The 57,671-nt window shown below is 48.1% G+C and carries 54 protein-coding genes (2 of these 54 running past the window's edge); 37 read left to right on the forward strand and 17 right to left on the reverse strand.

Going from position 1 to position 57,671, the window contains the following annotated elements; translation table 11 throughout:
• The 4 genes from CRN95_RS08950 to CRN95_RS08965 all read left to right on the forward strand — a co-directional run.
• Window positions 1-749 carry the final stretch of an MFS transporter gene (locus tag CRN95_RS08950; protein WP_097020656.1) on the forward strand. 2,677 nt of this gene lie to the left of the window's left edge, so only the last 749 of its 3,426 coding nucleotides appear in the window; the start codon falls outside the window, past its left edge; its stop codon occupies window positions 747-749.
• Window positions 750-1,667, forward strand: a complete 918-nt coding sequence (locus CRN95_RS08955) for a hypothetical protein (RefSeq protein ID WP_097020657.1) — start codon at window positions 750-752, stop codon at window positions 1,665-1,667. It abuts the gene before it with no gap.
• A 113-nt stretch (window positions 1,668-1,780) separates the two neighbouring features.
• The gene (locus tag CRN95_RS08960; protein WP_235002965.1) at window positions 1,781-4,102 is read left to right on the forward strand and encodes a DUF6055 domain-containing protein; all 2,322 of its coding nucleotides are present in this window, start codon (window positions 1,781-1,783) and stop codon (window positions 4,100-4,102) included.
• A 161-nt stretch (window positions 4,103-4,263) separates the two neighbouring features.
• Complete coding sequence (locus CRN95_RS08965) at window positions 4,264-5,340, forward strand: sialate O-acetylesterase (RefSeq protein ID WP_097020659.1); 1,077 nt, start codon at window positions 4,264-4,266, stop codon at window positions 5,338-5,340.
• Window positions 5,341-5,461: 121 nt separating this feature from the next.
• On the opposite strand, the gene CRN95_RS08970 is transcribed toward CRN95_RS08965, so the two are convergent.
• On the reverse strand, window positions 5,462-6,847 hold the full coding sequence (locus CRN95_RS08970; RefSeq protein WP_097020660.1) for a TrpB-like pyridoxal phosphate-dependent enzyme: 1,386 nt from the start codon (window positions 6,845-6,847) through the stop codon (window positions 5,462-5,464).
• A gap of 379 nt (window positions 6,848-7,226) precedes the next feature.
• On the opposite strand from CRN95_RS08970, the gene tgt reads away from it, so the two are divergent.
• Entirely contained in the window at window positions 7,227-8,369 is a 1,143-nt protein-coding gene (gene tgt, locus CRN95_RS08980) for a tRNA guanosine(34) transglycosylase Tgt (protein WP_097020662.1), read from the forward strand.
• 88 nt (window positions 8,370-8,457) lie between these two features.
• On the opposite strand, the gene CRN95_RS08985 is transcribed toward tgt, so the two are convergent.
• Window positions 8,458-9,261: an Rpn family recombination-promoting nuclease/putative transposase gene (locus CRN95_RS08985; protein WP_088631248.1), complete on the reverse strand. Its 804-nt coding sequence runs from the start codon at window positions 9,259-9,261 to the stop codon at window positions 8,458-8,460.
• Between the two features lie 223 nt (window positions 9,262-9,484).
• Between CRN95_RS08985 and CRN95_RS08990 the strand changes: the two genes are divergently transcribed.
• Complete coding sequence (locus tag CRN95_RS08990) at window positions 9,485-9,778, forward strand: HigA family addiction module antitoxin (protein ID WP_088631247.1); 294 nt, start codon at window positions 9,485-9,487, stop codon at window positions 9,776-9,778.
• Between the two features lie 28 nt (window positions 9,779-9,806).
• On the opposite strand, the gene CRN95_RS08995 is transcribed toward CRN95_RS08990, so the two are convergent.
• Window positions 9,807-10,997, reverse strand: a complete 1,191-nt coding sequence (locus tag CRN95_RS08995; protein ID WP_097020663.1) for a GIY-YIG nuclease family protein — start codon at window positions 10,995-10,997, stop codon at window positions 9,807-9,809.
• An 18-nt stretch (window positions 10,998-11,015) separates the two neighbouring features.
• Entirely contained in the window at window positions 11,016-11,945 is a 930-nt protein-coding gene (locus tag CRN95_RS09000) for a toxin-antitoxin system YwqK family antitoxin (protein ID WP_088631245.1), read from the reverse strand.
• Between the two features lie 377 nt (window positions 11,946-12,322).
• Here CRN95_RS09000 and nirJ1 point away from each other — a divergent pair, with 377 nt between their 5' ends.
• From nirJ1 to hemC, 4 genes are read left to right on the forward strand one after another with little or no spacing between them, the layout of a single operon-like run.
• Complete coding sequence (nirJ1, locus tag CRN95_RS09005) at window positions 12,323-13,495, forward strand: putative heme d1 biosynthesis radical SAM protein NirJ1 (protein WP_097020664.1); 1,173 nt, start codon at window positions 12,323-12,325, stop codon at window positions 13,493-13,495.
• Window positions 13,476-14,504 (forward strand): Lrp/AsnC family transcriptional regulator, encoded by a 1,029-nt coding sequence (locus CRN95_RS09010; RefSeq protein ID WP_088631243.1) that lies wholly within the window; start codon window positions 13,476-13,478, stop codon window positions 14,502-14,504. Before nirJ1 ends, CRN95_RS09010 begins: the two co-directional genes overlap by 20 nt.
• Window positions 14,505-14,528: 24 nt before the next feature.
• Window positions 14,529-15,899 carry a glutamyl-tRNA reductase gene (locus tag CRN95_RS09015; RefSeq protein ID WP_088631242.1) on the forward strand — a complete coding sequence of 457 codons (1,371 nt, stop codon included), beginning with the start codon at window positions 14,529-14,531 and terminating at the stop codon, window positions 15,897-15,899.
• 12 nt (window positions 15,900-15,911) lie between these two features.
• On the forward strand, window positions 15,912-16,967 hold the full coding sequence (hemC, locus tag CRN95_RS09020; RefSeq protein ID WP_097020665.1) for a hydroxymethylbilane synthase: 1,056 nt from the start codon (window positions 15,912-15,914) through the stop codon (window positions 16,965-16,967).
• 238 nt (window positions 16,968-17,205) lie between these two features.
• Here the strand turns inward: hemC and CRN95_RS09025 are convergent, their stop codons facing one another.
• Complete coding sequence (locus tag CRN95_RS09025; protein WP_085490262.1) at window positions 17,206-17,763, reverse strand: CMP deaminase; 558 nt, start codon at window positions 17,761-17,763, stop codon at window positions 17,206-17,208.
• A 54-nt stretch (window positions 17,764-17,817) separates the two neighbouring features.
• Between CRN95_RS09025 and cobA the strand changes: the two genes are divergently transcribed.
• From cobA to hemL, 5 genes are all read left to right on the forward strand, one after another.
• On the forward strand, window positions 17,818-19,401 hold the full coding sequence (cobA, locus tag CRN95_RS09030; RefSeq protein WP_088631240.1) for a uroporphyrinogen-III C-methyltransferase: 1,584 nt from the start codon (window positions 17,818-17,820) through the stop codon (window positions 19,399-19,401).
• Entirely contained in the window at window positions 19,401-20,360 is a 960-nt protein-coding gene (locus tag CRN95_RS09035) for an NAD(P)-dependent oxidoreductase (protein WP_097020666.1), read from the forward strand. Before cobA ends, CRN95_RS09035 begins: the two co-directional genes overlap by 1 nt.
• Window positions 20,361-20,365: 5 nt before the next feature.
• Complete coding sequence (gene hemB / locus CRN95_RS09040) at window positions 20,366-21,331, forward strand: porphobilinogen synthase (RefSeq protein WP_088631238.1); 966 nt, start codon at window positions 20,366-20,368, stop codon at window positions 21,329-21,331.
• 67 nt (window positions 21,332-21,398) lie between these two features.
• Window positions 21,399-22,208 (forward strand): mechanosensitive ion channel family protein, encoded by an 810-nt coding sequence (locus tag CRN95_RS09045; RefSeq protein WP_097020667.1) that lies wholly within the window; start codon window positions 21,399-21,401, stop codon window positions 22,206-22,208.
• A gap of 4 nt (window positions 22,209-22,212) precedes the next feature.
• Window positions 22,213-23,499, forward strand: a complete 1,287-nt coding sequence (hemL, locus tag CRN95_RS09050) for a glutamate-1-semialdehyde 2,1-aminomutase (RefSeq protein ID WP_097020668.1) — start codon at window positions 22,213-22,215, stop codon at window positions 23,497-23,499.
• Between the two features lie 96 nt (window positions 23,500-23,595).
• On the opposite strand, the gene CRN95_RS09055 is transcribed toward hemL, so the two are convergent.
• Genes CRN95_RS09055 through fabF form a run of 4 tightly spaced genes read right to left on the reverse strand, consistent with a single transcriptional unit; the run spans window position 23,596 to window position 27,511 of the window.
• Window positions 23,596-25,323 (reverse strand): AMP-binding protein, encoded by a 1,728-nt coding sequence (locus CRN95_RS09055; protein ID WP_088631235.1) that lies wholly within the window; start codon window positions 25,321-25,323, stop codon window positions 23,596-23,598.
• 18 nt (window positions 25,324-25,341) lie between these two features.
• On the reverse strand, window positions 25,342-26,112 hold the full coding sequence (locus CRN95_RS09060; protein ID WP_015732489.1) for a polysaccharide deacetylase family protein: 771 nt from the start codon (window positions 26,110-26,112) through the stop codon (window positions 25,342-25,344).
• A 3-nt stretch (window positions 26,113-26,115) separates the two neighbouring features.
• A complete protein-coding gene (locus CRN95_RS15085; protein ID WP_254917976.1) occupies window positions 26,116-26,247 on the reverse strand; it encodes a hypothetical protein in 132 nt (43 codons plus the stop codon).
• 13 nt (window positions 26,248-26,260) lie between these two features.
• Entirely contained in the window at window positions 26,261-27,511 is a 1,251-nt protein-coding gene (gene fabF / locus CRN95_RS09065; protein ID WP_088631234.1) for a beta-ketoacyl-ACP synthase II, read from the reverse strand.
• A gap of 190 nt (window positions 27,512-27,701) precedes the next feature.
• Here fabF and nirJ2 point away from each other — a divergent pair, with 190 nt between their 5' ends.
• The 8 genes from nirJ2 to CRN95_RS09105 are packed head-to-tail and all read left to right on the forward strand — an operon-like array spanning window position 27,702 to window position 34,996.
• Window positions 27,702-28,694, forward strand: coding sequence for a putative heme d1 biosynthesis radical SAM protein NirJ2 (nirJ2, locus tag CRN95_RS09070; RefSeq protein ID WP_088631233.1), 993 nt, complete (start codon window positions 27,702-27,704; stop codon window positions 28,692-28,694).
• A gap of 2 nt (window positions 28,695-28,696) precedes the next feature.
• Window positions 28,697-29,260: a tRNA adenosine(34) deaminase TadA gene (tadA, locus tag CRN95_RS09075; RefSeq protein ID WP_235002967.1), complete on the forward strand. Its 564-nt coding sequence runs from the start codon at window positions 28,697-28,699 to the stop codon at window positions 29,258-29,260.
• Between the two features lie 23 nt (window positions 29,261-29,283).
• Entirely contained in the window at window positions 29,284-30,132 is an 849-nt protein-coding gene (locus tag CRN95_RS09080; protein ID WP_088631232.1) for a hypothetical protein, read from the forward strand.
• A complete protein-coding gene (locus CRN95_RS09085; protein ID WP_097020669.1) occupies window positions 30,129-30,845 on the forward strand; it encodes a right-handed parallel beta-helix repeat-containing protein in 717 nt (238 codons plus the stop codon). The genes CRN95_RS09080 and CRN95_RS09085 overlap by 4 nt, the downstream gene beginning before the upstream one ends.
• A gap of 9 nt (window positions 30,846-30,854) precedes the next feature.
• Window positions 30,855-31,772 carry a hypothetical protein gene (locus tag CRN95_RS09090; RefSeq protein WP_014545122.1) on the forward strand — a complete coding sequence of 306 codons (918 nt, stop codon included), beginning with the start codon at window positions 30,855-30,857 and terminating at the stop codon, window positions 31,770-31,772.
• Window positions 31,773-31,779: 7 nt separating this feature from the next.
• A complete protein-coding gene (locus tag CRN95_RS09095) occupies window positions 31,780-33,678 on the forward strand; it encodes a fimbrial protein (RefSeq protein ID WP_097020670.1) in 1,899 nt (632 codons plus the stop codon).
• Window positions 33,679-33,680: 2 nt separating this feature from the next.
• Window positions 33,681-34,331 (forward strand): OmpA family protein, encoded by a 651-nt coding sequence (locus tag CRN95_RS09100; RefSeq protein WP_014545120.1) that lies wholly within the window; start codon window positions 33,681-33,683, stop codon window positions 34,329-34,331.
• Window positions 34,331-34,996, forward strand: a complete 666-nt coding sequence (locus CRN95_RS09105; protein ID WP_097020671.1) for a hypothetical protein — start codon at window positions 34,331-34,333, stop codon at window positions 34,994-34,996. Before CRN95_RS09100 ends, CRN95_RS09105 begins: the two co-directional genes overlap by 1 nt.
• A 93-nt stretch (window positions 34,997-35,089) precedes the next feature.
• On the opposite strand, the gene argH is transcribed toward CRN95_RS09105, so the two are convergent.
• From argH to CRN95_RS09135, 6 genes are all read right to left on the reverse strand, one after another.
• Window positions 35,090-36,493, reverse strand: a complete 1,404-nt coding sequence (gene argH, locus CRN95_RS09110; RefSeq protein ID WP_097020672.1) for an argininosuccinate lyase — start codon at window positions 36,491-36,493, stop codon at window positions 35,090-35,092.
• Between the two features lie 76 nt (window positions 36,494-36,569).
• Window positions 36,570-37,136 (reverse strand): hypothetical protein, encoded by a 567-nt coding sequence (locus CRN95_RS09115; RefSeq protein ID WP_088631228.1) that lies wholly within the window; start codon window positions 37,134-37,136, stop codon window positions 36,570-36,572.
• Window positions 37,137-37,138: 2 nt separating this feature from the next.
• On the reverse strand, window positions 37,139-38,155 hold the full coding sequence (locus tag CRN95_RS09120) for a hypothetical protein (RefSeq protein WP_088631227.1): 1,017 nt from the start codon (window positions 38,153-38,155) through the stop codon (window positions 37,139-37,141).
• A gap of 134 nt (window positions 38,156-38,289) precedes the next feature.
• Window positions 38,290-39,060 carry a 1-acyl-sn-glycerol-3-phosphate acyltransferase gene (locus CRN95_RS09125; protein ID WP_097020674.1) on the reverse strand — a complete coding sequence of 257 codons (771 nt, stop codon included), beginning with the start codon at window positions 39,058-39,060 and terminating at the stop codon, window positions 38,290-38,292.
• 3 nt (window positions 39,061-39,063) lie between these two features.
• Window positions 39,064-39,738: a beta-ketoacyl synthase chain length factor gene (locus CRN95_RS09130; RefSeq protein ID WP_097020675.1), complete on the reverse strand. Its 675-nt coding sequence runs from the start codon at window positions 39,736-39,738 to the stop codon at window positions 39,064-39,066.
• A 13-nt stretch (window positions 39,739-39,751) separates the two neighbouring features.
• Entirely contained in the window at window positions 39,752-40,855 is a 1,104-nt protein-coding gene (locus CRN95_RS09135; protein WP_097020676.1) for a methyltransferase, read from the reverse strand.
• 95 nt (window positions 40,856-40,950) lie between these two features.
• Between CRN95_RS09135 and CRN95_RS09140 the strand changes: the two genes are divergently transcribed.
• Genes CRN95_RS09140 through CRN95_RS09200 form a run of 13 tightly spaced genes read left to right on the forward strand, consistent with a single transcriptional unit; the run spans window position 40,951 to window position 54,205 of the window.
• Window positions 40,951-41,226, forward strand: coding sequence for a phosphopantetheine-binding protein (locus CRN95_RS09140; RefSeq protein ID WP_088659163.1), 276 nt, complete (start codon window positions 40,951-40,953; stop codon window positions 41,224-41,226).
• Window positions 41,227-41,229: 3 nt separating this feature from the next.
• Window positions 41,230-41,487 (forward strand): acyl carrier protein, encoded by a 258-nt coding sequence (locus tag CRN95_RS09145; protein WP_014545111.1) that lies wholly within the window; start codon window positions 41,230-41,232, stop codon window positions 41,485-41,487.
• The gene (locus CRN95_RS09150) at window positions 41,487-43,853 is read left to right on the forward strand and encodes an AMP-binding protein (RefSeq protein ID WP_097020677.1); all 2,367 of its coding nucleotides are present in this window, start codon (window positions 41,487-41,489) and stop codon (window positions 43,851-43,853) included. The genes CRN95_RS09145 and CRN95_RS09150 overlap by 1 nt, the downstream gene beginning before the upstream one ends.
• Window positions 43,846-44,595: a glycosyltransferase family 2 protein gene (locus CRN95_RS09155; protein ID WP_200816195.1), complete on the forward strand. Its 750-nt coding sequence runs from the start codon at window positions 43,846-43,848 to the stop codon at window positions 44,593-44,595. Before CRN95_RS09150 ends, CRN95_RS09155 begins: the two co-directional genes overlap by 8 nt.
• A 2-nt stretch (window positions 44,596-44,597) precedes the next feature.
• Complete coding sequence (locus tag CRN95_RS09160) at window positions 44,598-45,551, forward strand: lipid A biosynthesis acyltransferase (RefSeq protein WP_097020679.1); 954 nt, start codon at window positions 44,598-44,600, stop codon at window positions 45,549-45,551.
• Window positions 45,552-45,565: 14 nt separating this feature from the next.
• Entirely contained in the window at window positions 45,566-47,092 is a 1,527-nt protein-coding gene (gene hutH, locus CRN95_RS09165) for a histidine ammonia-lyase (protein ID WP_097020680.1), read from the forward strand.
• Between the two features lie 16 nt (window positions 47,093-47,108).
• Entirely contained in the window at window positions 47,109-47,546 is a 438-nt protein-coding gene (locus CRN95_RS09170) for a thioesterase family protein (protein WP_097020681.1), read from the forward strand.
• A 7-nt stretch (window positions 47,547-47,553) separates the two neighbouring features.
• Window positions 47,554-48,168 (forward strand): outer membrane lipoprotein carrier protein LolA, encoded by a 615-nt coding sequence (locus CRN95_RS09175; protein ID WP_235002968.1) that lies wholly within the window; start codon window positions 47,554-47,556, stop codon window positions 48,166-48,168.
• A 20-nt stretch (window positions 48,169-48,188) separates the two neighbouring features.
• Window positions 48,189-50,534, forward strand: coding sequence for an MMPL family transporter (locus tag CRN95_RS09180; RefSeq protein ID WP_235002969.1), 2,346 nt, complete (start codon window positions 48,189-48,191; stop codon window positions 50,532-50,534).
• A 26-nt stretch (window positions 50,535-50,560) separates the two neighbouring features.
• Window positions 50,561-51,769: a beta-ketoacyl synthase N-terminal-like domain-containing protein gene (locus CRN95_RS09185; protein WP_088631215.1), complete on the forward strand. Its 1,209-nt coding sequence runs from the start codon at window positions 50,561-50,563 to the stop codon at window positions 51,767-51,769.
• Window positions 51,766-52,236 (forward strand): thioester dehydrase, encoded by a 471-nt coding sequence (locus CRN95_RS09190; RefSeq protein ID WP_088631214.1) that lies wholly within the window; start codon window positions 51,766-51,768, stop codon window positions 52,234-52,236. Before CRN95_RS09185 ends, CRN95_RS09190 begins: the two co-directional genes overlap by 4 nt.
• Window positions 52,237-52,250: 14 nt before the next feature.
• Window positions 52,251-52,979, forward strand: coding sequence for a 3-oxoacyl-ACP reductase FabG (gene fabG, locus CRN95_RS09195; RefSeq protein WP_088631213.1), 729 nt, complete (start codon window positions 52,251-52,253; stop codon window positions 52,977-52,979).
• Window positions 52,976-54,205, forward strand: a complete 1,230-nt coding sequence (locus CRN95_RS09200; protein ID WP_088631212.1) for a beta-ketoacyl-ACP synthase — start codon at window positions 52,976-52,978, stop codon at window positions 54,203-54,205. Before fabG ends, CRN95_RS09200 begins: the two co-directional genes overlap by 4 nt.
• 50 nt (window positions 54,206-54,255) lie before the next feature.
• Here the strand turns inward: CRN95_RS09200 and CRN95_RS09205 are convergent, their stop codons facing one another.
• Both CRN95_RS09205 and CRN95_RS09210 read right to left on the reverse strand, forming a co-directional pair.
• Window positions 54,256-54,771 carry an adenine phosphoribosyltransferase gene (locus CRN95_RS09205; RefSeq protein WP_088631211.1) on the reverse strand — a complete coding sequence of 172 codons (516 nt, stop codon included), beginning with the start codon at window positions 54,769-54,771 and terminating at the stop codon, window positions 54,256-54,258.
• A gap of 176 nt (window positions 54,772-54,947) precedes the next feature.
• Window positions 54,948-55,832, reverse strand: a complete 885-nt coding sequence (locus CRN95_RS09210) for a TIGR01212 family radical SAM protein (RefSeq protein ID WP_235002970.1) — start codon at window positions 55,830-55,832, stop codon at window positions 54,948-54,950.
• Between the two features lie 219 nt (window positions 55,833-56,051).
• Between CRN95_RS09210 and CRN95_RS09215 the strand changes: the two genes are divergently transcribed.
• A protein-coding gene (locus CRN95_RS09215) for an endo-1,4-beta-xylanase (protein ID WP_088631209.1) crosses the window boundary here: on the forward strand, window positions 56,052-57,671 show its 5' portion. Its footprint extends 30 nt past the window's final position; only the first 1,620 of its 1,650 coding nucleotides appear in the window; its start codon is at window positions 56,052-56,054; its stop codon lies beyond the right edge, outside the window.

Consider the following 57,671-nt stretch of genomic DNA (forward strand, 5'->3'; position numbering starts at 1 on the left):
TGCGTATTATTATCGCTGGTGCCGAGGCTCTCCGTCCGGAACTTGCAACGGCATTCCGCCTCAAGTTCGGTAAGGAAATTTACGAAGGTTACGGCTGTACGGAAACGGCTCCGGTGGCATCGGTCAATACCGAAAATACGTTGTTCGATGACTATACCACGTTGCAGGTGAACAACAAGCCGGGTACGGTGGGTCCTGCGCTCCCGGGTACGCAGTTCTTGATTGTCGACCCTGAAACAAACGAACCGCTCCCGACTGGTGAAGCGGGCATGATTCTCATTGGCGGTTGCCAGGTGATGAAGGGCTACCTCAAGGACGAAGATCGCACGAAGAGTGTGATTGTCCAGAAGGATGGCATTCGCTATTACCGCACGGGTGACAAGGGCTATCTCGATGAAGATGGTTTCCTCACGATTGTGGACCGTTACAGCCGCTTTGCTAAGCTCGGCGGTGAAATGATTAGCCTTGGCGCTGTCGAAAAGAAGATTCAGGATACGCCTGTGTTGCAGGGCTGCGATTACGTTGTTACGGCAATCCCAGATGCCACGAAGGGCGAAAAGATCGTTCTTTTGTACCAGGGCGAAAAGGATCCGAAGGACGTGCTCTCGGAATTGCGTGCAAGCGGCATGCCGCCTCTCATGCTCCCGTCCGCTGCGTTTAACGTTGACGTGATGCCGAAGCTTGGTTCTGGCAAGGCTGACTTTGTGACCGCAAAGAAGATGGCAAAGGAACTGGTGGAGAAAAAGTAAATGAAGAGTCTTACATCTGTACGTACTGCGCGTTTGGTTGCATCGCTGATTGCAATCCTTGGAATGTTCTGTTTTGCAGTCGAACGCGCGCTTACGAAGGTTTGCCTTATGGCAAAAGATGGCGTGCAGATGGGGCTTAACCGTTATTCCAATTCGTTCACAGGGCGTTTTGCGGCTGAGAATTTTTCGGATGACAAAAAGCTTTTGGATGTTTTACGTCAGGCAAAGGACTTGTTGCCGGTGGCAGATGAAGCCTTGCTTGTTCTTTTCATCTTGAGCATTGTTCTTTTTATCGTTGCTGCGTTTGGGCTTGCTTTTCCGAAGCAGTTTTGCCACATGCTCGTTGCAACGAAGCTCCTCAAGTGGCAAGACGGAATTGTGTTGCAGGACATGAAGCTTTCGGGAACTCCGTCAGAAGGACCTCGCATTTCTGACAAACTTAAGGAACTTTGCGGAAAAATTGCGGCTGCGGCGAAAAAAGTTCAACTGAAGTACTGGGTTTTTATCGGTTGTTCGCTTGCGTTTGTGCTTGTGCTCGTCTTTGGCGTGCGCGGTTGCTCAACGCCGAGCGTTTTCGGTGGATCGCAGGCGGTGTCCGAAGATTTGACCGGGCAGACTTTGTACTATATCCAGGCGCAAAAGTCTTTCTTTGCAAAGACAAACAAGGTGGGTGGGCCGAAATCGCTCCAGATGCCGGATTCTTTAGTGTCTGATTACTTTACGTATCGCGTGACGGGCGGAAAGTTTACGGCAACGCTGAACAAGAAAGTCAAGGATTGCCCTGCTGGTAGCCGCTGGTCGGTAAGTGCCTCAACTAAGGGTATTTTCACCTTGGACTTGGTGCTTTATCGCTCCGCTCCCAAAGACACCAATTGCGTGTTTATTTCGCCTGATTTCAAAAATCTCGGAAGAAAGTAATCTCATATGGGTTGTCCCTAGACAACAATTTGCTAGTTGGTTCTTGCGCTTGAGGGGGCGAGAATATATATTAGTAATACCTAGAATGTTCTAAGGTGTTGATGGGTGGTGGTATGAAATTTACGCAGATAGTCTGTGCTATGGCCGTTGCGTCGTTTGCCGACGTGACTTGGGTCCCGCAGTGTGAAGATAATGGCTTTACGCTGATTCGTTCTTCGGAACATTTTGAAGTTTGCAAAAAGCCAAAGACCGATGATGGTGCGGCGAATAATGTTTCAATCTCGACTTCTGATGCCGAGGGTGTGCTCCAGTCGCTAGAAAAGGTGTATTCGTTCTACATCGATTCGCTCGGCTGGATGTTGCCGTTCCCGAAAAGTTCGGACAGGAAACTCAAAAGCAATATTTATGTGTTTGAAACATTGCCGTCCTTGTACGGTGGTCAGGATTATGTGAAGGCTTTGAATGGCGAGTATGGGCCTGGCATGTGGATTGGAGTCGGGGCGCTCAAGGATTATTGGGGAACATCGCACGAGTTCGCGCATGGTTTGCAAGGCGTGGCTGGTTGGCTCGGGAACAATAGCCACTCGGGGTGGATGGCGGAATCGCATGCGAACTGGATGGCGCATCAGTACAATCCGAATGATGCTCATTGCTCTGAATATCTGATTAACTTTCCGTACTTGTATTATGGCTCCACGCGAGACCGCTATTGCAATTGGCAGTTCCTGGAACATTTGAAAGAAGAATTTGGTGGCGGCAATAAAGGCGCGCACGAGGTCAATCGCATCTGGATGGAATCGATTCGTGATGGCGAAGACGGGCGCATGGAACAGACTCCGTTTAGTGCGATGATGATGGTTTACGGTTGGTCGCTCGAAGAACTGAATAATCAGTTCGGCAAGTTTGCGATGAAGAATGCAACGCTTGAATACGCTCCGGCAAAAAAGAGTTTGTACAAAAAATCCTATGGCGATTATGAATTTAAGACGCGTCGTGACGCAAGCTGGGGCGACAACTACCGCAGACATTCTCGCGTGACCATGCTGAACAAGATGAAATGCGAAAGTTCCGAGAATTCGGATGGGAATGTCGCGGCCGAGAATTGCGCGGACCGTTACATTTCGCCGAGTTACTGGGCTCCGCAGCGCTGGGGCTATAACTTGGTGCGCATTTATCCGGATTCGGCGGGGAAGGTGACGGTCAAGTTCCGTGGAATTGTGCAGGAAAAGCCGACGGTCAATGGCTATACTTGCTTTGGCGATAATACGGACTATTACAAGGGTAAAACTTATAAATGGTGCAATTATGCACCTGATAAATTGCCGGATCCTGCGTCGGGTTGGACGGTTGGCTTGGTTGCGGAAGGTGCTGATGGCACGCCGCGTTACAGCGAAATGAAACATGGTACAGGATTCAATCTTGAAATCGAAACGAAGGCGAATGATAAGGCTTTGTGGCTTGCGGTAACGGCGACTCCGACCGAAATGCAGACGATTCTTTGGGACCAGTTCTATTACAGCATTTATCGCTATCCGTACATGATTGAAGTTGTGAACGGCGCGCCTGAAGGTTATACGAAAGATTTCTGGAAGCCTGCTGGATTTAATGGAACGACTGTTTCTGGATATGCGCAACATAGTAATGGCGGTGGTTGGGTCAGCAACAAGGCGAAGGTCGCTGCTACGGCTTATGTGGGGCCTGATGCGGTTGTGAATGGCGGTACTGTTTCGGGGAATGCCCGCATTGAAGATTTTGCCGTCGTGAATGGCGGAACCATTAGCGGGAACGCCGTGGTGCGCGGACGCGCTCTTGTGACTGCAGGCTCGATTGGCGATGACGCTATGCTTGAAGAAGACGCTTGGCTTGTGAGCGGGACGATTAGCGGTAAAGCTAAAGTCGGTGCGCTTTCGATTATCGTGAATAGTACTGTGACTGATAACGCTCAAGTTTACGGCGTAATGTGGGCGGTTTCTGGCAAAAAGCTGAGCGGAACGGCGCAGTTGCGCGGAGACCTTGAAAACAATTTTGACAAGGAAATTACGAAAGGCGTATTCTACGGCATGGTCAATACCGACATGCTGAATAATGCGAACTTTGGCGCAAATCTCACGACGCCACCAACGGATGCTACAGCAAACATTGAAAATGCCAAATGGTACGCCGTTGCGGATGATTCCACGCAGACAGATCCGGGGCATACAACGGGTATTGCTTCTAAGGTGCTGGCGCTACAGTTGAGTGATGTAAATGAAAACTTTGATGTGTTTGATTTGAATGGAAAACATCTCGGTTTTGCGAAAGTAACACCCTCTGAATGGAATGCGCTTGGCAACAAATCTTTACAAAAAACGCTTCGTGCATCAGGATTCAACGCTGGAATGTATATTGTTCGTGCAAAACGTTCGCATCGTATGATTCGTGTAAATGTGCGTTAAATGCTTGATATTGCATAGATTGAGTAAACACATTAAACCCTTGCAGTTTTGCAATAAAATAAAAATAGGAAACCTCGAAACGGGGTTTCTTTTTTGTTATAATTAAAGATAAGGGTTGTATAACTTGTCACGTTAGTGACAGCTTTTTGTTTGGAGGACAAATGCTAAAAAAAATCCTTAAGTCCGTTGTTGTTACAAGTGCCGTACTCGGTGCGGCAAGTTTTGCACAGGATCCGAACTTGCATATTTATCTTGCTTACGGGCAGTCGAACATGTCCGGGCAGGCTTCGATTACAGATTCGGACCGTCAAACGAATCCGCGTTTCTTGGTGTTACGTGCAGGGAATCATTCCAACCAGAAAGTTGGTGAATTTTATCCGGCGGCACCTCCCATGGGTCATAGCGGTTCCAAGGTCGGCATTGTTGACTTCTTTGGTCGCAAAATGATCAAGGAACTCCCGGACAGCATCACGGTGGCGGTCGCGAATGTGGCAATTGGCGGGCAGAGCATTGATCTATTCGATAAGGACCGTAATGCAGCTTATGTGCAGAATGCCAAGAACAAAAACGATACATGGTGGATTCAGTATCTGAATGAATACGGTGGCGATGTGCACAAGCGCATTGTCGAAATGGGTAAAATTGCAAAGCAAAAGGGCGTCATCAAGGGTTTCCTTTTCCATCAGGGTGAAGCGGATTACCAGATGAAGGACTGGCCCGAACGCGTCAAGAAGGTTTATGACCAGTTCATTGAAGAACTGGAGCTGGATCCGGAAAAGACTCCGATTCTCATTGGAGAACTTGCTCCGACTGGCGATTTGGGCTGGCGCAATGAAGCGGTAAAACAAGCGGCTGACTTAATTCCGAATGGTCATCTGATTTCGGCTCAGGGTTGCCCTGCAATTAAGGAACCCAGCTATACGTTGCATTTCTCTCGCGAAGGCTACCAGACGTTTGGTGAACGCTATGCGGAAAAAATGCTTGAAATTCTTAAATCGCAGGAACCAGCTCCGGATTCCTCTAAAGCTGATTCCTCGAAGGTCGTGCCTTCTGATTCGACAGGGAGTGATTCTACATCATCGGATAGTACAAACGCTATTCACAGTTCGGCTGTTGCACGTGCTGTGGAATCGCATTTGCCGAGGCTGTTCTATGATGTTCGCGAACATAGTTTGTTTGTGTGTTTCAAGAAAAATGGAGTAGAACATCGCTACCGCTTGACCGGGCGGAAAAAATAGAATTGACGTGATTGTAAAATGAAAAACGTCCAGCGAGTGCTGGGCGTTTTTGCTTAGAATCCTGGATCCTTCGCGGAGTTTACCCCGGACTTGTTCCGGGGCTCAGGATGACAATTGCGGATTAGCCTTCGACCTTCGGAAGCTGGGCGAGGCTCTTGGCGATGTCTTCATCCGTCGGGATGTAGTCGCTCATTTCGCCGTCGTTGAACTTCTGGTAAGCAACCATGTCGAAGTAACCCGTGCCGGTAAGACCGAACACGATGTTCTTTGCCTGACCGGATTCCTTGCACTTGAGAGCTTCGTCGATTGTTGCGCGAATGGCGTGGCTGGATTCCGGAGCCGGGAGGATACCTTCGGTCTGGGCGAAGAGCTTTGCGGCTTCGAAGACCTTAGTTTGTTCGACAGACGTTGCACGCATGAGACCCTGATCGTAAAGTTCAGAGAGGATACTGCTCATGCCGTGGTAGCGGAGGCCACCAGCGTGGTTTGCAGACGGGATGAAGCTAGAACCGAGCGTGTACATCTTGGCGAGCGGGCAGACCTTACCGGTGTCGCAGAAGTCGTAAGCGTACTTACCGCGAGTGAAGCTCGGACAGCTTGCCGGTTCCACAGCGAGAATATCGTAGTCGGCTTCGCCACGGAGCTTTTCACCAACGAACGGGCTAATAAGGCCACCGAGGTTAGAACCACCGCCAGCGCAACCAATGATGAGGTCGGCCTTCACGCCGATCTTGTCGAGTGCAGCCTTCGTTTCGAGACCGATGACGGACTGGTGGAGGAGCACCTGGTTCAGCACGGAACCGAGAACGTAGCGGTAACCCGGCTGCTTCACAGCGGCTTCCACAGCTTCAGAAATGGCGCAGCCAAGGCTACCCGTGGTGCCCGGAAATTCGGCGTTGATCTTGCGGCCGATGTCGGTCGTCATGGACGGGGACGGGGTGACGGATGCACCGTAGGTGCGCATCACTTCGCGGCGGAACGGCTTCTGTTCGTAAGAAACTTTCACCATGTAAACCTGGCAGTCCAGTCCGAAGAAAGCGCTGGACATCGAAAGTGCGGTACCCCACTGGCCAGCACCCGTTTCGGTCGTCACGCCCTTGAGGCCCTGCTTCTTAGCGTAGTAGGCCTGAGCGATAGCGGAGTTGAGCTTGTGAGAACCCGAAGTGTTGTTGCCTTCGAACTTGTAGTAGATGTGTGCCGGAGTGCCGAGCGCCTGTTCGAGGAAGTAAGCGCGAACGAGCGGAGACGGACGGTACATCTTATAGAACGTGCGGATGTCTTCCGGAATTTCGATGTAAGCGGTATCGTTATCGAGTTCCTGCTTGATGAGTTCATCGCAGAAAACTGGCTGCAGGTCTTCGAAAGTCACCGGCTTGCCGGTACCCGGGTTCAGAAGCGGAGCGGGCTTCTTCTTCATATCGGCACGGACGTTGTACCATGCCTTCGGGAGTTCATCTTCGTGGAGGTAAGTCTTGACCTGACCATCGATCTTGAGCGAGTTTCTCATATAGTATCCTTTAATTTTGTGTAACCGCATCCAATTATATTAAATCGAATTTGCGTTGACAACAGCACTTGTGCAAAATGACCAATGTATATGATTAACCTTGATTGGCGGTGGTGCTTTCTTGAAATTTTAAAATTTTTTAATATATTGTTTTTATCACCATCATAAACATTAGGAGCTCCTATGGCCATTGACCACAATCTCTTAACGGGACAGTTTCGTCCTCTTGGCGAAAACAAAATTGAGCATACCCTTTCTGCAAGCCAGAAGGTTTTGCCTACACATACGGGGAAAAGCGCAGTGCGCCATTTGACCCCGCGAAACCGAAAGCCGAAACTCGAAAAGTCGTAACGGCGAGAAGATTTCTATTTTTGGTTTCGTGAACGAAAATCCTTTTGAACTGTTAAAGAAATCTGCAAAGTCCAAGGCGCGTCTTGGCGTTATCCATACGGCGCATGGCGATGTGACGACACCTGTTTTTATGCCTGTAGGCACAGCCGCGACGGTCAAGGGGCTTACGAGCCGCGACATCCGCGAAATTGATGCAGAAATCATCTTGGCGAATACGTACCACCTCTATTTGCGACCGGGCACAAAGCTCATTGCTGAGGCGGGTGGCGTGCAAAAGTTCATGAGCTGGAACAAGCCGATGCTTACTGACAGCGGCGGTTTTCAGGTGTGGAGTTTAAAGCAGTTCCGAAAGATTACCGAAAAGGGCGTCCAGTTCAAGAGTTTGCTGGATGGTTCTCGTCATTTGTTCACGCCGGCGTGCGTGATGAATGCGCAACGTGAAATCGGTGCGGATATCATCATGGCGTTTGATGAATGTACGCCGTACCCGAGCACGGTTGATGAGGCCGAAAAGTCGCTTGCGCTCACGCTCAAGTGGACGCGCGAGGCGAAGGAATGGCTTTTGGCAAATCCGCCGATTCACGGCTATCCGCAGTTCTTCTTTGGAATTGTGCAAGGTGGCATGCACAAGGAATTGCGACAGAAGTCTATCGAGGCGCTCAAGGAAATTGAGCCGGATGGTTATGCGATGGGCGGGCTTTCTGTAGGCGAACCTGTCGAGACGATGTATGAAATCGCAGACTTTTGTACAAACTTATTGCCCGAAGACCGTGCCCGCTATGTGATGGGCGTGGGAACTCCGTGGAATTTGTTAGAACTGGTGAAACGTGGTGTGGATATGTGCGACTGCATTTTGCCTGCGAAGAATGCACAGGATGGATTAGTTTATACGAGCCGAGGCGTGCTCCGCTACAAGGGCGCGAAATTTGCGCACCAACACGATTTGCCGCTCGACCCGAACTGCGATTGCTATTGCTGCCGTAACTATAGCCGTGCGTATTTGCGCCATCTGTTCAAGGAAAAGGAACCGCTTGGCTGGACGCTTGCGGCGATTCACAATTTGCATTTCTACATCCACTTAATGAAGTCCGTGAAAGCTCATATCGCAGACGATACTTTTGAAGATTGGGCGGACGAGCAAATTCGCATGTTGCAGGAAAATGCGGAATAAAAGGGCGTAAAAAAGCACAAAACTTTAAAAAGCTTTGTGCGTTCAACTATGAAATGCGATGAATTAGGTTGGGCTTGCAGTTATTTGCCTACAAGGCCTTGATTTCTTCGATAGTAAATCCGGTCTGCTTAGAGATAATGTCCAAAGAAACACCATCGTCGCGAAAACCCTTTGCCATCGCTTTTTTCTCTTCGAATGCCTTAGCCTCGGCTTCCTTTCTTCCTTCTTCCTTGCTTTCGTGAAGATCAAATTCGTAAGTCATATACTTATTCCTTATGAAAGTATCGGTCTTGTAAAAGGACACCTGGTTGTTGATGGTTTCGGTTTCGCGAGAGTCCACATTGTTTGTTGCAAAGTACTTCATGTATGCCTTGACGACAGGATCTGTGAATTCCTCGTATTTTCTAAATATATAATAATTCTTGAAGGTGAGGTCATTTAATGTAATGTTGAAATCCTCCTTTGCCCTGTTCTCAAAATGGTAAACAGGGAATCCTCCGCCAAAAATGTCTACGGGGCATAGAAAGATAATATATTGTTCTCTGAGACTTGTGTAAAAATCTCCTTTGGAGAGGGCTACACCGTCGCCGACACTTTGGTAATACCGAGCCCTTTGCGGGAGTTCTTTGGTATCGACCATTTGCATCTCTAAATCAAAAGAACGGATGGCTTCTCCGTTTTCGTTTGTTTCGCGGGCAAAAACATCGTAACGGACTCCCTTGTGTTCTGCGTCGTAACTTAGGACAGCTTCTGGGATTGGTGTTTCAAGATGGTCAATTTTGATGCCTAGTAAATGCTCGATGAAGGGCTGCGCGATATGTTTGTTACTAAACACGAGTCCGAACATGATTGGGTCAGTGATGTCAAGTTCGTCAAAAGATTTTATGCTCATAAATTCGCCTTTAATTGTTTCGGGAGTCGTAATATATACGTGCAAATTTGGGAAAAGCTGTTTCCTGTAAATTTTGCAAACAACCGTTATCAAAATGCTTCATTTTGCCAACTGTTGATAGCAAATGTGTTTGTAACAAAGTATTGAAGATGTACTCTTGTTGTGGTGATCGTGTTGAATTGCGCCCTCTTAACGAGTTCACATGAAATAGGTTATAGTGTGTATGAAGCATATTGAAACACTGACAATCGGGAAAATTCTTGACGAAGAATTCTTTACTCCCATGGGTTTGTCTGCGGATAAGGTTGCTAAGGCAATCAATGTTCCGGTTTCAATGATTCAGGATATCCTTCATGACCGTAGGAGAATTACGGTTGATACATCCTTAAAGCAAGCCAAGTTCTTTGGCGTTTCCGACAACTATTTTATTTCTTTGCAAGATGATATCGATATCCGTAATTTGAAAGTTGAATTGGCAGAAGAACTGGGTAAAATCATGGCGATTGTAGCTGCCTAGATGGGATATTGGGATGATATATCCTTTCCTAATCTAATGAGCGTAATTCGATGTTCTTGTGTTTTTTGAATTCTTTTATGACATCATTCCAAGATTCATGTGTGTGTTTAGGGCTGTAAATGACAAAACAGCGAATGTCGGGAAAAGTTTTGGCAAATAGAGAAATGTTTTCGTTCAAATGAAAGAGAATTTCTTGTATACTTGGAATTTTCTTCCGTAAAATTTCGAATTGTTTAAGAATAAAGCTTGGATTCCAAGTGAAAATATTGTTATATTGATCTTTGAAGAACATGCTAGTTTGATCTTTATCCCAAATCCAATACCAGTCAAAATCTATAATATCATTTGTTTTTTTAGTTAGACATAAATCTTTATCAGTGAGTTGATTCTCAAAATTGGCTAGCCAATTTAGTTTATTAGCTACATCATTGATTTGAATGAAATTTGACTCATTAAGAATATATTTACAAAAGGGATCGTTTATGGCATTTTGCATTCCATAGGCAAAAGATCCCATAGTGTGTTTTGCAAAATAATCAAATCCAGATAAATCGTTTAGATAAATTGGTTCCTTGCAAATAAATCGAGTTCCTTTTAACGAATAATCGGGTCCATGCATGGATTTGGTAAATGTTATTTCTTCTATTTGAGTGTATTCCCATAAAAAGAAGTCTTTTTTCTTGTGACCTTGCTGCTTTATTCCAACGATCAAATAAATCTTTTGGCCTTTCAATTTTAAACAATCTCTTTTTTGTGAGACTAGGGAATACGAATCTTCGTTGATATTGTAAAAAAAAGTATCTTCTCCGGGTAGATGGTTTAATGCGTTAAAATTATGGTATTGAACATAGCAACATTTTTCAGAAGAATTTTCTTTTCGAGGCCACATCCTGTCCGGACTTGGCGGACACATCATTCTATTGTATTCGGGTTGCAACTCGTCAATTTTTGCGTATTCGTTTTCTGTTAGGCTTTCTCTATCGCATTCTAGAAGAACTTCAAATTTAAAATTCCCATAGGTTCCAGGTTGTGAAATCTGTTGGGTCAGACCGTATTTACAGAATGCTCTGCGGAGCGGATTTTCCTCATCAATATTTTTGATTTTATCAAGTGATTGTGTATGCTGCTTCCAACGGTTGGAAATATTGATAGACTGGCCAATGTAGCTTTTGCCATTAACCAAGTTTGTGATTTTATAAATTCCGCAGATTGATTTCATGGATTTCAAATTACATTTTTATTGAACAATTGAATTGTTTTGTATTTCTCCAAATACGTTTTCAAAGTTTTTTCTTGCAAAACGATATGATTCTACTGCTGTATGCAGCTTTTCTTTTACACTTTCCACTGTGATTAGCCCTAGTAAATCTAACGATTCTGCAATTTCGCATAAATCTTGCATGGCCATACAGTAATTATTGGCTACATCTTCGTTTTCAATATTATTTGCAAGTTCATAATTTTCGTCATCTTCATCGAAGTACATAGAAGGATCTTCTTTCATTAACTCCACTTCTTCTTTTGGAAAATTGACGTAATCGCATAGCTTAAGATAGGCTTCAAAATCAATTTCGTTTCCTTCGAGATCATAGTAAATGTTTTTATATGTTGGTTTGTAAATTTTTGTCCAGCAGATACGGCCATTGGTATAAAAAGTATCTTCTTGAACAACACCTAATCCTTTTAGATATCTTTTGTATGAAGGAATGTTATTGTCTACGAGATAGTGAATTTCGTAAGAATCATCTTTGTCTAAACAAAAATTTCCGCTTGGATAGTATGATTTTTCATATTGAAAAATTCTTTTTCCGTTTATGTATTTTTTTTCAGCTTTCAATCGACCTGTATCAGGGTAGTATTCTAAAATGAGACCATCTTTTTTTCCGTTAGCATATGTAGTTTCTAAAATTTTGATGCCATTCTGGTATTCAATAACGATACCTTCTTTTTTTCCGTTGGCAAAAGGTGTATGTTTTGAAAGGATCCCTTTGTAATACTCGTCTTCGATAACCTTTTTGCCGGATAAATACTGAATTCTTTTTACGTAGTTTCCGTTGACGTCGTATATAGTTTCCCAACCGTTTTTCTTGCCATTAAGCCATTCTGTTGATTTTACAACTTTACCGTTTAAATCTTTTTCCTCTATAAGTCCATTTTTCTGTGGCATACGGAACCTGTGTTTTTTAGTTGATGTCTTTAATATATATTCTGCTGTTTGTAAGTGAAAAATATGTCAAGTAGATTTTTTGATGTATTTAAAAATCTTGCATTTTTTTTGAAAGAATAATTTCGCGTTAGGGATAGTGACCCCTTGGGGCGGAGACTTGCTTGCAAGGCTCCGTTTTAGGAGGCTGGTGGTGAGCGAAGTAAAACCAACAGTCCCTAAAATATAGCCCGCCCCGTGTATGCACGGGGAACGCCCAAAGCGGAAAAGAGAATATTTAAAAAGGTAAATCGTTTTTCCCACCTTATAACAATATTTTCAACTTAAAAACAGAAGTTCGGTTTTCTGTGAGGGTGCCGAAAATTTCTAGATTTGGGCCCATGATCAGTATCACTAAGCTTTTGATGGACACCCCGAATTTTGGGGATTCTCTTCGTTATCAACCTCATGCGCACAAGGCGACAAATGGTGTGGGCGCAGGACGTGGCCCGGTGGTGGTGTGGAACTGCACCAAGACTTGCAACCTGAAGTGTGTGCATTGCTATGCGCGTTCTGAGGCGATTAAGTACCAGAACGAACTTACGCACGAAGAGGGAATCAAGCTTATTGATCAGCTTGCGGATTTTCATGTGCCGGTGATTTTGTTCAGCGGTGGCGAACCGCTTTTGCGCCCAGACTTTTTTGAACTTGCGAACTACGCGGCAAGCAAGGGCATCCGCCCGACGATTTCGACGAACGGCACCTGCATCACGCCGGATGTGGCTCAGAAGCTCAAGGCGATGGGCGTTGGCTATGTGGGCATCAGCTTGGATGGTTGCGAAGAAACTCACGACAAGTTCCGCGGCAAGCAGGGCGCGTACCAGATGGCTTTGCACGGGATCCGCAATTGTGTGGCGACGGGCCAGAAGGTTGGGCTCCGCTTTACGATTACGAAGTACAACTATCAAGACTTGAACGCCATTTTCGATTTGCTCGAAGCGGAAAACATTGATAGAGTTTGTTTCTATCACCTTGTCTATAGCGGTCGCGGAAGTGCGATGGTCGATAACGACTTGAATCACGAAGAGAGCCGCAAGGTGATGGACTTGATTATTGACCGCACTTTGGACTTTAAGAAGCGCGGCGTGAACAAGGAAATTTTGACCGTCGATAACCATGCCGATGCCGTTTATCTGTACCAGCGCATGAAGCGCGAAGATCCGGAACGCGCCGAAAAGATTTTGGATTTGATTAAGATGAACGGTGGCAACCGCAGTGGCATGGCATTTGGCAATATCGATAGCATTGGCAATGTGCATCCGGACCAGTTTACGCAATATATCACGCTCGGAAATGTTCGCGAACGCAGTTTTGGCGACATTTGGACAGACTTGTCAAATCCGATTATGGCTGGCCTCAAGAACCGCAAACCGCTTTTGAAGGGGCGTTGTCCGAAGTGTGCTTACTTGAATTTGTGCAACGGCAATTTCCGTACGCGTGCCGAAGCCGTTACTGGTGACTTCTGGGCCGAAGACCCCGCTTGCTATTTGACGGATGAAGAAATTGGGCTGTAAAGCCCCTCGCGAAGTGCCGCAAATGCTGAGCCAAAAACTTTTCGCGATTATTCAAGACGGCTTTCCGTTGGTGGAGCGCCCGTATAAGGCGCTTGCGGAAATGTTGAACGTTTCTGAACAAGAAGTTTTTGACGAAGTTGAGAAAATGCGCGCTTCTGGCGTAATTCGCCGTATCGGTGGCGTGTACGATTCCAAGAAACTCGGCTTTATTTCGAGACTTTGTGCAGGGAAGGTTCCGGCGTCGGAAAATGATTTTTCGGCAGAACATCATGCGCAAACGCCGATGGAAAAGTTCGCTGCAGTCGTGATGAGCGAACCCGCGATTACGCACAATTACATCCGTAGTCACGAATACAATGTTTGGTTTACGGTCATTGCTGAAAATGAATCTGCAATCCAGGCTGTTGTGGACCGCATGTGTTTGCAAACGGATTTGCACGATGTCCATGTCCTCACCGCCACGAAAAAGTATAAAATCAATACGGTGATGGGGAAGGGAACAAATCGTCATTCCGAGGACCGAAGGGCCGAAGAATCCAGTAAATTCCCCGGAACGCTCGATGATTCCGACAAGTCGCGCATCCACATCGCTTGTGATGACATCCCGCATACGCTCACTCCGTTTAAGGATTGGGGCGTTTCTTGCGATGAACTTCGCGAGGACCTTGCCGCCAAACGCATGCGTCGCTTTGGAGCAATCCTCCGTCATCAAGATGCGGGTTTCCCATGCAATGCGATGGTGTGCTTCTCTCGTCATTCTGAGGACCGAAGGGACGAAGAATCCAGTAAAATTAAATCTCTTGCGAAAAAGCATTTTGTTTCGCATTGTTACGAGCGTCCGGTTTTTGAAAATTTTCCTTACAATTTGTATGCAATGATGCATGCTCAGACGCCCGAAGAATTGAACAGCTATATCAAAGAATCCGTGGCTTTGCTTGATAATCCGGAATACGTCGTTCTCCATTCGCTCAAGGAACTCAAGAAAACGAGCTTTAGATTTTTTGCGTAGTCCAATCTTTTCTATCTTTGGACTATGCGCAAAATTTACATGGCAGGCATGAGCCACAAGGTGGCTGAAATCGCGATTCGCGAAAAGTTTTATATCCCGATGGATGTAAAGACCGAGGCGTTGACGCATTCTCCGTTTGATGAACTTTTGATTTTGGCAACGTGTAACCGCACGGAAGTCTATGTGGCGAGCGACCGTGAAATCACTGATGGTGAACTCGTTCGTTATGTGTGTGGACTTGCCCGTCAAGACTACGATGATTTTGCGAAGTTCTTTTATTTTAAGTCGGGTGATGATGTTGCGCACCATGTGATGAACGTGTGTGCGGGTCTTGATTCTGTAGCCATGGGCGAGGATCAGATTTTGCACCAGATTGGTCGTGCGTACGAAACGGCTCACCAGCTGAATGCGACGGGCAATACGCTGAACAAGCTTTTCCAGAGCGCAATCCATACGACAAAGCGTATCAAGACTGAGACGAATTTGAGCAAGCTCAGTTGCAATATTCCGTTCTTGGCGATGAAACAAGTGCAGAAGACTTTTGACGATCTTGAAAATCGTACTGTGTACATCGTGGGGCTTGGCGAAATGGGTTCGTTGATGCTCAAATATGTACAAGAGAATACGACCAAGATTTTTGCAAGTAGCAAGACTTTTGCGAATGCCGAAAAATTTGCAGATGTGCTTACTCCTGTGAAATTCGAAGACCGCTACGAAGTTCTTGGCAAGTGCGATGTCGTGATTCTTTGCAGCGCTTGTCAGGAACCGATTGTGACGAAAGATGAATTTGTTAAGGCTCTTGCTTTATATCATCCTGTGTATCGCGAAGACAACTCAGAAGGCGAGCGTTGCAAAAATGAAAAAGATCATTTTTATAACCGAGCCGAAGAGTTGGGGCTGCATGCAGCCCCATCCAGTGAAGGTTTGTCTGCTGTGACCACCCCTTCAAAGCGATTGATTATCGATCTCGGTAGCCCGCGCAATGCTGAAGCTTCTATTGGCGAACTTCCGGGTGTTGAATACGTCTGCGTTGATGACCTTGAAAAAATCGTCTCAGAAAACCGGCGTTTGCGCATGATTGAACTTGATGCGGCTCAGAAAATCTTGAAAGAAGGTCTCGACGAATTCTTGCATTGGAACCGCATGGACGAGGTTTCTAAGCAAATTCATTTGCATGCCGAGAAAATGCTTACGACGGCAAATGAAGAATCTGAAAAGTTATTGCGCTCTATGCCGGAACTTTCGGAAGATGATCGCCACCGCATCCAGATGATGTACGAACGATTTGCGAAGAAAATGGCAAATGACTTTCTGTATAAAGTCAAAGCCGAAAATTCTCCTGAAGATGTGCAGGTTTTCCTGAAGTGTTTGGATTCGAAATCTCCTAGAAATTAGAGGAGGCTTGCTGTGAGTGACTTGAAATTACGTATTGCAACGCGCAAGAGCGCTTTGGCTTTGGCCCAGACGACGATGGCGGCAGATGCTATTGTCGCTGCGAATGCGGCTGCAGAACCGTTGACTTATGAGCTAGTCTCTATGACAACCGAAGGCGATCGTCGTTTGGATAAGTCGTTGGCGAGCTTTGGCGGCAAGGGCGTGTTCATCAAGGAACTAGAAATTGCACTCCTCGAAGATCGTGCCGATATTGCGATTCACAGTTTGAAGGATATGCCTGCCGAAGTGCTGCCGCAGTTCAAACTTGCTGCAGTCCTCAAACGTGAAGACCCGCGAGATGCGTTCCTTTCGCGTGGTGGTGCTGCTGGGGTCCGCTTTATGGATTTGCCGGCTGGCGCTTGCGTGGGTACGGGTAGTATTCGCCGTGTGGTACAGCTCAAAGCGCTCCGCCCGGATTTGGAATATGTGCCGATTCGCGGAAACATCCAGACTCGCATTGGCAAACTTGCGGAACTTGATGGTGTTGTGCTTGCGGCGGCAGGGCTTAAGCGTATGGGGCTTGCTGACCAGGTAACGGAATATTTTAGCACCGAACAGATGCTCCCCGCAAGTGGTCAGGGAATCCTCGCGATTGAAACTCTTGCCGATTCTGACACTTGTCATCCTGAGCGAAGCACTGTGTGCGAAGTCGAAGGATCGAGGGCGATTTGTAACGACCTTGCGCAGATTCTCGCTCGCGTGAACGATGTTGCGACATTCTGCATCGCTTCTGCTGAAATGGCGTATTTAAAGGCGCTCAATGCCGGTTGCCAATTCCCGGTGGCAAGTTTCGCGGAATTTATTTCCGATGATAGTGCTAAAAATCGCGGCACTTGTGGCGCACTCGAAGAGAATGCTAATAGAATTGCGCAGACTTTGAAAATCCGCGGTATTTACTGGGACGAAAAATCAGAAAAACTGCTCCGTGCAGAAAACTCGGGCGCGCTTGATTTGAACTCTGCGGATTGCGTTCTGCATGCTAAGAACTTGGGCGTTGAACTTGCCCGCGAAATTCAAAAGCAATTATAAATAGCGCTGTCTTCCTGGCCTTTTTGTCACCCCGGATTTGTACAAGTACAAAGCCCTTCGGCTCAGCTATGAAAATGCAAGCATTTTCGCAGCGTTCGCCTTGGTTGCTTTTATTTCGGGGCGGAATCGCCATCTTGTATCGCAAAAAAATCCCGCGCATTTTGGATGTGCGGGACTACTTTCTTTAGTCAAATCTTTTCGTTATTGCGAGTCGCAGAGCAACGTGGCAATTTATACGTTACTTTTTTTCAGGCTTCGATACAACGGGCTTGATTCGTTTGCCGCAAAGCGTTACGATAATTCCAGCCTGTGCGAACATGTAATAAGCTGTATCTCGGCTGTTGTTCAGCGTGGACTTCGGATCGTAATCGTCCTTGGTCACGAATACTTCGGCAACGCCCGAAAGGCTAATGTCCAATGAGCAGCGTTCGCACGGAAATCCAATCACGTAGAGCTTGGAACCCGGAGGAACCTTACCGCGGGCATAGTGGAGCGCGTTGATTTCGGCATGGACCATGAACGGATACTTGTTCGCCTCGAATTCGTGGTGGCTCAAAAGCTCACCTGAGTCGGCGTCTAGCAAATCGTAAGCGAGGAGTTGCTTTTCGCGCGTGTACGGAACGGTCTCGTCGTCGAATCCGGCCGGAGCTCCATTGTAACCCGTGCTAATAACACGCCCGTCGGCGCTCACAAGAACGGCACCCATTTGGGTGTTTTGGTCTTTGGAAAGGCGTGCCTGGGCACACATCATCTGTGTATAGACTTCGTCGCGAAGCTTTGCTCTAGAACTATTCATGCTAAAAAATATAGGCAAAATTTTAATGGCGAAGTTTTTCTAAATTTGGTTTCGATGGAAAATTCGAATCATTTTGGCAAAGTTTATTTGATTGGCGCGGGCCCTGGCGATCCTGGGCTTTTAACCGTGCGCGGAAAGACGATTCTTGAAAAAGCCGATGTTGTGGTTTACGATCGTTTGGTTTCACCGGGTGTGCTCTCGTTATGTAATCCGAAAGCAAAGATGGTGGATGTGGGTAAAATGCCGACGCACCACAAGGTGAAACAGTCCGAAATTAATAAACTCCTGGTAAAATTTGCCGTTGAAATGCCGGGCGCGACCGTAGCTCGTTTGAAGGGCGGCGACCCGTTTGTGTTTGGGCGTGGTGGCGAGGAGGCTTTGGAACTTGTCGCTGCTGGAGTCGAATTTGAAGTTGTGCCTGGCGTGACCTCTGCCATCGCTGTGCCTGCCTATGCGGGCATTCCCGTGAGCCATCGTGGAATTGCAACAAGTTTCCATATCATCACAGGGCATGAAAAAGCCGAGGCTGGTGATTCGCTTTCTTTAGACTTTGAAAATCTCGCGAAGTGCCAGGGGACGCTCATCTTTTTGATGGGCATTGCCAATATGGACTTTATTGCACGTCGTTTAATCGAGTGTGGCAAAGACCCGAAGACTCCGCTTGCGTTTATCGAAAAAGGGACAACCCCGAACCAGCGTACCGTTATGGCAACGCTTGAAACAGCGGGCGAGACCATTGTCCGTGAAAATGTGACTGCACCCGCAATTACGATTATGGGTGGTGTGGTTGAACTTGGCAAGACTCTTGCGTGGAAAAAGAATTTGCCGCTTTCGGGCAAGCGCTTGGTTGTAACGCGTGCCGCAAAACAATCTAGTGGGATTACTGCTCGACTGACAGCTCTCGGTGCCGAAGTTATCGAAACTCCGATGATTGAGACACGGGATGTTTTCCCTTGTTGTCATGCCGGACTCCGTTCCGGCATCTCCAATTCTTCTGAAAATATGGTTGCTGAGCCTGTCGAATTCGAAGACCTCAAAAATTTTGACATTCTCGCTTTCACAAGCACGAATGGTGTTGAATCTTTCTTTACGCAGTTGCTCGCTTCGGGTAATGACATTCGCATTCTAGCTGGCAAGAAAATTGCAAGTGTCGGAAAAATCACCGAAAAGAAGTTGCTTGAATACGGCATCCGTTGCGATTACGTTCCTAAAGACCACACCGGCGAAGGACTAGGTTTGTTGTTGCGCGAAGTGGTTGACGACGAATCTCGTATTCTTCTTTTGCAAGGCAATCTTGCAGACGATACTTTGCTCAAACTCTTACCGAAAGCAACCCGCTGGACGGTTTACGAAACACTGCCGGTTGCTGAACTCCCTGAATGGAAATGTGAAGCTATTGCCTCAGCCGATGCAATCGTCTTCGCCAGTTCTAGCGCTGTCGAGAATTTTTGTGCTGTCATCCCCGCGAAGGCGGGGATCTCCTTTGACCATTGCCCACATACTTCATTCTGTATTGGTCGCATGACTGAAGCTTCCGCGAAAAAGCATGGCTTTGAAACGGTCACCTCTGATGAAACAACGATGGATTCGCTCGTCAAAAAAATCGTGAAGTATTACACGATGGGGGAGAATGCTTAATGAAAGCTATTCTTATCATCGCTCATCATTGCATTTTGCCGGGTGCGTACAAAGGATTCGAAGAAATTCTCGACCGCTTGCATCATGACTTGCCGGGTACGCGCGTGGCGAGCACAAGTTTGTTAGATTTGGAAAACGACCTCCGCACGCTTTTGCGCGAAGACGTAGAATCGGTGACGCTTCTGCCGTATTTGCTGTTGAATGGCCAGCATACAAAGAATGATGTGCCGCGAGTGGTTGCAAAATTGCAGGCGGAATTTCCGCAAATTCCGATTACGCTTTTGCCTTGCCTTGGCGATTGGAAAGAATTTTCGAGCATGGTTGTGTGCGGTATTCGCAATGCACAGAATGAAATTTCTCAAAGCGCCGCTGGTGTGACCTCGCTACTCAAAGCTCCACAGGAGCGCTCCCATAGCTCAAACCTCTTCTCCATCGAGCTGAATCTCGAAGGGCGTAACGTTCTCGTTGTGGGCGGTGGCCGCATTGCTCTGCGCAAGGTGAAAACGCTTATCCCGACCGGTGCTCATATTACTGTTGTCGCTCCGCAATTCGACCCCGAATTTAGTGCGCTTTGTCGTCATTCTGAACGAAGTGAAGAATCCAGTTGTTTCTCGAATTCAGCATCTGTAGAGCCCTCTTCTATCACATTAAAGCAGCGCCCTTACGAACCGCTTGATTTGCGTTGTGTTTTCATGGTTTTCATTTGTACCGACCAGCCTGCCGTCAATGCCCAAGTTTCTAACGATGCACGCGCTCGTCGCATTCTCGTGAATAATGCTTGCGATTACCTCGATGGTGATTTCATTGTGCCTGCCCGCATGGATTTTGGCGAAAACATTGCCGTGACCGTCTCCACGCAGGGCCGTGCCCCTTCGCTCGCCAAGAAACTCAAGCAGAAAATCCAGACCGAATGGGCAGAAGACCTTGTGCAAATTGAAAAAGATTTCAAAAAGGAATAGTTATTATGATTATTCGTCCTCGTCGTTTACGTAGAAATGAAGTTATCCGCAACATGGTTGCAGAAACTGCTGTAAATCCCGATGCCCTCGTTTACCCGATGTTCGTGGTTGAAGGAACGGGCGTCAAAGAAGAAATCCCGTCCATGCCGAACCAGTTCCGTTTCTCGATTGATGAAATCTTGAAGGAACTTGAAAGCTGTGTCGCGCTTGGCATCAAGTCCATTTTGCTGTTCGGTATCCCGGATCACAAGGACGAAATGGCGACTTCGGCTTATGATAAGAATGGCATTGTGCAGCGGGCCGTGCGTGCTATCAAGGCAAAGTTTCCGAGCTTGTACGTGATTACGGACGTGTGCCTTTGCGAATACATGAGTCATGGCCATTGCGGCATCATCAAGGATGGCGATGTGGATAACGATCCAACGCTTGAACTTTTGGCTAAGACCGCTGTTTCGCAGGTGGCTGCCGGTGCCGACATGGTGGCTCCGAGTGACATGATGGATGGCCACATCACGGCTCTCCGCGAAGCTCTTGACAATGCAGGCTTTACAAATACGCCGATTATGGGTTACAGCGCGAAGTTCGCTAGCGCTTATTATGGTCCGTTCCGCGATGCCGCTGATTCCGCTCCGCATTTCGGCAACCGCAAGAGCTATCAGATGGACGTGCGCAATGGTCGCGAAGCGCTCCATGAAGTGGAACTTGATCTTGAAGAAGGTGCAGATATCGTGATGGTAAAGCCTGGCCTCGCATTTCTCGATGTGCTTCGCCAGACGGCTGAAATCAGCAATGTGCCGGTCGCTGTGTATAACGTAAGTGGTGAATATTCGATGGTCAAGGCTGCTGCAAAAATGGGCTGGATTGACGAAAAATCGATTATCCGCGAAAACATGATTGCGTTCAAGCGTGCTGGTGCAGATATCATCATCACGTATCATGCCAAGGAAATTTTGGAAAATAAAATTCTGTAAAATAAGATTTTGTAAAAAGGCGATCCCGGAACAGAGTCCGGGATGACAATTAAAAAGGGATGCTAAAATGAAAGAATACGAAGCTTTCTTGAAAAATCTCGGTGTCACAAACGCTATTGCTCAGGACATCGTTGAAATTGCGACAGTGCTTATTGTTATCGCCATTATCTTGGCGATTATAAAGTTTATTCTTAGTTTCGCGATTAGAAAGGGCGCAGATGAATCGGTAAAGCCGTTGCTTTATTCGTTGTTCTCTTATGCGCTGTACATTGTCGGCTTGCTCATGATTCTGCATATTCTCGGTGTGAATACCGCTGGAATCGTGACTGTGATTGGTGCTGCTTCTCTTGCCATTGGCCTTGCTTTGAAGGATACGCTTGGTAACATTGCGTCGGGAATTCTTTTGCTGTTCCTCCATCCGTTCCGCGCTTCGGATTATATCGAATGTGGTTCTTTGAAGGGAAAAATTGTAGGCGTGGGGCTTTTCAACACGACGCTTATCTCGTTGGATGGTCTTTACGTTTCTGCTCCGAACAGCATGCTGTGGGGAGCTCCGATTGTCAACTTTAGCCGCAATCCGAGCCGCCGCCTTGATTTGGCTTTTGGCATTGATTATGCGGATTCTGCTGAAAAGGCGATGAACGAAATGAAACAACTTGTGAATGCGGACCCGGAAGTCCTGAAAAATCCGGAACCGTCGTTCTTTGTTTCGTCGCTGGATGATAGCGCTGTTGCCGTGAACATGAGAGTCTGGGTTAAGACCGCAAATTACTGGGATATGCGTTGCAAGTACATGAAGGCTGTGAAGGAACGCTTTGACGAAGTCGGTATTTCTATCCCGTTCCCGCAGCGCGTGGTACATATCGTTAAGGAGTAGTTATATGAATCACTCTTTGAGCGAAAAGTTGTTTGCAGAAGCAAAGACGCTCATGCCGGGCGGCGTGAACAGTCCTGTGCGTGCGTTTAGCAATGTGGGGGCGACGCCTCCGTTTATCAAGCGTGCCAAGGGCAGCCACATTTACGATGTGGATGGCAACGATTACATTGATTACGTGGGCAGCTGGGGCCCGATGCTTTTGGGGCATGCGCACGATGCAGTGATTAAGGCTGTTGCCGATACGGCTCAGAATGGCCTCAGTTTTGGCGCCCCGTGCGGTCTTGAATCGGAACTTGCAAAGCTTGTGATGTCGCTTGTTCCGAGCGTCGAGATGATTCGCATGGTGAACAGCGGCACTGAAGCGACGATGAGTGCGATTCGTGCGGCTCGCGGTTTTACCGGTCGCGATAAGATTGTGAAGTTCGAAGGCTGCTATCACGGCCATAGCGATAGCTTGCTCATCAAGGCGGGTTCTGGAATGCTCACGACGGGCAAGCCGAGCAGTAAGGGTGTGCCTGCGGATTTGGCAAAGTACACGCTCACGCTCCAGTACAACGATGTGGCTGGCGTTAAGGAACTTTTCGATAAGATTGGCGACGAAATCGCAGGCGTGATTGTTGAACCGGTGGCTGGCAACATGGGTGTTGTCCCTGCGAAGCCGGAGTTCTTGCAGACGCTTTCCGAAGAAACTAAAAAACATGGTGCTTTGCTCATTGTCGATGAAGTCATGACCGGTTTCCGTGTCGGGATTCATTGCGCACAAGGTCTCTATGGCATTAAGCCGGACCTTACGACGTTTGGCAAGATTATTGGCGGTGGCATGCCGGTGGGTGCTTATGGCGGCCGCTTGGACGTGATGCAACAAATTGCTCCGCTCGGTGGAATTTACCAGGCGGGTACGCTTTCGGGGAACCCGGTCGCGATGGCGGCAGGGCTTGCAACGATGCGCGAACTTTCAACGCATCCTGAACATTACGTGCATGCCGAAGCCATGACGAAACGCTTGATTACTGGGCTTAAGACCGCTGCAACTGAAGCGGGGATTCCGCTTGCGACAAACCAAGTCGGTTCTATGGGCTGCATCTTCTTTACCGAAGGTCCGGTCACGTGTTTTGCCGACGTGCAAAAATCCGATTTGAAACTTTTCCGCAAGTATTTCCTCGGCATGCTTGACGAAGGATTCTACTTTGCGCCGAGCCAGTTCGAAGCCATCTTCGTGAGCGCCGCTCACACCGAAGATGAAATCGACCGTACCATTGAAGCCGCGAAGCGCGTGTTCAAAAAATTATAGCGGCGGCGCATTTTTTTGCGCATTCCCAGCGGTCCGCGCATCTTGTTAAAACGAACACATCTCGCAAAAAACGCACCCCGAAGGGTGCGTTTTTCATTACTTTTCCTCAGACGTTTCGCTTGCGGCGTTTTCCGCATTCGCTTCGTCCGGCGCAGTCACATTCTCGGCGGTATCCTTGTCGCGGATGGTCGCTCGGCGAATCTTTCCGCTAATCGTCTTTGGCAGTTCCGTCACAAAGTCAATGATGCGCGGGCTCTTGTAGCTTGCGGCAATGTTCTTTGCAAAGAGCTGGATTTCCTTCGCAAGTTCCTTGGAGGCTTCGTAGCCCTTCTGCAAAACGACCGTTGCCTTGACCGCTTGACCGCGAGACTTATCTTCAACGCCTGTTACAGCGACTTCCAAAACGGCAGGGTGCTTGTGCAACACTTCTTCCACTTCGAAGGGGCTGATGCGGTAACCGGAGCTCTTGATCAAGTCATCGGTGCGGCCCACGAACCAGAAGAATCCGTCCTTGTCTCTGTAAGCCGTATCGCCTGTGTGGTACACGCCGCCTTCAAAGACTTTCTCGGTGCGTTCTGCATCGCGGTAGTAACCGCCGAACATGCCAAAAGGCTTGCCCTGGTCAATCTTGATGATAAGTTCACCGACTTCTTCGGCGGCACAGGGTTTACCTTCGGCATTGATGATTTCCATCTGGTAGCCTGGAGAGGGTTTGCCGATAGAACCCGGATGCGGTTCGCTAAAGCCAAAGTTACCCGTGGTAAGCGTAAGCTCGGTCTGTCCGTAGCCTTCCTGCATGCGGATGCCCGTCTGCTCATAGAACCTGTTGTAAATATCCAAGTTCAATGCTTCGCCTGCGGTGGTGCAGTATTGCAAACTCGAAAGATCGTACTTGCTGAGGCCATGCTGCAAAATGTAGCGGTATACGGTCGGCGGTGCGCAGAATGTCGTCACCTTGTATTCCGCCATCTTCTCGAGGAGTTTGCCCGGGATGAACGTGGTCATGTCGTAAGTGAATACGGCGCTTCCAGCAATCCACTGTCCGTAAATCTTGCCCCAGAGAGCCTTGGCCCAGCCTGTTTCGGCAACGGTCAAGTGACGGCCACCGTCCACAACGTGTTGCCAGTACTTGGCGGTTACAATGTGTCCGAGCGGGTAGGTGTACGTGTGTGCCACCATCTTCGGATTTGAGCTCGTGCCGCTCGTGAAATAGACAATCATGATGTCGTCGTTATGCGTAGCTGCATCGCCAACGGGGCGTTCAAACGTCGATGGGAAAAGTTCATAGTCGTCGTAGAAGCTAATCCAGTTCTGGCGAGCGGTCTGGCCGACTGTCACGAGCTTTTCGACCGATTCACACTTGGATTTTGCCTTGTCCACTTCCTTTTGCAAGGCGGGGTCGTCGTATGTTACGACCATCTTGATTTCGGCGGCGTTGAATCGGTATTCCAAATCCTCGGCGGCGAGCATGTTCGTTGCCGGGATGGCGATTGCGCCAATGCGGTGCAGAGCGAGCAAGAAAAACCAGAATTCGTAGCGGCGGCGCAAAATGAGCATCACGCGGTCGCCCTTCTGGATACCTTGTTCTACAAGGAAATTCGCCGTGCGCTGGGAGGCAAGCGACAAGTCCTTGAACGTGTAAATGTGGCTTTCGTCGTTGTCGTCACACCACACGAGGGCTTCACGCTTCGGCTCCGTCTTGGCATATTCGTCAACAACGTCATAAGCGAAGTTAAAATCGTTCGGAATCGTTATCTTGAAATTTTTATACAAGTCTTCATAAGACTTGTAATCAATTTTAAATAGAAACTTATTTAAAATCATTTGTGCGAAGTCCTGAAATTACAAGTCCTTGTACATGATTTTTTCGCGCAAGGTCGAAATGTAGCGCACCATGTTCAAAATGCGTTTTTCTCCAATCGTTCTGAAGTCTTTATCGTGGAACACCAGACGGTGGACTCCACCCGGCAAGAGCATACGAAGGCAGGCGTAAGTCTGCGCGATACCGAGAATCGGGGTGGGCAAAATCGAGAAGCTAAGCGTTGCGGAATTCGTCTTCTTGATGTTGCCTTTGACCTTTTGGTAAATGCCGTGGAAATCTTCGTAGTAGTCGAAAATTTCGAGAGCCTGTTCCTTGAGGTACTTGTTGCCAAACCAAATCGGCGGGATAAAGCCAGAGGGCTTGCCGTTGCCGTGAGCCTTCCACAGTGCAAGACTGCGCTTGAGGAGCGCCTGCGTGAAGCGTTCGTCGATGCCTGCAAATTCTGCTTCGTTGTTCGAAACGAGGAGCGCTAGCTTGCCTGCAATGCTACGGTTCAGCGAGAGGTCTGCGCGGTGGCGTGCACCGTGGAGCATGATCTCGTAGCCTTCCTTGACAAACTTGTCGAGTTCTTCGCGGAACTGTTCGGCTTCGGATTCCGGGGCTGCACCAAAAGCGGGGATGACCGCAATGCTGATGGGGGAGCCTGCTGCTTCTGCAAGCTTTCTGATCTGGACGGACGCCTTCTTGAAGTTGTTCACGCTAAAGCTGTGGTAGCAAAGGATGAACTTCTTCTTCTTCTGGAAGGTCGCTTCGGCCGCTTGGATGTCGGCGATATCTTTATTCTGTTCCATAAGCTACTCTTGTTCCTTAGTTTTAGTGGAAACTTCTTCTTCCAACTTCTGCGAAATGAAGAGGTGGTAGAAAAAGAACAGTATTGCGCTGCAAATGGTTGCTTTAATCCAGGATTTGAAAAGCCAATCAGACATAGCGGCTCCTTTGTTAATCTTTAAATTTTTTGATGACGACGATACCGTTGTGACCGCCAAAGCCAAGCGATGCAGATACTGCAACATCGATGTTTCCTTCGATGCCTTTGTGCGGCACGTAGTCGAGGTCGCATTCTGCGTCCGGGTTGTCGAGGTTGATGGTGGCGGGGTAGAACGAATCGCGGATGGCAAGCGTGCTAATCATCGCTTCGATAACGCCTGCTGCACCGACGCAGTGGCCGGTCATGCTCTTGGTGCTAGAGACCTTGATCTTGTAGGCGTGTTCGCCGAGTGCAATCTTGAGCATTTGCGTTTCGGTGAGGTCGTTCAAATGCGTCGAGGTACCGTGGGCATTGTAGTAGTCCACATCCGTCGGGGCGATACCCGCATCCTTCATAGCCTTGATCATTGCCTTGGCGCAAGTTTCTCCACCCGGGCGCGGGCTTGTGATGTGGTAAGCGTCAGCTGAAGAACCGTAACCGGCGACTTCGGCGTAAATCTTTGCACCGCGGGCCTTGGCGTGTTCGAGTTCTTCGAGCACGAGGATGGCTCCTGCTTCACCCATGACAAAACCGCTGCGGTCCTTGTCGAACGGGCGGGAAGCCTTTTCCGGGGCGTCGTTGAACTTGTCGGTGAGGGCGTGCATGCCTGCAAAGCTCTTGATGGAGTAGTCTGTGATGGCGCTTTCGGAACCGCCGGCGAGGCAGACGTCGAGTCGACCCGAGCGGACGGCGTCAAGGGCAACGCCGATGGCGTCCGTGCCGGAGGCACAGGCGGTGCAGACCGTCCAGGCAGAGCCTGTGATGCCAAGAGCGATGGATACGTTGGCGCATGCTTCGTTTGCAATCAGTTCGGGCATGGCGAGCGGCGAGACGCGACGGCGACCGCCTTCGAGGTACTTGCAATAAGTTTCTTCAACAACGTCCATACCAGCAAGTCCGTTACCAGCGACAATACCAGTCGTGTCGGCGGCGATTTCTTCCTTCGTTAAGCTTGCGTCCTTGACTGCTTCGTTTGCGGCGGCGACGAGGAATTGTGTGAAGCGTGCCATGCGGCGGGCTTCCTTCGGGTCAATTCCGTGTTCTTCAGGCTTAAAATCCTTGACTTCTGCCGCAATTTTCACTGGGCAGTTCGTGGCATCGAACAATGTGATCGGACCGATGCCGCATTTGCCTGCCTTAATGGCGTTCCAAAGTTCGGGGGCGGACTTGCCTACGGGGGTCACCGCACCCATACCAGTAATAACAACTCTTCTTCTATTCATAAAAATCTACAGTGTAATTTCTAATCCTGCATTGTCATTCCCGCCACTGAGCGGGAATCTCCTTTTCGGATCATTCTATTTTAAGATAGTATTTTTGCTATAGTAAATGTAATTATATAGTGGTATAATAGGATATATTTGCTTTTTCTATATTTATTTGTGGAAAAACATTTTGAATGAGGTCTATGGCATGATCGTCTCTTGGATGACAACGAATAAGTGTAACTTGACGTGCAAACACTGCTATCAGGACGCAGGCGAAAACAAGTCTGCCGAACTCACGACATCAGAAGCGCTCAAGCTCATTGACGAAATTGCAAAGGCCGGATTCAAGATCATGATTTTCAGCGGTGGCGAACCGATGACGCGCCCGGATATCGTGGAACTTGTGGCTCATGCCCGCGAACGTGGACTCCGCCCGGTGTTCGGTACCAACGGAACGCTCATCACGCACGATTTGGCGTTCAAGCTCAAGGAAGCGGGTGCTATGGCCATGGGTATAAGCGTTGATAGCATTGATCCCAAGCGTCATAACGATTTCCGTGGTCTTCCGAACGCCTTTGAACTCACGTTGATGGGCATTGAAAACTGCAAGGCGGCTGGCCTCCCATTTCAGATCCACACAACAATTATGGACTGGAACCAGAACGAAATCTTCGACATCATGGACTGGGTCAAGGAAATCGGTGCCGTGAACCATCAGATCTTCTTCCTCATCCCGGTGGGTCGAGGCAAGGAAATCGAAGGCCATGCGCTCCGCGTTGCCGAATACGAAGGCCTCCTCCGCAAGATTATGGAAAAGAGCCGCACGCTCGGAATCCCGGTCAAGCCGACTTGCGCCCCGCAGTTCCTGCGCATTGCAGACCAACTCGACATCAAGACGCGTTACAGCCGTGGTTGCCTTGCGGGCCTTGACTACTGCATCGTAAGCCCGATTGGCAAGGTGCGTCCCTGCGCTTACATGATGGAAGAAGCGGGCGATGTTCACGATACGCCGTTTGACGAAATCTGGGCAAATGCCGAAATCTTCAAGCAGTTGCGTACAAAGGCATACAAGGGCGCTTGCAGTAAGTGCAAATTCAACGACCGCTGTGGCGGTTGCCGCGCCCGTGCCGCTTACTACCACGATGGCGACTACATGCAAGAAGACTCCTACTGCGCCTACGGAAGAGGGTTGAAGTAGGTATGAATAACGTAACCGATAGCAACGCCAATCTCTCGTCACTCGCCAAGGTTGGTGAGCCTGTCGAACCACGTCTTTCGTCTGATGATGAACGTTTCATGCGTATGGCGCTTCGTCAGGCGCAGATTGCTTTTGACATGAAGGAAATCCCCATCGGTTGCGTGATTGTAAAAGACGGAGTCGTGATAGGGAAGGGCTACAATCAAGTCGAACAGCTTAAGGACGCGACCGCCCATGCCGAAATCATTGCCATTGGCACTGCCGCAAGCACGCTTGACAACTGGCGCTTGGATGGTTGCACGCTTTACGTGACGCTCGAACCATGCCCTATGTGCGCAGGAGCCATTCTCAATAGCCGTGTTTCCCGCATTGTTTACGGTTCTCCGGATTCCCGTTTCGGCGGCTGCGGCACCACCATCGACGTCATTACCGGCAATGCTCTCAAGCGCGCGGTTGAAGTCACGGGTGGCGTTCTCGCAGACGAATGCCTTGGCCTTCTGAAAGGCTTTTTCCAGCAGATGCGCCTTGAAAAAGGCGATACTGGCGCAAAACCACCTACTCCGTGATATTTTTTACTTAAATTTAATGCATGAATTTTACCAAGTTTAGCGCATTCTCCGCGCTCTCAACACTCTCTATTGCGCTATTGACACTTTGTTCCTGCGAACGGAACGAAATCCATCTTTCTTTTAACACGCAAACCGTTTCCCCGCAGACGTTCGTTCTCGAATCGACGCTGAATGCAAGCATTCCTGGCGATTCCATCAACGAACCTGAATCCATGCGAACCCACGTGAATGTTCGCAGCACGATGAGCCTCCTCATGTCGTATGACGATGGCTCGGGCCGCTTCGAGATGAAAATCGATTCCGTCGATTACACCAGCGACAAGCGCTCTGTCGATGAATTCCGCAATATTGAAAAGTATTTATCCATTCAGAATTTCCAGTTCAAGCTCGATCACGATGGCATCATCACCGATCCGACTATCGAAAATGCGCTTGATATGCCTTCCGAAGACGAACTGAATCTGATTCCGCTTTTCCTCAAGGCTCAGCCGCTTCTCCCCGAAAAGCCGGTCAAGCTTGGTGAATCCTGGGAACGCCAGATGCCGATTTTCGGCAAGGGTAATAGTTCCACGACCGTTTATAAGACATTCACGCTGCAAGACGTTTTCCTTCAGGATGGCGTTCGCATGGCTAAAATCCATATGGGTGTGAAATACCTCGAACTCCCGGACACGACTTCGAATTTACAGCTGAAGAGTAGCGACTATGTCGTTGGCGATGGCATGGTTCTCTTTGATGTCACTCATGGAATCATCTCGTCTGCCGAAATGAATCTCGTGGCAGTTATTGATGTTCGCGACCTTGTCGCTGGTGATACGCTTCCGAGCATGAACGTCAATCAGAAAATCACCTTGAGGAACGTTCAATGAAAAATTTAATCTGTTCCTCTCTCGTGGCTGTGGCGACAATTGCTAGTGTGGCTTTCGCTTCGGGTATGCCGTTCCCGGTGGCCGAAAACAACAAGGTCTTTTTGCAAGAAAAGGATAGCCCTTACGTGCTCGAACAGAGCGTGGTTGTCGGCGCTACGGATACGCTAGTCATTGAACCGGGTGTGACTGTGTTGATGGGCGAGTTTGCAAAGCTCATGATTCAGGGCTCGGTGAAAATTGCGGGTACAAACGATAAACCCGTTGTCTTTAGCGGAGCGGATTCCGTGGCTAACTGGAATGGTTTCCACATCATGTCTAGCGCGGGGGCTTTTGAAATTAAGAACTTGACTGTCGAGAATGCATTCCGCAATACGATTTTCCGTTCTAGCGGTACTCTCGAGAACGTCAATTTCTTCAATAACTATTATGGCCTCTGGGTCGATGAAAGCCCCAATGTGACGCTTGCCCGTTGCACGTTTGCTCATAACCGTTATGCCTTGTCTGTGAGGGCCGGTCGTGTCGTTTCGAACGGTACAAGCATCTCCGAAAACGTCTATGGTCTTTATCTCGAAACCGAAGGCAAGCTCGATGGCGATACGGACTTGATCCGCAATAATCAGGAATCCGATATCCGCAGTGAAGCTGCTGATTTGAAGACGAGTAAAAAGCGCGTCCGCCGCAACGTGTGGCACAACATCGAAGCGCGTTTCTAAGAGGTAGTCGTGGAAGAAGCTTTCCGTAGAGCCATACGTAAGATGACAGGGGCAAGCGTACGCTTGGCCGTGCGTCCGAATCGCTCGGCTATTGTCGCGACGCTTTCTCAGTCCATGATGGTCACGTGGTCGATTGCGCTCTTTGAACATCTCGACGCCATGCTCAACAATCCGGATGCAAATGTCGGCAGTTCCGAACTTATCTCATACAGCGAGTCTGCCTGGAAACTTTGCGAATCGGGCTTCCCGCAGATTTTCAAGGATTGCGAAAAACTTTATAGCGAGTTCCGCGCCAAGTGGATCCAGCGCTTCTCGACAGATGAAGTCTTGCGACTCTTGCTTGAAGGCGGTGATTTCTTGGTCCATGATGAAGAAAAGGGCTGGGCTCTTACGGTCAAGAACAACAAGCAGGACATCAACAATTTTTATTCGGCGACGATTCACTTGCTTGTGAGCGATGCCGAACCGTTGTTTGTGCGTATGCACGGCCGTGTGATGCAGTTGCAAGAAAAACTTTGCAAGTATTGGCTTTCTGAAAGTGCGGTGGACCCGGTGTCGAAGCTTTTGCCGTGCCTTGAAGCTTCGCTTCGCGAAAAAGAAAACGCCATGGTTGTCTCGCTCCGTACGTCCTTGAACTCGCTTGCGAAAAAACGTTTTGCGGCGGCGTTTGCCTCTAAAGGTCCGGTCCGTTACTATTCGTCCGCGATGTCTTGTGCCCGCAATGTGGGCCGCTACTGGAACCCGCATTACGCATACGAAAACTGCTTCCTTGCATTTACGGATGATTTTTGTGATTACGCCCAAGGGCTTACGACTCAGGTTATCGAATGGTACCAGAGCAAGTGGTCTCTTTTCCTTCGCGGGTTCTCTCGCGGTCAGTTGAACTTGTTTGAAACAGTCGCTCCTTATCAAGCGCAGAATGTGTAGGTAAAAAATGAAAAATGCATTCAATACGATTCTTATTTTGACGGTGGTGGGTTTTATAGCCCTTATCGCAGGCGCTCTTTACTTTGGCGCCCCGGCATTTGGTTGGATCATCATGATCGCCATCATGGCTGTTTACTTGGTGGAGCAATTTTCTGCCATCCGCAAGATGAAGCAGATTATCGCCGAAGACGAAGTTATCGATTCTTGCGAAAAAGGGAACGCTTATCCGGAGCCGGGAACGGGCGTTGTCGCGAAGAGAATTGAACTTGCAAAGCGTTTGTTGCAAAAGAACATCCGCCTGGATTCCCCGATTGCGTTTGACGTGCTTTCGTCGGGTTCTTCGATTCCGCTCAACCGCAGCGTGGGTTCGACGGTCATTCTCCTTGGCCTTATGGGTACGTTCTTCGGCCTTATGCAGTCTGTGGCAACCGCTGGTGGTGCAATTGACAATTCCACGACGCAGGGCACGCTCGATACGATTCAGGTGCTCTTCCAGAACATGAAGGGCATTTTCGGTACTAGCCTTTGTGGTTTGTTTGCCGCTTTGATTTTGAGCGCTAGCCGCACGGTACTCAGCTCCAAGCGCGATGAATTCATGGCGCACCTCGATACATTCACGCTAGACATGCAAGAAGACGAAAGCGCAGAAGGCGTGATTGAAGAAGACAAGAACGAACTCGAACGCCTCTTTGAATCTGTCGAAAAGAATTTGTCCGTGATTGCATCTTCCGTGAAGGAAGGCTTGGCTGGTGTTGTTTCGATGGTGGGCGAGGAACTCTCTGCCATGACTTCGAAGCTGAACCAAGATGTCGTTGATTCTGTCCAGAAGGTTTCTACTGAAATGACCTCTTCTATTAAGACGGTCAACGATTCTCTCGCTGGTGCTGTGGCGAATATGAATGAATCGACGCAGAAGTTTGGCGAACTCGTTGGCGCTTCTGTGACGAACGCCTTTAGCCCGATTAACGAAAATATCGGTGCGCTCTCCAAGTCCGTTGAGGCAATCCCGTCGAAGCTCGACGATAAGCTTAATGGCATTTCTGCTGCCTTGAACGCAAGCCTCGATGGTCTTTCTTCAGGCGTTAAGTCTTCGCTTGATGGAGTTTCTGGCAATGTGGAAACCGCACTTTCTAAGGTCGCCTCTGAAGTTAAAGCAGGCCTCGACGGCGTTGCTGCTGATGTTAAGGCTGGCCTTCAGGATGTGGCGAAGGGCACGATGGATGTGGCATACCTTACTAAGGATGCTATGGACGAAGCTTCTAAGAGCATCGGTGATTCCGTTGCCGAACAGGTCAAGCAGTCTAGCGAACAGTGGGCCGACTTTATGCAGCGTCTCGAAGACAAGACGACTGCCAACGTGGATTCTCAGCGCGAAGGTCTCGAAACGCTCAAGAACGTGGCTCTCCAGGTTGCCGAAAAGGCTCAGGCGGGTTCTGCAGAACTTTCGCAGAATGTCTCCGAAAAGCTCGGCGCCCTTTCCTCCGACATTCTCGGCGCTTTCCAGAAACTTTCCGAAACGTCAAGCGTGCTTCTCGAAGCTCAAAAAGCTCTCACCGAAAGCATCGACAACCGCGTGGTCAAGGAAAAAGAAGCCACGGACGCTCTTGGCGGAAATATTGTGGAAACCGCAGAACTTATGCGCGTGAACCAGTCCGAACTCAGCGCCAATCTCGAAATGTTGCGTAGCGGCCTTGAAACGATTCTCGAAAAGCTCTCCGGCGATACCGCAGAACACGAAGAAGAAGACAACTTTGTTGAACACCTCAACCAGTCTCTTGAAGCCTTCCACGAACGCGCAAGCGAAGTGCTCATGGAAAATGCGGTCAAGACTCAGGAAATCTTGCTCGAAGTGCTCGAACAGACACAGCGTTCTGCAATCCCTGCTCAACCTAAAGCTGAAGGTTAATCATGCGTCGCAATAGAGACGAAAATAGCAATCCATGGATGGCGTACACGGACTTGGGCGTGGCCCTCGTTTCGCTCTTTATCCTTGCGTTTGTGGCGATGGCGACCCTCAAGGAACAAAAAGCGGAAGACCTCACGCGTACCGAAGAAGAAGTGCTCAGCTGCCAGGAACAGATGCGTAAGATTGCGGCAGAACGCAATGCGCTTTTGTCCAAGAGCTTGCAGACCTCCATCGAAGCAGGCCTTATCGCGCTCGAAGATGGCAAAATCCAGATCCAGGCGAGTTTCCTTTTCCCGATTAACGGCGCAAACCTCACCAAGGAAGGCGAGGGCGTGATTCGCGGCATCAGCAAGGGGCTTTTGGAAGCGCTTGATTCTACGGACGTGATCATGGTGAGTGGCTTTACGGACGATATTCCGTTTAGCGGTTCGACATCCTATACGAACTGGAATCTTTCTACAGAACGTGCCGTGAACGTGGTCAAGATGCTCGTGAAAATGGGCTTCCCGCCCGATAGACTCTTTGCAGCAGGCTTTGGCGAACACCGCCCGAAATACCCGAACGACAGCGAAGAACATCGCCGTTTGAACCGTCGCGTGGAAATCGGTGTGACCCCGCTCCAGTCCAACAAAACAGCTGAGGTGACGCCCTAATGGAAGAGCTCACCGAAAAACTGTCCGAAATCAAGGTTAGTATTGATGCCATTCGCAAGACTGGCAAGCTTTCGCATTGGCGGATGTTTTATGCGGATACGCTTTACACGCGTGCCCAGGAATATGTGGCGGTGGATCGTTACCCCGAGGCAAAACTTGTGGCGCAGAAGCTGGATCGCTGGATTCAAGCCCACAAGCTCGCTCTCGAGACGAACAAGGGCGATGCGCGCCCGCCGATGATTTTCTGGAATGCTGACTTGTTGAACAACATTGTTAAACGCATCCGTTCGACACTCGAAACGAAAAAAATGCTCGTGCCGTCTACGGAACGTGATTCCATCAATCGCCGTTTGAACATTGTCGATGGCTGGATCCAGAAAGGCGAATACCTTGTCGCGCACGATGAACTCTTAGCGCTCCGCAGCGCCTTGATTGCGCGTCTCCGCCGCAGTTACCGCGCTCGCATTGTCGCATCGTTTGCGTACAGTGGCGGATACGTTCAGCCGGCCGGTTCGACCGTGGGTCTTTACAACTCCCTCCACACGCTCGAAGAAACGTTCCACATCGTTGGTGAACACGATCCGATTTGGATTGAAGACTTCCTCGAAATTTACAACGATTTGTTCAGAATCGTGGATCGATTAGTCCCGCAAGACAAAAAGTAAAGTCTGTATAAAAAATGCCGCGCACTTATGCGCGGCAGTTTCACTTTGCAATGTCATGCCCGCCATTGAGCGGGCATCTCCATCTCTGTCCAGTTATTTCTTGAGCTTCTTGAGAAGAGCTGCAGCCTTCGTGAACTGCTGCTTCACGGACTTCGGACCCGTACCGCCTTCAATGTTGCGCTTGCTGACGCTGTATTCGAACGTAAGCGTCTTCTTCATCTTGGCGACGTCCGGGACGCCAGCGGCGGCCCAAGCCTCGTCAGAAAGTTCCGTAAACTGCTTGCCCTGGCGTGCTGCATCGCCGACGAGGCTTCCCACGACGTGGTGGGCGTCGCGGAACGGAACACCAGCTTCCACGAGCAAATCTGCAAGATCGGTTGCAAGGAGTGCCGGAAGCATCTTGGCGTGCATTGTCTCGAAGTTGAAACGAGCCGTTTCCAAAGCTTCCTTCATCACGCGGAGAATCACCTTCACGTTGTGGACGCTATCGAATACCGGTTCCTTGTCTTCTTGCAAGTCGCGGCTGTAGCTGAGCGGAGCGCCCTTCACGAGCGTGTAAAGTGCGGTGAAGTTTCCGAGCATACGGCCAGACTTTCCGCGGATCAGTTCCATGGAGTCTGGATTCTTCTTCTGCGGCATCATCGAAGAACCGCTGGAGAATGCATCGTGCAATGTAAGGAAGCCAAATTCGCAAGAGCTCCAGTTTACAAAGTCTTCGGCGTAGCGGCTCATTGTGTTCGCGATGATGGCGAGGTCCGCCTCGAATTCGAGCATCATGTCGCGATGGCTCACGGCATCAATGCTGTTTGGGCTCACGTCCTTGAAACCGAGTGCTTCAGCAACGAGTGCGCGGTGGTACGGGAATGCCGAACCGGCCATAGCGCCACTGCCAAGCGGGAGTTGGCTATGCAATTCCAAGAAGTTGTCAAGACGCTTCACGTCACGGCTCACGGCAAAGAACATGCTCATGAGGTAATGGCTAAAGTAAATCGGCTGTGCCTGCTGCAAGTGTGTGTAGCCCGGCATCATCTTGCCAAAGTACTTCTTGGAAAGGTCCAAAACCGTTTCCATAAGTTCAATTTCGAGGGCGCGGATTTCTGCAGCGCGATGACGCATGTAAAGCTTGAAGTCCGTGCAGACCTGGTCATTGCGGCTACGGCCCGTGTGAATCTTCTTGCCGAGTGCGCCGATGCGTTCCGTGAGCACGCGTTCCACAGCCATGTGGATGTCTTCGTCGCTATCGCACCAGAGGTTCTTGCCGGCGTGGTAGTCGTCGAGGATGCTCTTGAGGCCATCGCAAATCTTCTTGTAGTCAGCTTTAGAAAGAACTCCAGATTCAACAAGACCCTTGCCATGTCCGATGCTTCCTTCGATATCTTCTTCGATGAGTTCCGCATCAAACTGCAAGCTGAAACTTAAATCGACCATGCTCTGAGCCATGCCACTAGCAAAGCGGCCCGTCCACATGTTAGTCTGGGTATCTTTCTTCTTAGCCATTGTAAACCTCAAATAAAAAAGCCGTGAAATCGGCTATGATTTCTCGGCTAAAGATAAAAATTTTTAGAGTATTTTGTTAGTCCCAAACGCTACTCTTTTTAGGTGCAGCGGGTTCTTCGTAAGCATTTTCCGAATCTCCATTTCGTACAGCTGTTGGGGCTGCATCTTCAACAGATTCTTCGGGTGCTGAAACTTTCTTTGTTTTCTTTTGAATGTTTACTGGACGGTCCCAAACGCTTCCTCCATTGTCGAAATCACTGCTATTGCTGCCACCTCTTAACAAGTATGTGTCAATAGGAATTTCGATTTCATCAGGATAGGCTTGATAAAGCCAAATCGAGGAGAGGTAAGTAAACGGAGCCCACAGAATCGAAGCAAAAGAAATGCTGCGGTGAATGTTTATCGAACCAACTCTTTGTCCATCAAGATAGGCTTCGAGGTGACCACCAGCTCTTGTACCACGAGTCTGGAAGGAGCAGTCATCATCACTTGCCATCTTACAGACTTGTCTACCGTTGAGATAAATGTCGTAAGGTTTGGATGCGTATTGGCTTGCTACAACGCTTGATCGCCCAGCAAAACATCCGGTCATGCTGAGTGACACGGATGCAATCAAGGAAAGGGTAAGAATCTTACGCATCATTTTTAGAATCCGATGGCGAGGCCCAAACCGAACTTAAAGCCGTTCATGTAATGTTCCTTCTTGGCAATTTGAAGTGTCTTGCCATTTTCAGATTCTTTAATAAACGGAGTTTCGAAGAAGTCAATAAAGTAGTTCGCTTGCAAGATGAACATGACGCGGCTTGCACGGTTGAAAATGACACCGCCACCGAGCTGCAAGGAAAGACCGTTTGCTTCAAATTCTTCGTCTTCATCGTATCCGTATCTATAAACACTGTAGTAGGTATAGCGCCAGCTATAAGAAAGACCGCCACCGACAAACGGAGAAATATTGGAGCTTGTGAACGGGTAGAAGGCGGAAAGAGTCAAGTCGATAAGTGTCGGCTTGTCGTTGCTTTCACCAAGGTTGCTCATCGTCCAGTCAAAGCCGAAAAGGAGGTCTCTAGCATCGTACAAAACAAAGAGGCCAAGTCCTGCGTCCATTTTTGCGTCAGACGGGTTGAGCGGGAGGGATCCCACAATCTTGCCACCCCAGTAAGAGGTCACGCCTTTCTTTCTCGGCTTCTTGGTTTCCTGTTCGGTGACTGTATAGATGTCGTCATCGTTGGTGGCCTTGTTCTTTGTGCCGATATTGCGGGCAACGCGCTGGATAATCGGGTCGAAGTCGTCCGGGTTCTTAGCCTTGAGACGGTCGCTCCAGACGACGTTTTCGTTGTTGATGTCGTAGAGCTTAAAGGAGGTAATGACGTTTTCACCAAGACGGGTGAATTCAGCCATGATGAACTTGGTGCAGTTCTTTTCGATAGCTTTCTGATTGATAGATTCGCGGTTGCCAACTTTGACGGAATCGTCTTCGGAATAGTTGACCAAAACATAACGACCGTTATCATCGATGTAGGCATTCATGAGCTTTTCGGCAGCAATGCCGAAATCTTCATTTAAACCGACCATGCTGAATGGAGCCAAATAGACGCGTTCTGTAGCGTAAATTGAAGCTGCAAGAGCAAGCGTTGCTGCAAAAAACTTCTTGATACAATTCATAGTGATATCTCCTTTAGGGATTAATTTAGTAATTATAAGGTAAAAAGAAAAGCATTTTTTTTGCATAAACGTCCATTTGATTGATAAATGGAATAAAAATTGCAATAAAATGCATGTTTTTAACGATGAAATAGCTAAATCGATTGTTCTTTTTCGAGAATTTCTTTCATTTTGTGTGTCAACTTGGTGGCACTTTTTGTGAGAGGCATGTTCTCGTATTCTTTTATAGGGATTGTTGGGAGAACTTTTAAATTGTATAAATAGCGTTCTGTTGGATGAAATTGCAATAATTTATCGTTTTTGCGCAGCCCGATTTTTTCATTTCCGCCAAAGAAAATGGGGATGACATCGTTTTGTGCATAAAGTGCAAAACGGGCGGCTCCTTTCTTGAATTCCCAAGGTTCTCCGGGCTTGCTACGGGTTCCTTCGGGGAATATGATAAGGTTGTTCCCTTCGTCCATTGAAGTCTTTGCCATTTCAAGTTGGTCTTCAAATGGAATGTTGTTTGGAATGTACAAGTTCTTGATGATAATCGAAATAAACTTGTTTTGAATGAGCTCGCCTTTTACAATGCAATTAGCATTGGGGATAAGCGAAAAAAGAATGACAACATCGAATAATGAGGGGTGGTTCGCGATGACGACTTTGGAACGGATATTCTTGAGCGATTCTTTGTTTTCGACTGTAAGTCGAATGGCTCCTGAAATTTCGGCGATTTTGACGAAAATTTTAAAATACTGGTGGTTGAACTTGCGGACAAAAATCTTGAATTTTCTTTCGTTAAATCCCGTAATGATGTGGATAATGGGGAAAAGAAGCATTGTGAGAATTAGGCTACAAATGCCGAAAAAAGCAAAGCAGAAAAGCTTTGCGAAAACGCGACGGATGTAGCGGATTTTTGCCATCTGTTAAGCCTTTTGCATGTCGATGGCGCAGAGAAAAGCAATGGCTTGTTCTGCAGCGGTGTCGAAGTTGTTGCGCAACATCTTGAGCTGCGCTAGTTGGCTTGCGATATCGACGTTTTTAAATGTCGGGTCTGCCTTGGATTCGTCGGTCGTGAGGCGGAGTGCAATGGCGCAGACGGCGTTCGGGTAAGGGACGCCTGCGACGGGAGCATAAGTTTCGGGGATGAGCTCGTCTGCAAAAATGAACGTGCGCGTGTCTGCGCTTTCGCTTTCGAGGGCGGCGATGCAATCCGTGAGGCCTGTGGTAAAGGCGTCCTTCCCGGAGAATACGGCGGAATAGCCTGCGGTGTTCGTTTCGAGAATCGATGCATTTGCAATGGAGGCGTTAAAGACCGAAAGGCTAAAATGCGCGGGCGAGACCATGCCCGTGTCGAGAAGCGTCTGCGAAATTTTCAGCTGCTGGCTGATTTCCCCGAACTGCGATGCGAATGTCACCTTGCAGGGAGTGAGCTTGTTGCCATCTTTGTCGCGAGAAACTTGATCGCTTACGAGAACTACCATGCGCGAAATGTAGCTCAGACGGCGGCGCGTCAGCATGGGAACGAATGATACGTCCGGCTTGGGGCGTGCTTCTGTCGGCACAAAGCTTGCTAATCTTTCGATGAAAATTTTTTGCATGATTTACGCCGGTTTATTTTTTGCGGAAGCGGAGAAGTGAATAGGCGTTCGGGCCTACGCTGTGGTGCGCTTCCTTGAGCTCGAAACCTGCGATTTCGATGGCCTTTTTAAGCTCTTCGTAACGGTACATTTTGCTGTTGCCGTTGGCGATGCAGGTAAAGTAAAGCGATGTGGCCTGGAGCGAGTATGCTGCGGCTTCAAAACGCTGCTTGTCCCAAAGCGGCTCGAGAACGTAGACGTCTGTTTCTGGAGTTGCGGCTTTGTGGATTTTTGTCAAGATTTTTGTGATTTGCTTGAGCGAAAAGCAATCTAGGAATTGGCTCATCCAGACGGCGTTTGCGCCCTGCGGAAATTCGGTCGTGTCATCGAGAACATTGCAGGCGATTGTATCGATACGGTCTTTAAAGCCAGCTTGTGCGGCGTTCTTTTCGGCGACCGCGGTTTGCCCCGGGAGGTCGATGATGGAAACTTGCACGTCTGCATTGTATTTGCAGCAAGTGATGGCCCATTTTGCGGTGTTTCCGCCAATATCAAAAAGTCTTGGCTGCTTTAGTTCTGCAAGCTTTTCGAATACGATCGGGAGAGCTTCGGGGAATGCCAAGTCGGAGTAGAAATGGTCAAATCCGAACCAGCTCTTTTTCTGCTGGTCGGTAAGCTGGGAGAGGCCTTCGTAGACGGTTTTCCACGGACCGAGGTAGGGGAGTCCTGAGGGCTTCCCTTCGCGGATGGACTGCTCGAGATCTTCGGCACCGCGGTAGCAGATGTCCTGCGAAAAGTCCATGTTCACTTGCGTCATTTCGTCGTTTAAAAGGAAAAATCCGATTTTTCCAAGTGTGAGGCGCAGGTCATCTTCGCTGGAATCCTTGTGGAGCTTGATGGCTCCCATGCCAAGTCCCATCTCTACAAGAACACCCACGCCGTAAAGTGAAATGTTCAACTTTTGGGCGATTTCTGAAATGGTAATGCCTTTTTTGCGCGATTTGCTGATTTCTTCTAAAATACCCATGTCCCTGAGGGCGCGGGCCGCTTGAAAACTGAGAGGGGCAAATGCAATTTTTTGAGCTTCAAACTTGGCGTTTACAGCGTCGATGGAATCGTTTTTATAAAAATCGAACATGGTGTCTCTAAAAATAAGGTTCCCTTAATATAAAATTATTTTTCTATATTGCCTATCCAAGAAAATGTAAACCTTGATTGAGGTCGCTAAAATATATGTCTGATTTGAATACCCGTATTAAAGAAGTCATGATTGAGTCCTTGGAACTGGAAGATATTACCCCAGCCGATATTGTGGATTCTGCTCCGATTTTTGGTAAGAATGCTGCCGGCGAAGGGCTTGGTCTGGATTCGATTGACGCTTTGGAATTGGGCATTGCTATCAAGGAAAATTTTGGTGTATCTTTCTCGACGGTTAAGGAAGAAACCAAACAGCATTTTGCATCGGTGGATGCGCTTGCCGCTTACATTTCTGCAAATTCTAAGGGCTAATCCATGGACAAACAGGTCATTTTCGAAAAGATTAAGGCTGCCCTTATTGAAGATTTCGACTTGGAAGAAAATCGAATTGTTCCTGAAGCTCGCCTTTACGAAGACTTGGAATTGGATAGCATTGATGCTGTGGACTTGATCGTGAAGCTCAAGTCATTTTTGCCGAGAAACATCGACCCGGAAGCATTCAAAAAAATGCGTACTCTTGAGAACGTGGTCGATGGTATCTATAATCTTGTTCAAAATTCGGAATCTAAGTAATGAAACAGGTTGCGGGAAAGATTTTCTTTACCGCGATTTCTGTTTTGTATCCGGTCCTTGTCTATTGCGGAATTAGGTACTGGGGACTTTCTCCACGGCGCATGAGCTTGATGCTTTTGGCGCTAGGCTTTTACCATTTCTTGAATTTTACGCGTAGCAAGTCAAAGGCGGATCGTGGGCGTACGGGGGCTCTCGTTGCGCTGATTTTGGTGTGCGCACTTGTCGCATTCTTTGCAAATAACATTTTATTTGTCAAGTTTTATCCAGTGCTTGTGAACTTGAGTTTGCTTGCGTTTTTCGGATTTACGCTATGGCGACCGCCGAGCTTTGCGTTCCGAATGGCATGCCTGGGGAACAAGTCTTTGAATACATCGCCTTCGTTTAAGGCGGTGGAGCGTTATTGCAATAAGGTGACTTTTGCATGGTGCATCTTTTTTGTCGTGAACGGATTGGTTTCTGCGCTTACTGTTTTTGTGGGTTCCGATAAGATTTGGTCGTTGTACAATGGACTTATTTCTTACATTTTAATTGGTTTATTTTTCATTGTGGAATATTTGGTTCGAAAAATGGTGCAGAGTAAAATGCAGTCGTATGTTCCTGTCTGTGATTTGGAACGTGATTCTCGCCCGGATGGTGCGCTTGTCGCCGAAGGCAAGACTTGGGGCGATTTTGTAAACGATGTTTCCAAGGTGCGTTATTACCTGGAAGCTCGTGAAAATGTGCCGTGGATTTTGCATTGCGAAGATTCGTATTACTTTACGGTTTCTTTGCTAGCGATGCTCCAGAGCGGGCGCAAGGCGCTTGTGACTGCGAATCGCCAAGAAGCGTTTATCAAGGAAATCAAGAAGCCGGAATACGGATTTTTGACAGATGAACCGTTTGCTGGTAGTGTTGCTGGCGCGAACGAAATGCCGGCGACTTTGATCCAGGATGTGCTTGGTAATGAAAATGCGCATTGTTCGGATGGTGACAAAGCTCGCGAAATCAAGTTCGGCAAGTTCGACAAGTCCAAAGCCGAGATGGTGATGTACACGTCGGGTACGACGGGTGAACCGAAGGCTGTGTACAAGCGCTTTTTGCAATTTGAAAATGAACTTTTCGAACTTGTGAAAGTCTTTGGAAATGATTGGGTAAACCGCAAGGTTTATAGCACGGTCAATCACCACCATATTTACGGCTTGTTGTTTACGGCGCTTTTGCCGATTGCGACTGGGCTTCCGTTCCGCAGGCACCGTATTGATTTTCCGACAGAACTTGCAAATATTGCAGGGGAAGCAGCCGTGATTGCATCGAGTCCTGCGTTCTTGAAACGTTTATCTGCAGAAACGGATAAGCCGATTGACTTTAAATGCACTCCGATTATTTATTCGTCCGGCGGCCCGTTGCCTGAAGAGGTTGCTCGCAAGGCCTGTGAACTGACGGGATTTTGGACGATGGAAATTTACGGCAGTACCGAGACGGGTGGCATTGCGTATAGGCAATCCAAGAATGGACCGGTGTGGACTCCGTTTGAAGTTTGCAAGATGGGTGTTGCCGAAAATGGTTGCCTGAACATCAAGTCGAGTTATATTCTAGAACCCGAAGGCTTTACAACAGGTGACTTGGTGGACCTTTATGATGATGGAAGATTCTTGCTCAAGGGCCGTTCGGATTCAATTGTAAAGATTGAAGAAAAACGCATCTCGCTCCCGGAAGTGGAAATGCGTTTGAAGCAGACGGGCTTGGTGCAAGATGTGCGTGTGGTGCCGATGGTGGGTAAACGTCAGTATTTGGCGGCCGCGATTGTGCTGAACGAAGATGGACGCACAAAGTTTGCGGGCTCGCCCAAACTTGCGATCAATAATTATTTCCACGATTACTTGCTCAAGTTTATCGAGAATACGGTTTCACCGAAGAAGTGGCGCTATCTTGAAGAACTGCCGCAGAATACGGAAGGCAAGATTCGCATGCGCGATATTCAGGCGCTATTTGGCCTTGCCGAAAGTCCGAATTTCAAGATTCTCAAGTTCCGCCGTGAACCGGGCGCTTTGACCGCGAAGCTTTTGTTCCCGGCGACGAGTGATTACTACGATGGTCATTTCCCGGAATTTAAGCTGCTGCCTGCAGTGGTACAGGTGGATATGGTTTTGCGTTTGGCGCGGAACTTTTTGGAAGTGCCTAAGGAACTTTCCAAGATGAACCGTACGCGTTTTGCAAATCCCATTTTGCCGGATGTTCCTGTAATGGTGAAAATCACGTACGATGCGGATGCGGGTAAGGTAACGTTTGCGTACACGAGCGAAGATGGTGAAACTTCGTATTCAAATGGTTCGTTGATGATGAACACTTCAACAGGTGATGCTGGCGAGGGCGAAAATCGTGGATAATGCGGTAAAAGTTTGCGCCATTGTGCCTGTTTATCGCCACGAAAATGCATCGCGCTATGTCGTGAAATCGCTTGTCGATTTGAACATTCCTGTGATTCTCATTGACGATGGAAATGCTCCTGAAGGTCATGAAATTCTAGCACAGATTGCAAAAGAATTTGCGAATGTCGAACTTGTGACGCATAAATGCAATCTCGGCAAAGGCGCTGCAATGTGTTCTGGTATGGATGCTGCTGTTGTGGCGGGTTTCACGCACGCTTTGCAAGTCGATGCCGACGGCCAGCACGATATGAAGTCGATTCCGTTTTTTATAAACGAGACGAAGGAACACCCCGAAGACTTGATTTGCGGTTATCCGGAATACGATGAATCTGTGCCCAAGGCTCGTGAACATGGCCGTAAGATTACAAATTTCTGGGTGGCGATTGAAACGCTTTCGCTAAAGATTCCCGATGCCATGTGCGGCTTTAGAATTTATCCGCTCAAGACATCTTGGCCGGTGATGAAACGTTTGCACAACAAGCGCATGGGCGTCGATATCGAAATTATTGTTCGTCTTGCGTGGGCAGGCGTGCAGATGCGCTTTTTTCCAGTGAAGGTGAATTACCCGAAAGATGGCGTTTCGAACTTTAGAATGTTCCATGACAATGTCGTGATTTCGATGACGCATACGATGCTTTGCATAGGCATGTTCTTTAGGCTTCCTTTGCTTTTATCTCGCCGCCTGTTTAAAAAGAAATAGTTATGAGCAAGCATTGGTCCGAAATTGAAGAAGTTGGCGGAAGTGTTTGGCATTTCCGTTTTATGCTTTGGATCGTGTGCCATTTGCCTCTGTTTCTTGTCGAATTGTGTACGGCTGTAATATGCTTCTTTTTCTGGCTTGGGGCAGCACCTGTTCGTGCGCGTTCGAAAATTTATTTGGAACACTTGCGTAAATTGGGCGTACGCGTGGGTGCGTTTGGAACGTATAAGCACATCCTTTCGTTTGCGCTTTCGATGGTCGAAAAGTTACGAGGCTGGAAGGGCGCTATCAAGCTCAATCAGATTGAATCGCAAAATGACGATTTGCAAATGCTTGTTTCTCAAATGAATCAAGGGCAGGGCGCGTTTCTGCTTTGTTCGCATCTGGGCAATATGGAAATGCTCCGCTCGCTTACGGAATATGGTGAGTTCCATACATCGCGAAAGTTTCAGGTTTTTCCTGTCGTCGATTTGTTGGGCTCAAAAAAGTTCAATGCGCTTTTGCGTGAACTGAATCCGGAATTGATGGAAAATGTGATTGATGCTAATTCCATTGATGTGGATTCTGCCATTTGGATGAAAGAGAAAATAGCAGATGGAAATCTTGTGGTGATTGCGGGAGATCGTACATCTGCTCATACGCGAAATCGTGTACTCGAAACAACGTTCTTGGGTGAGACTGCGAATTTCCCGGAAGGCGCTTTTTCACTGGCGGGCATTTTGAACGCTCCCGTTTACTTTGTATTTGCGATTCGCAAACATGACTTTAATATCCGTTCGCCTTACGAAATGCATGTGGTGCGTGCTAAGACGAATCTTGACTCTTCGCGCAAGGAACGCCCTGTGCGCTTGAAAATGCTTTTGCAGGAATACACTGTGCTGTTGGAAAGACTGTGTAAAGAACATCCTTATCAGTGGTACAATTTCTACAATTTTTGGGACAGGTTAGAAAAATAGTGGAGAACAATTAAATGAAAACCGTCGTTATTGGAAGCGGTAAGCTCTCGATTGAAGATGTTGTTGCGATTGCGAAAAAGCAAGTCGCGGTGGAACTTGACAGTTCTGCGGAATTCCAGAGAAAGATTGATTCTGGTGCAGAATTCTTGGACGAAGCGCTTGCAGAACATGGTGGCATTTATGGCGTGACAACAGGATATGGTGATTCCTGCACGCAGGTGTTGCCGCCGGAACATTACAGCCAGCTCCCGATCAACTTGACGCGTTTTCATGGATGCGGTCTCGGCGATTATTTTGATGCAGAGACAACCCGTGCAATTATGGCGGTGCGTTTGAATACGCTTGCGCAAGGTTTCTCGGGCGTGAGCTATGCGCTTTTGAAAATCATTACGCAGTTTTTGCAGAACGATATTTTGCCGCTTATTCCGCAGGAAGGTTCCGTGGGCGCAAGTGGCGACTTGACTCCGCTTTCGTATTTAGCAGGTGCTGTGATTGGTGAACGTAATGTGATGTACAAGGGCGAACGCCGTTCTTCTCTGGACGTGATGAAGGAACTGGGAATTACCCCGCACAAGTTCCGCCCGAAAGAAGCTATTGCCATCATGAACGGTACTGCGGCGATGAACGCAGTTGCTTGCATGGCTTATTCCCGTGCGGAATACCTTTCTGACCTTGCTTGCCGAATTACAGCGATGATTACGGTTGCAATGAAGGGCAATGCGTATCACTATTATGAACGCTTGTTCGAAGCAAAACCGCATCCGGGACTTGGCTTTGCGGCAAAGAAAATTCGTGAAGCCTTGAATCTCGATGTGGCGAAGAATGTGGTTCCCGAGAAAATCCAGGATCCGTATTCTCTGCGTTGCGCTCCGCATGTGATTGGACTTTTCTATGATTCTAGCGCGTTCTTGCGCCAATTGATTGAAATTGAACTCAACAGCGCTAATGACAATCCGATTGTCGATCCGTTCACAAAGAATATTTTCCACGGTGGGCATTTCTATGGCGGGCACATTTGTCTTGCGATGGATACGCTCAAGAACATGGTTGCAAACATTGCTGACCTTTTGGATCGCCAACTGGCGATGATTGTCGATATCAAGTTTAACCGTAACTTGCCGCCGAATCTTGCAGGGAGCAAGGGCGATTACGATATCAATCACGGTTTTAAGGCGGTGCAGATTGGTGTTTCTGCATGGACGGCTGAAGCTTTGCATTTGACAATGCCGATGAGCGTGTTCAGCCGTTCGACAGAATGCCACAACCAAGACAAGGTCAGCATGGGGACGATTGCGGCCCGCGACTGCATCCGCGTTTTGGAACTTTCGGAACAGGTGGCAGCGGCAACGCTTCTGGCTTCGGCTCAGGCACTTCGCATACGTTTGGAACGAGGTGAAATTTCGGAAGACCGCCTTAAGAATCTTCAAGAGACTTACAATCAGGTGTTCTCGAAGTTTGCTCCGCTTGAATGTGACCGTCAATTGGAACAGGATTTGCGCAATACGCTGGAGCTGATTCGCCAGAAATTTTACGCTGTATAAAAGGACCTAAATTCGCATGGCAGTTAAAAAAATTAAGGAAACGATCGAATTCCAAGTTGAATTTTACGATGTCGATTCTATGCAAGTCGCATGGCATGGCAATTATGTAAAATACATGGAAGTTGCGCGTTGTGCACTTTTACGTAAAATTGGGTATGATTACAACGAAATGACGCGTAGCGGTTACATCTGGCCCGTCGTAGATTTGCATATTAAATATATCCGTCCGATGATTTTTATGCAGAGGATTCGTGCCGAGGTGACACTTGTGGAATACGAAGTCTGCATGAAACTGTCGTACAAGTTTATGGATGCCGAAACGGGTGCGGTGCTCACGAAAGCTGAAAGTACCCAAATGGCGGTGGATATGAAAACGAAAGATTCGCTTTGGGCTTGCCCGACTTGCTTTGTGGACAAGGTCAGAGCGTTCTTGGCAAACGATAAGGTGGTGTAAAATGCGTATGTCCTGTCGAAATATTGGCGTTTTGCTTTTGACAGTTTTGCTTGGCATTGGTTCATCAATGGCGGATGTCTTTGAACGCCCGTTGAGTGCTAAAAACAGGCCGGAACTTGAAAAATCCTTGGCAAAAGTTATGGATTATCAGGTGGCTACGGGCGATTTTAAGCAAACCAAGTCCATTCAAAAGCTCAATCGCGAATTTGTTTCGACGGGTACGTTCCGCATTTCTAAAAAGGCGGGAATCATTTGGAAAACGCAAAAGCCTGTATTCTCTGAACTTGCTATCCATAACGCGGGTATTGTCGAACGCGATACTAATGGACAAATTCGCACATTGTTGCCAAAGGAAAATCCTATCTTTGCAGAAGTCTCGAATAATATCCAATCGCTTTTTTCTGGAAAAGTCACGGAATTGGAGAAAAACTTCAAAGTCTTTTACGAAAAAAAGTCTTGTGGTTTTAGAATCGGACTGATTCCGCGTGAGGCGATGGTTCGCATGCTCGTGGATAACGTCGTGATGGATGCCTGCAAAAACGTGGATAGGATTGTTATTACGGATGGCGAAAAAATTCCAACGACTTTGGATTTTCTGAATTATAAGGTCTCGAAAAAATGAAAAATGTTGGAGGGAAGAATTTGAACGCAAAATTGGGAATTATCCTGTGGGTGGTGATTCACGCCATCTTGATTATTCTCGGCATTTCTGTGCCGTGGAAGATGGATTCCGACTTGTATTCGATTCTGCCGGATTCCAACGAAATCAAGAATGTGAGCGCTGCTGAAAAAACGCTTAGCTCACGTTCTATGCGCAACATAACGGTACTAGTTGGGCATGAAAATTTTGAAGTGGCTCGTCAAGTTGCCGCCTCTCTCGATAGCATTTTCAAGGGCGACTCCTCCATTGAGGAATCCCGACTTTATGTTGACGAAAAGACGCTGAATGAAACTCGCGAATTTCTATTCGAACATCGTTATACGATTCAAGGGGAAGATGTTCGTGAAGCGTTCTTTAATTTGAATCATAAATTTTTGGAACTTGCAGCATTGCAAAAAATCTATGGTTCGTTTTCTATGGCGAATTTAAATCGCCTGGATGAAGACCCGTATTTGCTTGGCGAAGCCTCCTTTGATAATTTCATGAAAAAAACGCTAACATCGTCTACGCATTTTAGTTTGCGCGATGGTGTCCTTGCGGCGCAAGATTCTGGCATGACGTACGTGATGTGGAACGCGGTGCTTTCTGAAAATGTATCATCTCTTGCAACAGATGATCATGTAATCGGCCGTTTGAATCATGTGCTCGATTCTTTAGAAAATGCGAATTTAGGATTGCGTATTTCTGCTTCGGGCGTGCCGTTCCACAGTTATGAAAGCTCGAGTGAGGCTAAGCGCGAAGTGGCTTGGATCTCGGGAGTGTCCATTGTATTGATTTTGCTGTTGCTGCTTTACGTGTTCCGTTCGGCGGTTCCGATTTTGGCAACACTTTCGACGATTGCTGTTGCCATTTTTACGGCACTTACATTTACATGGTTCGTGTTTGGCAATGTTCATGTATTTACGTTTGTCTTTGGCACGAGCGTCATAGGCGTGAGTATCGATTATGCGGTACATTTCTTTACGAATTGGAAGTCTGGGTTGCGTAATGTCCGTTCCAAAATTTTCAAGGGATTGTTGCTTGGGTTCTTGACGACAGAAGTAAGCTATGTGTCGCTTACCTTTGCCGATTTTACTTTGCTGCGCCAGATGGCTGTGTTCTCAATCGTCGGGCTTTTGAGCTCGTTCTTGACGATAACACTTTTGTTCCATGCTGCATTTGAAAAAACGAGAAATGTTAGAACGAAAAATGAAGCTGTTGCTGTAAAGAATCTTCCTTTATCTGTTCCTAAAAATTTCATAAAGTGCTATTCGAATTTACCCACATGGGTTATCGTTCTTTTCTTTGTTTTTTTTGCAATTGCGTTGTTACCTGGGCTTCGTGCACTCAACATCCATACGGATTTGGGTAGCCTTTATTCGATGAGTGACAAGCTTAAGGCGGGGGAGACTCTGAACAGAAAATTGAATGATATTGGAATCTCGTCAAACTATTTTATTGTAGATGGAGCAACTGAACAGGATGTTTTAGAACAGGAAGAATTGCTCACGGAACGCCTCTTGCAAGCCGAAAAGAAAAATTTGTTAAAGTCTCATTTAGCGGTATCGAGCTTTATACCATCGCAAATGACGCAGAGAAAAACTTTTGAAAATGCCCAAAAGTTGCTCAATGATGATGTGACGAAAGAATATCTGACGAGCATTGGCGTGCAGAACGATTCTTTGCTTGATGCAAGTTTAAAAGAAGCGCCGAAATATGTAGGACTCGAGGACTTGAATCAATTCCCATCTTCAATTCGTTCAATGGTTGAAATGCTTTGGGTTGGTGCTGTTGAAAATTCGCAAGGAAAAAAGTTTTATAGCGCTGTTTTCCCGCTGCATGCAACGGATGCTTTTGATGCAAAACAATTGGCCAAAAATATGCCTCATGTTTACGTCGTGAACAAAATGCAAAATATCAATGAATCGTTTACGAAAATATCCCGAGTTTCGCTGACACTTGTCGGTTTGGCTTATATTGTGATGTTCATTATTCTTGTGTTTGTGTACAAATTTACAGGTGCTTTGAAAATTTTGCGAGCCCCGATTTTGGCGAGCCTCTTTGCGGCTTCAGTCTTTGGTTACGCTGGAATTGAATTCAATTTCTTTGCCATTGTCGGTGTCATTTTAACGCTCGGCATAGGTATTGACTACGCTCTGTTCTTTAGGGAAGGCGGTCGACAAAAATCGGTTACCGCTCTTGCGGTGATGCTTTCTGCAGCAACAACGCTCATCTCGTTCGGGGGCCTTGTGTACAGTGGTTTTACTCCGGTTTGGACGTTTGGCTTAGCCGTATTGCTTGGCATTTCTTGCTGTTTCCTGTTATCTCCGCTCAGTGCCAAACGTTAAATTTCTAGATTTGGTTTCATTGACCGATGAAACGACCTGTGTACATTAACGATTTTAGCCTTCGTTGCATTTTAGGTAGCGATGAGGCTCTAGTTCTTGATTCGCTCACGAATGGCAAACGTGGGACTTTTACCATGTACGATGTAGCCGGTGTCATGCGCCCAGCGGCGACGATTGACCCTGCTACGCTTGCTCCTGTCCCTGAACAAAAGTTTGATAACCGCGTGAACCGCTTGTCGCAAGCAGCGTTCTCAGCGATTGAAAATACGATTCGCAAAGCGGTTGAAAAGTTCGGTGCTGATCGTGTGGGCATTTTCTTGGGTTCATGCGATAATGGTTCCGAAGCTTCAATGGCGGCGCTTAAGTGTTTTAAAGAAACTGGAGCATTCCCTGAAGGTTACATTCTCGATTACCAGCGGGCTGATTTCCCAGCGCAGTTTATTGCGCAACGCTTTGGAATCACGGGGATGCTTTCGGTACATTCGACGGCTTGTGCATCTAGCGCAAGTGCGTTTGTCTCGGCGCGCAATAATCTTTACGCAGGCAACTGCGATGTCGCGATTGTGGGCGGTATCGATATTGCTTCGCTTTCGGTGATTCTCGGTTTTGCTTCGCTCGAAGCCATGAGCGATAAGCCGACAAATCCTTTTAGTGCAAATCGTTCGGGCCTTACACTTGGCGATGCCGCGGTGTTCTTTGTCGTTACAAAAGAACCTAGTGCGGATCTTTGCACAGCAAAATGCGAAGGCCTAAAGGTTGTTGGTTTTGGCGAAAGTGCCGATGCCGACCACATTACGGCCCCGCGTGCTGATGGGGAAGGCGCTTATCAGGCGATGAAGGCGGCTCTTAACGATGCCGGCCTTGATGCCTCTCAAATCGGTTACGTGAATTTGCATGGAACAGGAACAGAACTGAACGATGCCATGGAATCGCGTGCCATCAACCGTCTTTTCGGTGAAGCGAATCACGCAGATGTTCCTGTTAGTTCGACGAAGGCTCTCACGGGGCATACGCTTGGTGCGGCTGGCGCATTGGAACTTGCTTTCTGTTGCATGGCTCTAAAAAATGATGTTCTCCCAGCGCATCTTTTTGATGGCGTCGTCGATCCGAAACTCCCACCAGTTCATTTGGTAAAGCCTGGCGAGACAGCAAAAGACCTCAAATATTGCATGAGCAATTCTTTTGCGTTCGGTGGCTGTAATGTGTCTTTGATTGTTGAAAATGGTTTGGCATGACAGAAGTTTTTGATACAAAAGATTTAGTCAGTGAACTTGTGCCGCACAAGGGCAAAATGCTTTTGCTCGACCGCGTACGCGATTACGATTTGAAAGAAAATTCTATCACGACTGAAATTGATATCGCTCGCGATAACATGTTCTATGAAGACGAGCTTGGCGGCGTACCCGTGTGGGTTGCTTTTGAATATATGGCTCAAAGCGTTTCTGCGTTGTCTGGAATTTGTGGCAGAGCCAAAGGCGAAAAGCCAAAAACTGGATTTATTATGAGCGTGAGTGGCTTCAAGGCTGATGTCCCTGTTTTTAAGGAGGGCGAAACCGTTGTGATCAACGTTCTTGAAAATATCCGCATGGACAAGGCGGTGACTTTTGAAGGTTCTGCAACGGTCAATGGAACACTTGCGGTAACGGCGAAACTCAATACGGTCGAAGTCGATGACCCTAAAAGTTCGTTAAATTTAAATTGATGCAGAGGTATGGAATGGAAAATGAAAAGTCTGTTTTGATTACGGGTGCAAGTGGCGGAATTGGTCTTGCCATTGCCGAAGCTGTCGCAAAAGAAGGCTACACTGTTGTCGCCCATTACAATAGAAACTCCGCACCGATTGATGAACTTGCCGAACGCATCCGAGCCAATGGCGGTAAAATTCGCACCTTGCAGTTCAATATTTGCGACCGTGAACAGTGCAAAGAAGTTATTGAAAAAGACATTGCCGAAAATGGCGTGTACTATGGCGTTGTGACAAATGCTGGCGTCTGTGCTGATGCCGCATTCCCGGCGATGACCGACGAATTTTGGGACAAAGTCCTGAATACAAACTTGAACGGTTTTTATAACGTTGTCCATCCGATTGTGTTGCCGATGTGCCGTAAGCGCAAAGGCCGCATTATTACGATTTCGTCTGTTTCTGGCGTGATTGGAAACCGTGGCCAGGTCAACTACAGCGCTTCAAAGGCGGGCCTCATTGGGGCTACGAAAGCGCTTGCAACTGAACTTGCGAGCCGCAATATCACCGTGAATAGCGTTGCTCCGGGCGTCATCGAAACTGAAATGATTAAGGATGCTCCGCTCGATATGATTCTTCCGACAATCCCGATGAAGCGTGTGGGCAAACCCGAAGAAGTCGCGGCTACTGTTGTATTCCTGCTTTCTGAAGGTGCTGCGTACATTACGCGCCAGGTCATCTCGGTCAATGGAGGCTTGGCGTGAGTCGTCGAGTTGTCGTTACCGGAGGCAGTTGCGTTACATCTTTAGGGATGGAATTGGATGAAATTTTTTCGGAACTCAAGTCTCTGAAAAATCACATCGTCCGTATGGATGATTGGGACAAGTATGCGCAAATGAATACGCGCTTGGCGGGCCCGATTCTCTATGATTTGCCGGAATTCCCACGCAAAAAAATCCGTGGTGCAGGTCGTGTGGGCGTGCTGGCGATTACATCTGCGGATAAGGCAATGCAAATGGCGGGCCTTGCGGGTGAAAAAGAACTTCTCAAGTCTGGCCGTGTGGGCGTTGCCTACGGTTCTTCGATGGGGAGCGTGCGTCCGCTTTTGGATTTTGTCTCCATGCAGAATCCGCCGTACAACTGCGCTAATGTTTCTGTGACGACGTATATCCAGTCCATGCCGCAGACTTGCGCTGTGAACGTAAGCCTTTTCTTTGGCCTTACGGGGCGACTCATCACGACGAATACCGCTTGCACGAGTGGTAGCCTTTCCATCGGTTACGCTTATGAAGCCATCAAGTACGGTATGCAAGATGTGATGATTGCAGGCGGTGCCGAAGAGCTTGCCGCTACAGAAACGGCTGTGTTCGACACGCTTTTTGCAACGAGCGTCAAAAATTCAACGCCCGAACTCACGCCTGCGCCGTACGATCGCGACCGAGACGGCCTTGTTATCGGCGAGGGCGCGGGAACGCTTGTGCTCGAAGAATATGAGCATGCCAAAGCTCGTGGCGCACACATTTATGCAGAACTCGTCGGCTTTGGGCATAATACGGATGGCGAACACATCACGCAGCCCAAGAAGGATACGATGCAACATGCGCTGGAATTGGCTTTAAAAGATGCCGAAATTTCAACGGATGCGATTGGCTATGTGAATGGCCATGGAACCGCAACGCATCATGGCGATATTGCTGAAAGCTGGGCGACATACAACGCTTTTAAGCAACGTGCCGTGGCAATTTCTAGCCTCAAAAGCTATATGGGCCATACGCTTGGCGCATGCGGCGGTATCGAGGCCTGGCTTGGCATCAACATGATGAATCGCGGATGGTTTAGCCCGAATTTGAACTTGAAAAATGTGGACCCGGAATGCGCTCCGCTGGATTACATCACGGGTTCCGGGCGTGAAATTGATACGGAATATTTTATGTCGAACAACTTTGCGTTCGGCGGCATAAATACTTCGCTTATCTTCAAGCGTGTTTAATCACCATTGTCATTCCGGCCTCCGAGCCGGAATCACCATTATCATTTGCTTTAAAACTTCGTCAGTGATTCCACGCGGTAGCCATCAAGGACTTCGCGACCTTTAAGATCCGCAAGCTCAATAACAAAAGCAAAACATTCAACTTTACCGCCCATTTTCTCTACGAGATGGGCGGCTGCTTTTGCAGTGCCACCGGTAGCGAGTAGGTCGTCGACGATTACCACGCGTTGCCCAGGCTTTATCGCATCTTTATGGACTTCCATACAGGCGGTCCCGTATTCGAGATTGTAAGTGATTTCTACAGTCTCGCGGGGGAGTTTCCCTTTTTTGCGTTCAGGAACAAACGGCTTGTGGAAATGCTCTGCAATCGGAACACCAAATAGGAATCCGCGTGCTTCTAGCCCGACAACGACATCGAAATCAACATTTTCAAGCGTTTTATAGAATGCATCAAGCGTGAGCTTCAATCCATCAGGGTCACTCAAAATTCCCGTAATATCACGGAACAAAACACCCGGTTTAGGAAAATCCGGAACAGCAATAATGTAGTCTTCAATACGTTTCATTTTCCCCTCTCTTTTTTACGTCTTCGTCATTCTGAGCGATGAAATCGCGAAGAATCCAGTTATTTCTTGCTCAGGCGTCTTTGTCATTCCGGCCTCCGAGCTCTTTGACCACTTGCGCTTTAGCGCTTATGTGGTCATGATCCGCGAATGGGGACGGAATCGCCATCTCGTTATTGCTAATGACTATCCAACAACTTCTCGACTGTTGCTATAATCTTGTCGCGTTCCCCGCACCAGTTCGGCGCAATCAAAAGCTCGCTTGGGCTTTCGCCACTGAAACGTTCAATTGCAATATCCTTGCCGATAATCTTGATCATTTCGGCAACCGCTTCGCAGTATTCCTCGAACGAAAGCAGTTTGACTTCGCCGTTGGCGAAATCTTGTGCCATGACCGTGCCCACGACAATGTGCAGCGGGTGAATCTTGACTGCCGCAAGTTTCAAATCGTGAACGACTTGTGCCGTGTGCTTAAAGTCTTCCATCTTTTCGCCGGGAAGCCCAACAATCACATGCGTCGTGACGGTGAGGCCTGCGGCTTGACAGCGTTTTACGGCATCTTCAAATTCCGCAAGCGTGTGCCTGCGATTGATGCCTGCAAGCGTCAAGTCATTTGCCGTTTGGAGCCCGATTTCAACGATAATCGGCTTTTTGCGGTTGATTTCCGCAAGGTATTCAATCTTTTCGTCTTCAAGGCAATCCGGGCGCGTTCCAATGGCTAGCCCTGCAATTTCCTTGTGCTTAATAATCGGATCGATGATTTCGCGCAAATGCTCTAGCGGTGCGTGCGTATTTGTGTACGGCTGCAAGTAGGCGAGGATACCTGCATTCGGGTACTTGTCGCGAAGTTTCGGAACGTACTTTTCGAGTTGTTCCTGAATCGAAACCTTTGCCTCATCAAAAACTGGGCTAAAGCTGCGGTTGTTGCAGTAGCTGCAACCCGAAAATCCCTTGGTGCCGTCGAGGTTTGGGCAGCTCATGCCGCCGTTGAGCGGGAGTTTGCGCACCTTGAGGTAGTTGGGGAAAAGCTCCAAAAGTAAATCGCGATAAGGTTTGTAATGCATGGCTATAAAATAGTTAAAAGTTCTTTGTTACTAGATATACATTTATTTCTGCTAGAATGAACATTGATTATTGCTTATAAAATCGCTTGCCTTCCTTTGATACACTTGTTACACTTTTTCGCTTGTTTGTGTTTTAGTCTGCTTAAAATATGCCCTAAATCGCCCGAAAAACGCACTTCGAGTATATATTTAACCTGTAAACATAACCGAGGTGTCCTCATGAATTTTAAAAAGAATAAAGCTCTTGCGATTGCGGCGACCGTTGCCATGGCGCTTTCTGTGCCGTCTTTTGCACAGTTGAATAATGGTGATATGGAGTATGGTGACGGCGGCTGGTATCTGTGGAACAATCCTGATGGTCCAGCTGTAGCCGAATCGCAAATTGCTGTGCAGGGGCTCGGTGTCGATGGTTCCCAGGGCGCTAAGGTCGTCGTGAAGGAACTTCCGAATCCGTGGTGGGGCTTGCAGCTCCAGCCGCCTAAATTCTTGGCAGACTCTGGTTTTTATAAGCTCTCGTTCAAGGCTAAGGGCAACATGCCCATCAATTCTGTGGTGCAGGGCGGCCCTCCAGACTACCGCCAAAAAGAAAGCGCTTCGTTTGACTTGACGGACAAGTGGCAGACTTATGAAATGATTTTCCTTGCCGACCAGAAGGGTTACGGCCTCAACAACATTACGTTCCAGATTGGGCTTAAGAAGGGCTGGATCCAGCTCGACGATGTCGAAGTCGAAAAGATGGACGAAATGTCTGATCCGTCTTGGTATAACAATGCCGATGCCCGTATCGATAGCCTCCGCAAGGTGGATTTCACGGTCAAGGCAAATCCGGGCGAAAAAGTCCACGTGAAGCTGTTGCGCCATTCGTTCCCGTTCGGTACGGCACTCGCTCTTTACGACACCAAGGATAGCACTGAAAATTGGTACCGCAATGCTGCCAAGAAGTACTTCTGGCACGGCGTCTCTGAAAATCAGTTCAAGTGGCCGGAATATGAACCGAAAGAGGGCAAAATCAAGCGTGATGAAATGAAGGAATACACGGACTTCACAGCTCAAAATCACTGGAAACTCCGCGGTCACGCGCTCATGTGGAGCCATCAGGGCTACGGCTTCGACAAGCACTACAGCAACAAGGGTAGTTGCGAAGAAATGGCTGAAAAGCTCAAAGCCCGTATCTACCGCGACCTCAAGGAATACAAGGGCAAGATTACGGAATACGACGTGTGGAATGAACCGATTCACGAATCTTGGACGTTCAACAAGTGCGGCTGGGAAATTCTCGACAGTGCCTTCATTTGGGCACACAAGGCTGACCCAAGCGCATTCCTTTACATCAACGATTACAACGTCGTGGCAGCTGGCGAAACGGACCGCTATTACGGTTTGATCAAGGGGATGCTTGACCGCAAGGTGCCTGTAATGGGTATTGGCGTTCAGTGCCACTTCGGGCTTCGTCCTGTGATTCCGGGACTCATCAAGACTCGTCTCGATAAGCTTGCTTCTCTTGGCCTCCCGATCAAGGTCACGGAATTTGACGTGGGCGATTGGCAGGTCGGTATGAACGACTCCGAAGAAGTCCAGGCCGAAAAGTTCGAAACGTTTATCCGTACTGCATTTAGCCACCCGGCAGTGAACGGCATTGTGCTTTGGGGCTTCTGGGACAACCGCCACTGGGTCAAAAACGGCGGCATGATTGCTTCGGACGGTCGCGAAAAGCCTGCTGCAAAGCGTGTTTACGACTTGTGGCACAAGGTCTGGACAACCGATCTCTACGCCACTGCCGACGAAAATGGCGAAGCCAAGTTCCGCGGTTTCAAGGGCTACTACCAGGTCAACGCTGGC

The sequence above is a fragment of the Fibrobacter sp. UWB16 genome (assembly GCF_900215325.1).
Lineage (GTDB): Bacteria > Fibrobacterota > Fibrobacteria > Fibrobacterales > Fibrobacteraceae > Fibrobacter.

Excerpts from the sequence above, each read along its gene's own strand:
- CRN95_RS08955 (WP_097020657.1), top strand. The coding sequence starts at position 750 with ATGAAGAGTCTTACATCTGTACGTACTGCGCGTTTGGTTGCATCGCTG.
- CRN95_RS08960 (WP_235002965.1), top strand. The coding sequence starts at position 1,781 with ATGAAATTTACGCAGATAGTCTGTGCTATGGCCGTTGCGTCGTTTGCC.
- CRN95_RS08965 (WP_097020659.1), top strand. The coding sequence starts at position 4,264 with ATGCTAAAAAAAATCCTTAAGTCCGTTGTTGTTACAAGTGCCGTACTC.
- CRN95_RS08970 (WP_097020660.1), bottom strand. The coding sequence starts at position 6,847 with ATGAGAAACTCGCTCAAGATCGATGGTCAGGTCAAGACTTACCTCCAC.
- CRN95_RS08985 (WP_088631248.1), bottom strand. The coding sequence starts at position 9,261 with ATGAGCATAAAATCTTTTGACGAACTTGACATCACTGACCCAATCATG.
- CRN95_RS08990 (WP_088631247.1), top strand. The coding sequence starts at position 9,485 with ATGAAGCATATTGAAACACTGACAATCGGGAAAATTCTTGACGAAGAA.
- CRN95_RS08995 (WP_097020663.1), bottom strand. The coding sequence starts at position 10,997 with ATGAAATCAATCTGCGGAATTTATAAAATCACAAACTTGGTTAATGGC.
- CRN95_RS09000 (WP_088631245.1), bottom strand. The coding sequence starts at position 11,945 with ATGCCACAGAAAAATGGACTTATAGAGGAAAAAGATTTAAACGGTAAA.
- nirJ1 (WP_097020664.1), top strand. The coding sequence starts at position 12,323 with ATGATCAGTATCACTAAGCTTTTGATGGACACCCCGAATTTTGGGGAT.
- CRN95_RS09010 (WP_088631243.1), top strand. The coding sequence starts at position 13,476 with ATGAAGAAATTGGGCTGTAAAGCCCCTCGCGAAGTGCCGCAAATGCTG.
- CRN95_RS09015 (WP_088631242.1), top strand. The coding sequence starts at position 14,529 with ATGCGCAAAATTTACATGGCAGGCATGAGCCACAAGGTGGCTGAAATC.
- CRN95_RS09025 (WP_085490262.1), bottom strand. The coding sequence starts at position 17,763 with ATGAATAGTTCTAGAGCAAAGCTTCGCGACGAAGTCTATACACAGATG.
- cobA (WP_088631240.1), top strand. The coding sequence starts at position 17,818 with ATGGAAAATTCGAATCATTTTGGCAAAGTTTATTTGATTGGCGCGGGC.
- CRN95_RS09035 (WP_097020666.1), top strand. The coding sequence starts at position 19,401 with ATGAAAGCTATTCTTATCATCGCTCATCATTGCATTTTGCCGGGTGCG.
- hemB (WP_088631238.1), top strand. The coding sequence starts at position 20,366 with ATGATTATTCGTCCTCGTCGTTTACGTAGAAATGAAGTTATCCGCAAC.
- CRN95_RS09045 (WP_097020667.1), top strand. The coding sequence starts at position 21,399 with ATGAAAGAATACGAAGCTTTCTTGAAAAATCTCGGTGTCACAAACGCT.
- hemL (WP_097020668.1), top strand. The coding sequence starts at position 22,213 with ATGAATCACTCTTTGAGCGAAAAGTTGTTTGCAGAAGCAAAGACGCTC.
- CRN95_RS09055 (WP_088631235.1), bottom strand. The coding sequence starts at position 25,323 with ATGATTTTAAATAAGTTTCTATTTAAAATTGATTACAAGTCTTATGAA.
- CRN95_RS09060 (WP_015732489.1), bottom strand. The coding sequence starts at position 26,112 with ATGGAACAGAATAAAGATATCGCCGACATCCAAGCGGCCGAAGCGACC.
- CRN95_RS15085 (WP_254917976.1), bottom strand. The coding sequence starts at position 26,247 with ATGTCTGATTGGCTTTTCAAATCCTGGATTAAAGCAACCATTTGCAGC.
- fabF (WP_088631234.1), bottom strand. The coding sequence starts at position 27,511 with ATGAATAGAAGAAGAGTTGTTATTACTGGTATGGGTGCGGTGACCCCC.
- nirJ2 (WP_088631233.1), top strand. The coding sequence starts at position 27,702 with ATGATCGTCTCTTGGATGACAACGAATAAGTGTAACTTGACGTGCAAA.
- tadA (WP_235002967.1), top strand. The coding sequence starts at position 28,697 with ATGAATAACGTAACCGATAGCAACGCCAATCTCTCGTCACTCGCCAAG.
- CRN95_RS09080 (WP_088631232.1), top strand. The coding sequence starts at position 29,284 with ATGAATTTTACCAAGTTTAGCGCATTCTCCGCGCTCTCAACACTCTCT.
- CRN95_RS09085 (WP_097020669.1), top strand. The coding sequence starts at position 30,129 with ATGAAAAATTTAATCTGTTCCTCTCTCGTGGCTGTGGCGACAATTGCT.
- CRN95_RS09095 (WP_097020670.1), top strand. The coding sequence starts at position 31,780 with ATGAAAAATGCATTCAATACGATTCTTATTTTGACGGTGGTGGGTTTT.
- CRN95_RS09100 (WP_014545120.1), top strand. The coding sequence starts at position 33,681 with ATGCGTCGCAATAGAGACGAAAATAGCAATCCATGGATGGCGTACACG.
- CRN95_RS09105 (WP_097020671.1), top strand. The coding sequence starts at position 34,331 with ATGGAAGAGCTCACCGAAAAACTGTCCGAAATCAAGGTTAGTATTGAT.
- argH (WP_097020672.1), bottom strand. The coding sequence starts at position 36,493 with ATGGCTAAGAAGAAAGATACCCAGACTAACATGTGGACGGGCCGCTTT.
- CRN95_RS09115 (WP_088631228.1), bottom strand. The coding sequence starts at position 37,136 with ATGATGCGTAAGATTCTTACCCTTTCCTTGATTGCATCCGTGTCACTC.
- CRN95_RS09120 (WP_088631227.1), bottom strand. The coding sequence starts at position 38,155 with ATGAATTGTATCAAGAAGTTTTTTGCAGCAACGCTTGCTCTTGCAGCT.
- CRN95_RS09125 (WP_097020674.1), bottom strand. The coding sequence starts at position 39,060 with ATGGCAAAAATCCGCTACATCCGTCGCGTTTTCGCAAAGCTTTTCTGC.
- CRN95_RS09130 (WP_097020675.1), bottom strand. The coding sequence starts at position 39,738 with ATGCAAAAAATTTTCATCGAAAGATTAGCAAGCTTTGTGCCGACAGAA.
- CRN95_RS09135 (WP_097020676.1), bottom strand. The coding sequence starts at position 40,855 with ATGTTCGATTTTTATAAAAACGATTCCATCGACGCTGTAAACGCCAAG.
- CRN95_RS09140 (WP_088659163.1), top strand. The coding sequence starts at position 40,951 with ATGTCTGATTTGAATACCCGTATTAAAGAAGTCATGATTGAGTCCTTG.
- CRN95_RS09145 (WP_014545111.1), top strand. The coding sequence starts at position 41,230 with ATGGACAAACAGGTCATTTTCGAAAAGATTAAGGCTGCCCTTATTGAA.
- CRN95_RS09150 (WP_097020677.1), top strand. The coding sequence starts at position 41,487 with ATGAAACAGGTTGCGGGAAAGATTTTCTTTACCGCGATTTCTGTTTTG.
- CRN95_RS09160 (WP_097020679.1), top strand. The coding sequence starts at position 44,598 with ATGAGCAAGCATTGGTCCGAAATTGAAGAAGTTGGCGGAAGTGTTTGG.
- hutH (WP_097020680.1), top strand. The coding sequence starts at position 45,566 with ATGAAAACCGTCGTTATTGGAAGCGGTAAGCTCTCGATTGAAGATGTT.
- CRN95_RS09170 (WP_097020681.1), top strand. The coding sequence starts at position 47,109 with ATGGCAGTTAAAAAAATTAAGGAAACGATCGAATTCCAAGTTGAATTT.
- CRN95_RS09175 (WP_235002968.1), top strand. The coding sequence starts at position 47,554 with ATGTCCTGTCGAAATATTGGCGTTTTGCTTTTGACAGTTTTGCTTGGC.
- CRN95_RS09185 (WP_088631215.1), top strand. The coding sequence starts at position 50,561 with ATGAAACGACCTGTGTACATTAACGATTTTAGCCTTCGTTGCATTTTA.
- CRN95_RS09190 (WP_088631214.1), top strand. The coding sequence starts at position 51,766 with ATGACAGAAGTTTTTGATACAAAAGATTTAGTCAGTGAACTTGTGCCG.
- fabG (WP_088631213.1), top strand. The coding sequence starts at position 52,251 with ATGGAAAATGAAAAGTCTGTTTTGATTACGGGTGCAAGTGGCGGAATT.
- CRN95_RS09205 (WP_088631211.1), bottom strand. The coding sequence starts at position 54,771 with ATGAAACGTATTGAAGACTACATTATTGCTGTTCCGGATTTTCCTAAA.
- CRN95_RS09210 (WP_235002970.1), bottom strand. The coding sequence starts at position 55,832 with ATGCATTACAAACCTTATCGCGATTTACTTTTGGAGCTTTTCCCCAAC.